We start from the raw sequence: 57671 nt of genomic DNA, 5'->3' as shown, positions 1-57671 counted from the left end.
TTCAGCCAAAACCTGAAGGTTTGGCGCAGGCCTTTATCATCGGCGAAGAATTCATCGGCAAGGAAAAGGTCTGCTTAATTCTTGGAGACAATATTTACTATGGCCAGGGTCTGACTCCAAAACTACAAGAGGCATTGTCACGTCCATCAGGTGCAACTATTTTTGCTTATCGTGTCAAAGATCCCCACCGTTTTGGTGTGATTGAATTTGATGAGCATCTGCGCGCGCTGTCAATTGAAGAAAAACCGATAAACCCCAAATCCAATTATGCAGTAACCGGGCTTTATTTTTATGATAATGACGTAGTCGACATAGCCAAACACATGAAACCCTCTAAACGCGGTGAACTTGAAATTACTCAGGTCAATCAAGTCTATCTTGAGCGTAATGACTTGCATGTTGAGCTATTAGGCCGCGGCTTTGCCTGGCTTGATGCCGGTACGCATGAAAGCCTTCTCGAAGCGGGAACCTTCGTGCAGGCGATTGAAAATCGACAGGGTCTTAAAATCGCATGCCTGGAAGAAATTGCCTACCATAATGGCTGGTTAAGCACCGAAGAACTCTCTGCACTTGTTCATAGCATGAATAAAAACAGTTATGGCGCCTATTTGCAGTCATTGCTCTATGAAGAGCGAAAAAGCGCAGACAGTCTTGAGCTAAGCACAATTTAAAGGCGATCTACATGATTTTATTTAACAAACCGCCCTATACCACTTCCGAAGATCAGCATGTTTTGGCAGCCATGCGTAGTACCAAACTTTGTGGCGATGGACATTACACGCAGTTATGTCAGCAGTGGTTTGAGCAACAATTCCATTGTAAAAAAGCCTTATTGACCCCCTCCTGCACCGCAGCGCTTGAAATGGCAGCAATACTCCTTGATATTCAGCCTGGCGATGAAGTGATTATGCCGAGCTATACGTTCGTAAGTACTGCCAATGCCTTCGTGTTGAGAGGAGCGACTATCGTTTTTGTCGATATCCGTCCTGATACTATGAATATTGACGAAACAAAGATAGAAGCCGCGATTACAGATAAAACCAAAGCCATCGTTCCCGTTCATTATGCAGGGGTTGCCTGTGAAATGAATGCGATTATGGCACTTGCAGAAAAATATCAGCTCTATGTTGTGGAGGATGCCGCGCAGGCAGTGATGGCTTTCTATGAAGGACGTCCCCTGGGCACTATTGGGCATTTCGGCTGTTACAGCTTCCACGAAACCAAAAACTATACCTCAGGGGGTGAAGGCGGAGCACTGCTCATCAATGATGAACGCTTTATTGAAAGGGCAGAAGTAATCCGTCAGAAAGGAACCAATCGTGCCCAATTTTTAAAAGGTCAGGTGGATAAATATACCTGGCGTGACCTAGGTTCAAGTTTTTTGCCAGGTGAACTTCAGGCCGCCTACCTGTATTCGCAACTGCTGGAAGCCAAGGCTATCAACGAGCAACGGCTAGGTATCTGGAATATTTATCATGACGCGTTGGCAGCATATGAGTTGAACGAATTTATTTCCCGCCCCTTTATTCCTGAAAAATGCCAGCATAATGCACATATGTATTATCTTAAGCTGCCCAGCTTTGAAACAAGGTGCGATTTTATTGAGCTCATGAAAAGACGGGGGGTACAGACGGCTTTCCATTACGTTCCCCTACACTCAAGCCCGGCTGGTTTAAAATTTGGACACTTTCATGGAGAAGACGATTTTACAACTAATGAAAGCGAAAAACTGGTTCGATTGCCACTATGGTATAATTTAGAACCGTCTGAGGCTAATTTTATTATTGAGCAGGTAATTGACTATTTCAAACCTGGAAACTGTTAAAGTCCACCAACTATCTGCCAGGATTTACCGCAAAATTTGCGAATTGATGTGTCCCTACAGCTCTTCACAGACAGCCATACCAAATCCTGTTCTACCATAACCATTACCATTATAAAGCATATAATAATTATTTTTATGCTTAAATACAAAAGGATAGCAAATCATTTCACTGTCCCAGCCTGAATCAGAGACGTCTATACCAGAATCACTTTCATCCCTCAGCCAATGCTCTCCATCACAGCTGGAAGCATATCCAATCCTGTAAGGGCTACCGCTGCCTGAACGAAAGCTATACCACATATGATAGCCTCGATCATTTTTTATTACTGTTGGACGCGAAAAAGCCTGGGCTTTCCCAAGCTCATATGGAATGGCAAGACCTTTTTTTTCCCAGTGGCTACCGTCCAGCGAAGTGGCATATTTAATCACATGCAACATCTCTTTATTCCCAGCCTCCCAACATATAGTAGAGCCATACCACATTTTATAAAGCCGTTCTTCTTTGATAACCCAGGGATAGGAGAGACTAACAGGATCTTCTATGTCGCTAGACATCAAGGGGGTTACGGAGTTGATAGACAATTTGCTGTCTTTACTTAATTCTAATCGCCCTATGTCTCCGCGCCAGTGCTGGTTTGGGTTGTTTTGCCAACCCATAAATAATATATAACATCTTGACTCAACGGAAAAATAATTGCCTATGCTCACTCCGTGAGAGTAAAAAGAGTCCTCAGAACCATGTAAGAAGGCTGGTTCGGGGTGAATATAAACAACAGAACGTTTTTCTAAATCGATATCAACAAAGCCCACAGACGATCGATTTGCCTCGTCTCTGGCACTGAAAAATACTCTGTATAAATCCCCCCCTAGCGGCACAGCAAGAGGATTGGCAGCATGAGTTATCAACTTGGGATGGGTGGAGCTGGGAAGGTATATTTGCCCTAACTTACACCATTTCATATTTAGCTCCAAATATTATATTAACCTTGTCCCTTGCGATACAACCGCTTCTCTTCGGGCTGATAATACTCATCCAGACAGGTTACCACTCGGGTATAATAGCCTAATAATTGCTGAACACGAGGCTGTTGTTCAATTACCAGGTTTTCACCCAACACTCTCACATAGTCCATCTGTTGTTTGAAGTATGATCGAGTATACTGATGGTTTATTCCATACCAGTTTTTACCTGAGTAATTTGCCCCCCCGCAGTGCCAGAGCGTTGAGTCAAAAAATAGGACGGAACCTGCCTTGGCACTAATTGACATCTGATTTCTTTTGCAGAAATCATTATCAAATTTTTGCGCCTGTTGGTGTGTGCCAGGAACTACATAGAAAATCTCATCCTCAGAGTGAATGTCTGTCAAGGTAATTAACGCATTCAGGCTGGCAACGTAACCATTTAAATAGCGAGGAAAATCAGGATGGAACGTATATTGAAAATTCTCAAAGACATTGTCTCGTTCCTGGGAAGGAAAAATAAACCCGTTTTGCAGATGCAAAATAGAGGTGTCAGAAAGCATGGCATCAACTAAAGCCTGAATAAATTTGTTTTCGAGAAGCCGCATAAAATAGGGCGAATATTTCATTGGGGCTCTTAAAATCCCAACCTCTCCTGCTGCCTCTAGTCTTTCCAGACCGATTTCTTGTGTAATCAAAGGGTAAATTTTGTCCAGAGCTTGAGTACCTGCCTGACAATCTGCAAGGCTAAGAATATTCTCCACAATACAAAACCCTACTGTATCAAGCAGCTTTTTACAGTCGCTCAGCCAATGTGTATCACTTAATTGTTTGGTATACATAATAAATCCATATGTGTTTAAATTAATCCTGTGTTTGGCTTCCACCAGAAATGGTATCAATAATAAAAAGCGGCCTTTGTTTTATCTGTTCAAAAATTCTGCCAATATACAGCCCTATAACCCCAAGGCTTGTCAGGATGGTCCCGGTACTTAATAAAATCAAAACGACTAAAGTCGTCCAGCCATGCAGACTTCCATACAAAAGGTATTGCCATATGTAGTAAGCTGCCAGGATAACGCCAGAAAAAGCAAATAACAAACCCGTTTTGATTATCCATTTGAGCAACACAGTAGCCTGAAAAAACAAACCATCCAAAGCATGGCGGATTAGAAGTTTTAAAGGGTAACTGCTTTTACCCGCATAGCGGTCCGCATGCTCATAATTTATACTACTTGTCTTGTAGCCCAACCAGCGCAGAATAAAAAGATAATGCCTTTCTCTTTCCCCAAATCGCAAAAAACTCTCGACAACCTTACGTGATACGATGGAAAAAGAGCCGTCAGCACCATCGACATTCTTTTCCGTAAGCCGGTTTAACAGCTTGAAATAGTACTTGGATGCCCATTGGCGGAACCAGGAATGGGTTCGAGAGATACGCTTTGCAAAGACAATATCGTAGCCTTTCATGGCCTCATCAATTAATTGAGGAATGACTTCTGGAGGATCTTGTAAATCGCAGTCCATCACAATCACATAGTCACCCTTTGATTGGGCAAATCCGGCAGTAATTGCCAAGTGCTGGCCGAAATTACGGCTCAATTTAATTGCTTTGATATTTGGATAGCAGTTACAAAGCTCCATCAGAATTTCCCAGGAACGTTCGGTACTTCGATCATCCACAAGAATCATTTCATAGCTCTGATTGCGTTGTTTCAAGACCCGGTCAACTCTATCACAGAGCACGGCAATGCAGGCTTCGCAGCCATAAACTGGAACTACGATACTTAGTAAGCGCAGAGGTTCCAGGTTCGTTTCGCTCATGTACCTTCCCTTAGTGTGCAAATTGAAATATTTTAAAACGGATGACTACCTGATTACAACGAAGCCAATGCCTTGTACCAGAAGATGAATCATATCAAGCGATTGAGCTATTTGACAAATTGTTTAAAAAACTGGTTGTTGAGTTCTCAACGATAATTCAAAAGGGCAGGTTATTATCTGGCACACACCCCAGGATAGTTCGCAACAACACTATCCAACTATTCAATAGATTGACAATAGGCCACTAAAAATCTATCTTAGGGACGAAATACCCCCTCAAGTATTATCGGATGAATCAAAAAAAAATCGCTATTCTACAATCTAACTACATCCCCTGGAAGGGATACTTTGACCTCATAAGTAGTGTTGATGAGTTTATATTATATGATGATATGCAATACACCCGCCGAGATTGGCGCAATCGTAACCGGATTAAAACAGCAAATGGCATCCTTTGGTTGTCAATTCCTGTTCAGGTAAAAGGAAAATATTTTCAATCTATTCGGGACACAAAAGTCTCCACCTCCGACTGGAATAAAAAGCACTGGCAAACAATTGTCCACTCCTACTCTAAAGCCCCGTATTTCGCTGATTATAAAGAGTTTTTTGAATATTTATATTTAAGTACAACTGAAGAGTATTTAAGTGAAATTAATACAAAATTTATTATAGCTATTAATAAGTTATTAAATATAAAAACGCCCATCCGCTCTTCCAGTGAGTTTGATTTGGCTGAAGGTAAAAGTGAGCGTCTGCTTGAACTTTGCAAAAAACTGAATGCTACTACTTATTTAAGCGGCCCAGCAGCCAGGGATTATTTGGATCAGGCATTGTTTGCTAATGAAAAAATTGATATTGAATGGATGGATTACAGCGGCTATTCCGAATATAAGCAATTATTCCCTCCTTTTGATCATGCTGTAAGTATTATTGATTTGCTTTTCAATTGCGGCCCACATGCTCCTGGCTTTATGAAACAGGCCATTCAAAATGAACCATCCCTTTTAGGCTAAACAATGGACACGACACCTATTTTGACCAACATAGCTGATTATTACTCCCTAAAACTGTCTGAACATGGCGCCACTCCCTTAGGAGTAGACTGGAATGGGGCAGATAGTCAAACTTTACGATTTAAACAGCTAAGCAAAATTATTACCACCAGGGATAAATTCTCACTGATAGATCTGGGCTGCGGTTACGGTGCGCTGTTTGATTTCTTAAAAAGTAATTATAATGAATTTACCTATACCGGTATTGATATTTCTGAATCCATGATCAAAACGGCCAAAGAACGCTTTAATTATGATCAGCAAGCAAACTTTGTCGTGTCTTTTGAGCCATCCGAAGCCGACTATATACTCGCCAGTGGAATTTTTAACGTTCGCCTGGGATATGATGATCATAGCTGGCGTCAGTACTTGTTATCCACATTAGACGCAATAAATTCCAAAAGCAAACTAGGCTTTGCATTTAACTGCCTCACCTCTTATTCTGACAATGAAAAAATGCGCGATTATTTATATTACGCAAATCCTTGCGACGTATTTGATATATGCAAACGGCATTATTCAAGACATGTTGCTTTGTTACATGATTATGGTCTATATGAATTTACTATTTTAGTAAGGAAACAATAATGAAAAAAGAGCTGGTTATTTTTGGAACGGGTGATATAGCCCAATTAGCACATTATTATTTTACCCATGATTCTAACTACACAGTGGCGGCATTCACTGTCGATTCAACTTTTATCACCGAGACCGAGTTTTGTGCTCTTCCAGTTATTCCTTTCCAAGAGATAGGCACCCTTTATCCGCCAAATCAATATGACATGTTTATCGCATTGAGTTATTCCAAGTTGAATGCCGTACGTAAAGAAAAATATCTGGCAGCGAAGGCATTAAACTATAGATTAGCAAGTTACATCAGTTCAAAAGCTACTTTGTTAAACGAACAAAATATAGGAGAAAATTGTTTTATACTGGAAGATAATACTATTCAACCCTATGTCCAGATTGGTAATAATGTGACTTTATGGAGTGGAAACCATATCGGCCATCACTCAATAATTCATGATCATTCATTTATTGCTTCGCATGTTGTAATTTCCGGTGGAGTAGAAATTTTTGAGTCATGCTTCATAGGAGTTAATGCCACACTGCGCGATCACATCAGTGTGGGAGAAAAATGTGTAATAGGAGCAGGTACATTATTATTATCTGATGCAGAGCCCGAAAGTGTGTACATTGGGCATGCAACGGAAAAGGCCAGGGTTTCAAGTACTCGATTACGAGCTATTTAGCTTTACCAATTATTGCTGCAGATTGATGCAGCAATACCCCCTGGAGGATGAGGCTGGCTGTAGACAGGATCAAAGGATATTAATATATTTATGGACTAATCTATAAAAACAAAATACTTCAAGGCAAAAAATAAAAAAATAGCTACCAATATAATTGCGCAGGCTTGTACCCACTGGTGAGGGAAAGCCAGTTGCTCAACAAAAATAGTAATAATAGCCATATTTATAAAATAACCTAGCAGGTAAGATAACAAATACCTGCCACCAAAGCGCCAGCTCAATTTATTTTTTGAAAAAGTAAAGCTGCGATGGCCTAAAAAATTGATTATCACCCCTATACAATACAATATCGATGCCGTAACTTTAGGGGTTAATCCCAAATAGGTTAGCAATAAATATAAAATAAACCCCACAAAATTACTCGCCATACCAATTAAGAAATAACGCGCAAATTGGATTATAGTGATCGATGAAATGGGCTTTTTTTGATTGGGTCTAATTTTCTCATAAACCATTAGAGGATTACATCACCCCCCTTGGATAGTGGCTTGCATTCGAGATAAGCAACCAGAGCATCGGGATGATTAGAAAATTTTTTTTGCAACCAATGAAAGGGAAACAGCACTTTTTCATTTAATATCAGTTTGAAGACTTTAGGGTAGGATGTTTTATATGGCACTTGTCTATTCCCGGAAAGTTTTGTTTTAATATCCATCGATAAACTCAATTTATTCTTTTCTGCTTTGCGTACAAGATATTCTGAAACAGGAAACAAAATATTTGAAAAGGGGTAAGTTAAACTGGAGTAATGTGAAACTTCCCAGCCTAATTTGTCCATCAATGCAGAGAGCGTTTCTTTTGAATAACGTTTGTAATGCCCTGCAATTTCGTCCTCTATACCCCAGTACTTCATGGATGAAGGAACCAGTAAAATACAGATGCCCGACTGAGCCAAAGCACTTTCACAACGCTTGAAATAAAGTGTCTCCTCACTCTCATTTAAATGCTCTATTACCATCGAGGAAACAATAAGATCAGCCTTCAAGTTATCCTGATTATAAAGCCAGTTTTGCTGCCTCACCTCGTATTGTCCACTGTCCACATAACATTTCATTGACTGGCTGGCTTTTTCTGCTGTGTCTTCATTAATTTCAAAGCCAATCCCCTTCCAGCCGAGCTGGCAGAGCAAACTGGATAAAGAGCCATCCCCAATCCCAATTTCAACAAAAAAGCCAGGCTTTAATAATGCTAACCTCTCCTTTAGATACATTCTCTGTAAAATTGTTCCTGGCGCCAGCAGCATAAAAATCCCCTATCCATCTTGTCAGCCAAGATTGTAGTGAACTATTACTATATTTTCTACAACAACTTGCTGTTTATTCATCATAAAGGTAACGTCAGAAAATGACTATCACCGCTCTGGTTTTGACGCGCCAGACTAGTGGTGGATAATAGGGGCTTCATCAATTTTATAATACGATCTGATCTTTCTTTGTTTGCTCCACAATTCAAGTGATATCCACATAGGAATATGAAAAGATTTCCTCATTACCCGCAACCTTGTCATAGTAGGCGAGGACCTCGCTGGGCGCTTTGACTCCCATTGTCTTTTTTTGAGCTTATTGAGCAAAAATTTGGAAAATCAGTCATTCACCTGGACTTCATGACTCACTGCCCTTGGATGCAATATGGATTAGCATTACGAAATATAAGATGAAAAACATCTATATTAGGGGAAGCTTGCAGCTTATTATCCGAGTTGCAAGAAACACACTGGTGCAGCATAGAGTTATACGATAATATCGCGGATGTTATTCTGGACATATAGGCATTTGTCTTTTGATTTTTGCTAAATTTATGTTTTCTTATTGAAATTTGATACGCGCACTGATAGAAATCATAGTTATAAGGAGTTTACATGCTTCAAGTTTATACTAACCTTAGCGATTATGTCATTCCATTCCTCGGATTAATTGCCGCTTCCTCGCTAATTTTCTATAAAGCTAATTTTGCTCCTGTATTTGGTAAAATATACCAGTTTGTTCAGAATAGAGGCTTGGCAGAAAATCAAAATTTAAACTCCGAGCTTGTAAAAATTAATTTACTACGTATTTTGCTGGGTCTGATTCTTTTCCATAGAACATTTTATATTGCCTATTATCAATTCTACCTTGATGCTACCTCATCCAGTTTTTATCTGTCTCTAACAGTATTACTATGTGCAGGTTGTGTAATTATAGGGTTTCTGACCCCCGTGGCAACGACTTTTCTCCTTCTTTTTAATATCCCTATTGATAATATGATGAAGACAGTCACGCTCGGAACTGATGTTTTGCAAATGATGATTATGGTCTTTTGTCTGCTCCCGGCAGGAACCCATTTGTCACTGGACTCACGCCTGCGGAAGAGGGCATATATAGGACCGGTAATAAGGTCGCTCTATCAATGTTTTGGCGTACCTACCCTGGAGAAGATAGCCATACTTAAACTGCTGCTTATCCTCACTTATGGCAGCTTGTGCATATATTCAGTTACAATGCATTTTGACGACATTGCCTGGCTCTCTGGGAATGCAAATCTATTGGTTGTTACCAGCAGCTATCTAGGCAAGCATTATCCTTTTTTCCGCGAATGGTCTCAGGCTTCTCCCGAAATCGCGGTTATCGCATCGAAGTTCTCAATTTACGGTATGATGGTTTGGGAGTTATTTTTAATCCCCTTACTCCTATGGAATAGGATTACTCGTAATGTTGCCATTTTCTGGGGCCTCGTGTTTTTTGTGGTATCGACCTTTATCTTGCAATTGGGTTGGCTGTCATATTATGAGTTTGTATTGTGGGGTCTATTATTCTGGCAATGTCATGGGCTAAACCCGAAAGCAAATACCTGCTTTAAACTTATATATGATGATAAATGCAATCTCTGTGACAAGACCTTGTATTTCATTCAAAAGGTGGATTTATTTGGAGTGATTAAAGAAACCCCTCTTTCAGTTAATCAAGAGATATTGTCCAAATATGGTATTTCCAGAGAAAACGCTTATCAGGATTTGTATGGAATAGATCCTCAGGGAAGAATATTCAAGGGCTACTCCTTGTATCTTGAATTAACAAAGCGAGTATTGCTCTTACATCCTTTATTTCCCATATTGTATCTAGGAAAATTCTACATTGGCCCCTTCCTTTACCGACTAATTGCAAACAATCGAATCAGAGTCTTTGGATCTTGTAGTGTTCCCTCAGTCAAAAGCACCTCCAACAACGAAGGAGATGGCTTAAGGGCAAAAGCAGAGATAAGAGATAATCAGTGGCTACTCAAGGCTTTCCTTCCGGTATTTCTTATCTGTATTCTTTCATATTTTGTTCGTATGCCTATTGTACAACAGCTAATCGGGTATAAGCCTGCAAATTACTCTGCACCCATCAGAAAAGCCATGAATGAATTTGGCATGAATGTGATAAATGTGTTTAATTATCATGATCTGCATTTAAATAATAGCTTTTTTACTGTTAGCCGCTACGATGGAAGCCACTGGAGTCTCTTACCTTTTACCGGAAAAGAAGGTGAACGTTTAAAATGGCACCAATCGGATCGTATGTACTTTGCCAACTCCTTACTATGGCGCCGTTCTAATTTGGATGGGCATAATTACTGTGATTTAACTGAACTTGATACTAACTCATTAAGTGAATTGATTAAGCTGGATACAAACTTAAACCATCTCGACAAGCAGAAGTTAAAGTACAGAGTAGACTATTATTACCAACCGTTACCCACTATCCACACTCAAAAAAATTACAGTGTAGAATTTCACAAAATTAACCATCACTGCACGATCTATGTTGAGCCTCAACGCCTGGCCGTTTTGAAGAAAACAGTGCACGCGTAAAACCTGTGCAACAAGGGTCTCCCAGGTTTCAATACGGGAGACTCTTGTTCATAAGACTTCGTTCAAAAATAGTAGTCCAATCTTTGCAAGATAATATAAAACATGCTCATAAACTTGATGGGATTTGACATCAGACTTGTAATTTACCCAAGCATTTTATATTTACAGCGAACAACTCAACCCGATCTCCCCTCATTCGATTTTTCATTTTTTTTATGGTTATATCTACAATGCAGTATCCAGTGGTGATAAACTCCGAAGAAGACGGATTTTTTTTTCCTCAAAGTAGTTATTGATTTAAATGAATCTTTATGAGGAAATCGAGTCATTCAATCTATTTAAATTGAGAACGGATATATGTTTAGTCAAAAAGTATTGATGATCACTGGAGGTACTGGCTCGTTTGGTAATGCGGTCCTTAAGCGAATGCTAAATACCAATCTGCGGGAAATACGCATTTTCAGCCGTGATGAAAAAAAGCAGGACGACATGCGTAAAGCCTACAATGATCCCCGGCTTAAATTCTACCTCGGTGATGTTCGTAACAAACAAAGCGTCGCCGCGGCCATACGTGGAAGTGACTTCATTTTCCATGCGGCAGCTCTGAAACAGGTACCATCCTGTGAATTTCACCCAATGGAAGCATTCCGCACTAACGTTCTGGGCACGGAAAACGTGTTAACTGCAGCTATCGAAGCAAAGGTACATCGAGTTGTTTGCCTGAGTACGGACAAAGCGGTCTATCCAATCAATGCGATGGGTATTAGCAAAGCCATGATGGAAAAAGTGATGGTTGCCGCAAGCCGCAACCTTGATGCTGCACAAACGATAATCTGTGGCACACGCTATGGAAATGTGATGGGATCTCGTGGGTCGGTAATTCCCTTATTTACAGACCAGGTTCTCAATGGCAATAAAATTACTATTACCGATCCTCAAATGACACGGTTCATGATGACACTGGCGGATTCGGTTGATCTGGTGCTATTCGCCTTTGAACACGGCAGGAATGGGGATATCTTCGTGCAGAAAGCCCCTGCTGCGACCGTAGAAACACTCACTAAAGCCATTCTTGAACTAATGCACAAGGAAGATCATCCTGTATCGATCATTGGCTCGCGTCATGGCGAAAAGCTTTATGAGTCCCTGCTTAGCAGAGAGGAGCGTGCATACGCAGAAGACCTTGGTGATTATTTCCGGGTTCCACCCGATATCCGTGACCTTAACTATGGCAAGTTTGTAGATAAAGGAGAACAGAGAATCACGCAGGCTCTCCATGAAGAAGAATACAATTCACACAATACCAGACGATTAGATGTCGAGGGAATGAAGAAACTGCTGATGAAACTTGAGTACATGCAGAAAATCGTACGACGCGAAACTGCCATCCCGGAGCTAATCTAGTGAAAGTATTAATCACAGGATCGCAAGGATTTATTGCAAAAAATCTGAGCCAGCAGCTTAGCGAACGTAGAGATGTAGAAATAGTATGCTTCGACAGGACAAATAATATAAACGAGTTAAAGTCTAAACTCACGGCCGTCGATCTGGTATTCCATCTCGCAGGCGTCAATCGCCCACAGGATACCGAAGAATTTATCACCGGTAATCGAAATCTCACAGAAGCCTTATGCGATGCCGTCAGCTCTATCAGTGCCGCTGAAAATCGCTCTATCTCACTGGTATTTGCATCATCCATTCAAGCAGAGAGAGACAATGACTACGGTCGCAGCAAACTTGCCGCGGAAGATGCGGTTTTTACTGCGGCAAATGACAAAAATGTCTCGGCCTATGTTTTCAGACTGCCCAATGTGTTCGGTAAATGGTGTCGTCCGAACTACAATTCGGCGATCGCAACATTTTGCCACAATATTGCCCGTGGGCTGCCTGTTCAGGTGCATGATAATTCCGCCCCGTTATCGCTGGTGTATGTCGATGATGTGGTTGACTGCTTCATAAGTATTATGGATGGAGCAAAACCGGCCATTAACCGCAATGGCTTTGCAAGCGTAGCTCCCCAGTATTCAACCACCGTGGGCGAGGTAGTCGATCTGATTCACCGTTTCAGAGAGAGCCGGCAATCCCTGACGACCGAACGCGTTGGTACTGGTTTAATACGAGCCTTATATTCAACTTATGTCAGCTATCTGCCTGTCGAGTCATTTCACTACTCATTACAGCAGCACTGCGATGCAAGAGGCTCATTTGTTGAAATGCTTAAGACTCAGGATAGCGGTCAATTTTCCTATTTCACCGCTCATCCGGGAGTAACCCGTGGCGGACACTATCATCATAGCAAAACAGAAAAATTTCTTGTGATTAAAGGCAAGGCGCGGTTTAAGTTTCGTCACATACAAACAGGCGAGACCCATGAAATTGTCACTGACGGTGAATCTGCCGAAATTGTGGAAACAGTTCCAGGATGGACGCATGACATTACCAATATCGGCGATGATGAAATGATCGTGATGCTATGGGCCAATGAAATTTTTGATCGTTCGCGGCCCGATACCTATGCTTGCCCGGTTTGAGAGTAAAAATGAAAAAATTGAAAGTAATGACCGTCATTGGTACGCGTCCCGAAATTATCAGACTGTCACGCGTATTGGCAGCACTTGATGAGCACTGTGATCACATACTGGTACACACCGGCCAGAATTATGACTATGAATTGAATCAGATCTTCTTTGATGATCTGGGCATTCGCAAACCCGATGTTTTTCTTGATAGTGCTTCGGGCAGTACTGGCGCCGCACATACAATTGGAAATTTGATCATTGCAGTTGATCGCGTTCTGGCAGAGTACAGGCCTGAGGCGGTGCTGGTTCTGGGTGATACGAACAGTTGTCTGTCGGTCATACCCGCAAAGCGGCGTCAGATCCCCATTTTTCATATGGAAGCGGGCAATCGTTGTTTTGATCAGCGGGTCCCTGAAGAAACCAACCGCCGCATAGTTGACCACACAGCGGACATCAATCTGACGTATAGCACGATTGCAAGAGACTATTTACTTAGAGAGGGACTGCCCCCGGACCAGGTCATCAAAACAGGCAGCCCAATGTATGAAGTTCTTCATCACTATCTTCCGAAAATCCAGGCTTCCGAGGTGATGGAACGACTGGGATTATACAAAGAGCAATACTTTGTGGTGAGTGCCCACCGCGAAGAAAACATCGAATCAGACAAATCGTTTCACAAGCTGGTCTCGGCTCTAAACGCTGTAGCCGAGAAGTATGAGTTACCTGTTATTTTGTCAACCCATCCGCGTACGCAAAAACGACTGGATACGACTGGAGTACAACTGCACGAGTTAATACGCCCGCTGAAACCGCTTGGCTTTCTTGATTATGTGAAGCTGCAAATGTCGGCAAAGGCTGTCTTGTCTGACAGCGGAACAATCAATGAAGAATCCTCTATTCTCAACTTCCCTGCGCTTAATCTACGCGAGGCGCACGAGAGACCAGAAGGCATGGAGGAGACTAGTGCAATGATGGTTGGCCTTGAAGCTGAGCGGATTCTTCAGGGACTCGACATTCTCGAATCCCAATCACGTGGTGAGAAACGGCAGCTGCGCCTTGTAAGCGACTACAGTATGCCCAATGTCTCCGACAAAGTATTGCGGATAATCCATAGCTATGTGGACTATGTGAATCGTGTAGTATGGAAAAAATATTAATATTAAACTATAGGGCATCTGGGATCAGTATACTTTCTATATTTTGATTCCTCTTGCTGAAAGCTGCCTTTCTGAGTAGTGTTTCAGGAAGGTTTCTTTAATGACTTGGGTATTAGTTTACGGATAATCCAGTTACGCTATTGCCTGCAATCTAGGATGATCAAAGCCATGACTTTATACAATCTAATAAAAAAAGTTACACCTCCAAAGGCTAAACGATATATTAAAGCCGCTCTTTACGATAATAAATATATTAATTTTGCAAGAGTAACACTCGGCATCAGGCGTAATCGTTCGGAAAGTTTAATCAGGCTTTGGCAGTTTGCGGAGCAGAACCGTAGCGGCAAAGCCGAAAAGATTTATCAAAGACTATCCAGACTGGAACGAACCAACCTCACGAATTACACTCTATCAGCTTTAGCCACATTGCGGCTAAAAAATGCCGAAGGTGCTTGCGAAATATTTGAGCAGGGCATGCGGATTTATCCTGAAGATAATTGGTTAAGAATATACTATCTCCAGACTTGTGCTCATCATAATTACGTCCAACGTTATTTCAGGTTTATGCAGCAAATTTCAGGCGCAGAACTTACTAAAACTTCGGCAGCGGATTTCTATAAAGAGGTGATTAATGCGGGCATACCATTAAGCTTCTTGATTAATTATCATACAATTAAACAAGCTTGTACCCCTGATGAATTCAAATCACTGCAACAATACTTTATTTCACATATTTCAAAAAACCACTTCGATTTCCAAACTGCAAAAAGCGCCATTTACCTGGGAAAACATCTGGATATTGAAACTGAATTTTTCCAGAATATGTATGAAACTGCATGCAAATCATTTCATTCAAAAAAGGATTCCCAAAAAATACTCCATAATTTAAAAGTGATTGCCTCATTGTCTCTGCCCTTTATCCCCTCTGAAGAAGCAATCACGGAATTTATCGAATCATGTAAACAATTGGCATCCGAATCAATAACCCTTAATTCGCCATCCAAAGATTTGTTATTCGAATGGGGTTCCTGGCAATGCATATTCACATCTCCTGATGCCGGCGCCAGGCAATACCATCATGCAATGCGCGCACTGGAACGATTTTCGTTTTCTACATGGCCGGAACTTAATTATACAGCGTCACATGTCGTGGGGCAGCCGCCGACTTCGCGTAATCCCGCCAAAAAGATTAGAATTGGGTTTATCGTTTACGATTTCATGCCCATGATGTCTGGCTTGTTGCGCCGCCTGGATAAGAATTTGTTTGAAACTGTTTACCTGCGTCCAGGTAACGAGAGCAACTCTAACATTGCGAAAGGCTGGCTGGCCAGTACTGATAACATAGTTGAATTCCCTGCTGATGATACCAAACCCGCCATTAAAATTATTGCAGCTCAAAAGCTCGACATCATCGTTTCGGGGCCCAGCACCCTTTCAATGTTTTTCCCACTGATGGCCCGGCTTGCACACCTCCAAATGATTTTACTGGAACCAAACTGGACCAATGGGTTGACCAACTCGGATTATTACATTTCATGGCGGCCAGCAGAACCGGTTAAGCCAGATGAATTCTATCAGACTGCCGTGTCATATCTCGAGCACCCGCCTTATTGGATCGAAAGACCTGCACATACGGCCAGTACAACCCTCTCGGAAACGGAGCGAGACGAAATCCGCAAAAGACTGTTGAATTGCGGCCCTGAGCAGCATATTTATTTGTGCGCTAACACCCCTCCCAAGGTTCATCCACTAATGGATGAAATGTTCCATGACTTATTGAAGGCTGATCCTGATGCAAGAATTGCTATCCTCCGAAGCGATCTCCCTTCCGGTACAATTCTTAAAGCAAGACTTACTCAGAAGCTGGGGCAGGATATTAATCGATGTATTTTCCTGACTACTTTAACCAAACAGGATGCTCATTCGCTGTTAATGAGCGTTGATTGTTGTTTAGACTCGTTTCCTCTTTGCGGCATGTCTTCAAGTTTTGATGCGATGATGCTAGGCGTACCTGTAGTTACACTTCCCTTTGACATCCCCTTTGGTAAATGGACAGCCTCCATATATAACTACATCGGTGTTTCCGGGCTTGTTGCCAGTAATCAGAAAGAATATATTGAGTTGGCGATGCGTGTTGCCGCAGATAAGCTATGGCGAGAGCAAAAAATTCAGGAAATCAAGGAAAAATCTTCCCTGTATGTAGAAAGCGTAACGGCGTTTGAAGAGTTACAAAACTTCCTCATCAAGGCCTGGGAAAGGAAGCTGGCAGGTTTGCCACCCGCCAACTGGATAAACGGGGAGTGGCAGGGCCAATAAGTCATAGGCGCTTTGTGTTATGCAGCATTAGTAATCTTACTGCTAGCTGCTGCAGGTGAAACAAAGCGTCCGGCTTAAACATTAACTATCAACTTTTGATAATTGCTGCAGATTAATGCAGCAATAACCGTTTTTCTCAGAGCGAGGCAATTCTCCCAATTGCGGAGGCAAATAAGAACATCGGATAATAAGCCCTGGACTATCTATTTTAGATAAAAAGGGCTTGAGCCGACCGTTAGTCAAATCCTGACCGTACACGGATTCTGAAACATAAAGAACATGAATAGGATTCGGTACATTCTTAAATGCGAAATATGTCATGTGATCCACAACAAGATTTTTCACATTCTCAGAAGGCAGTTTACATTCCTTAGCGAGCTCGTTTAAGGTTTTGATGTGTTGGCTGGCACCAAATACAGGAATAGATAAATATTGTCCGGATATGTCTGCTGTCGTTGATTTGGAATTGAGGATCAAAACCGGTAAATAATTCCTGACGAGAATAGCCATTGAAAGCGATGCAAAAAGTATTAGTATTATTGAAACTGAATTGAAACGAGATACAAATCGCTTCTGAAGAGCAGCTAGCGGCAAGCTTAAAATGAGCATCAACGATAGGGGTAGCAGTTGACTTGCCCCATAGAAGTTCCAAATCCTGGTAAAAAACCAACTTCCAAGCGAGCCTAAAGCCAGCACTCCTCCTAACAAGATTGGCATGGTCACGAGACGTTTCAGCAAACAATAAATGAATAGGCCCAGCGCCCCTAAATGACTGCCGATAATAAGCAGATAAAGTAAGGTTTTGATGCCCAAATTAAGCCCTTGCGCTGCAACTCCTGACACTTCTGCACTGGGAAGCCAGGACGATTGGTAGTAGGGTTGAAAGACCAGATGATTAACTATTTTGGAAGGCACATCCTTCAAATTTAACAAACCCTCCTGAAAAAACGCGAGAGGAGACTCCCAAAGCAATGCTGGGGAGAGGGTATTAGACCCTAATATAGAATTCAACAAAGGAGTTTCTTCGCAATTTGCCATCAGATTAGCGATTTGGAAAGTTTTATACGCTAAAACCACAGGAATCAACACTAGAAGTACTTGCAGCGCGCGCGGCCCTTTGTCGCTGATATAATAGGCAACAGTCATCATAAACGGTAAGAAGAATATCGATTTAGGATGAATATAGAAAAAGCATGATGCGAGCACGACAAAAATAAGACCTGCCAGACATTGCATTCTTGCTGAGAAACTGTTTTTCCAGAAAAGGCAATATAGAAAACAAAGTAGAATTATAAATATCAGCGGTTGCTCAGATCGGGCCATTATGAAGTTGTAAGGCATAACACCCAGAGCCAGGCTCGCAGCAATCAGGGCGGCCAGGAAATAAGCTGCATTCAGTCGTGGTTTAATGGATTTAAAACACCAGTAGGCTATTCCCGACAACCACAAAAAGCCGATGACAAGACCACTGATGCGCAGACCCAAAGGTAGCAATTGTTTATACATTATTGAATAAACCAGTGCTGCGGGATAAAACACCCAGGATATTGCTACACCTGTCGACTTCTGACATTGAGAGAAAAGTGAAAGCGTTTTTCCTGATTCCTCAAAAAAGCGAGCTGTCGTCCATTTAGTAACCACTTCATCAGGGTATAAGGGCAAAAAAATACCGGAGATGAGAACCAGGCAATACAAACTAAGAAATAAATAGGGTAATTTTGCTAGAATGGTTTTATAAAAATGCGATAAATAAAGCGGTTGAAATCTATTGTTATTAATTATTTGAGACAATTTTCAGCCTTTTGAGGTTAGAGCCGAAGCACTAAAAAATGCGTTTTATCTTACAGAATAAGATTTGATATTACAACTTGAGGGTTTATAAACTATCCACCGGGATTGCAAGATATCGCCGGTGGAAGGTTTTTGAAAATTAACAGTAATTTTGTCAGTCCACTAATTCCACCAAAATTTCTGTCAGAGCAGATTCCTGCTCTGTTGATGACTTAGGTAATTGCTGTCCAGAAGAAATGTGCTCCAAAACTTTAATATGTTCATTAACCACATGAGTCCAGTTCCGGTGTCGTAATTGCTCAAAGGTTTTTGACTGGATTTCGAGTAGTTGTTGACGGTGTTGTATTGCCCATTCCATTTTATTGGCCATATCTTCCCAGCTATAGGGATCAAAAAAACTGAACTTTTGTAATACTGGATCGGTTAACACTTCCTCAGCAACTGAAATTCTTGACATTACGACAGGCGTTCCTACCGATAAGGCTTCTGTAAATGTAAATGGACACCCTCCCTCACTCAGGCTTGGATTGACAACCAAATCAGCAGATTTGTAAAAAGCAGCCAACTCCTCTACAGATAAGCCATGAAGGCAAAACACCTCTTTTTGCAGGGAATGCTTAATAATAAACTCCTGTACGCCTTTGAACGCTTTAGTATCACCGGTGAGAATCAGCTTATGAGGCCTAAGATTCTTCCTGAGAAGATGCACATAAGCCCTGAGCAGAGTAATTATATTTTTGTTCGGTCTGAATTGGCTGGCATAAAACAAAAACTTGAACTCGACATTTCTGAAATTCCTAATGTAGCTGTTTTTACTTCGCGATAATGCTTGCCCTATCAAATTATGACAATAGGCTCTGGATAAACTATCCGCTCTTTTTCCCTGCTCATGCATGGGCAACACGAAGGATTCCAGTGTAGAGGGTGCATGCTCAATCACGGCTATATTCTCTGGGTCGATTCCATAACGATCAACCAAAACCTTCCACTTGATAGTCTCACTGTATACGGCAAAATATTTTCCAGCGTAAATAGCAGATTCCAGAGCTTTAAAATTGTCCAGGAACCGATTGCCGCCAATATCACAAAATCCGATAGGAAATTCTGATAATACAACATCTGGAACACACATCAGTTTTGGACCCTGTATTCGATTAAAAGAGGGCCAGAATGCGGTGGGCGCATACCATGCACGAACCTGGGTTTGCTGGTCGATTACCTGATGCAGCTGCTGTATTTCAATTTCCTCCATTAATTTGAAAAGCTTAACGAGCACCCGGCTATCTTTTGGAGTATCCAGCCTTGAAACCGCCTGCTCTGTGCGTCTTTCAAAGGACTTGAACAGAGCGAGTTTCTTCAATTTCTTACCATCAAATGTCTTGTAAAGGTAGACGCCCAGTGCAACTACAAATGCGATAGCCACCAACGCAGGAAAGCACAATCCTAAAAGCATCAATAGCAAAACACCTGGATCGAAAATCAATTTCAGCAAAGAAGAAAATGTACGTGCCTGAACTAATTTTTTTGTACTGCGGCGAACAATCCTTAAGAACCTGGGCTTGATTTCAGTTTTAAAAATACGGCTCAAGCGACCCGATTTTTGTTTTCTTTTTCTTAAAGAGGAATAAAACTCATAACAGCGTAAAATGTAGGGTATTGAAGCGGGCGATACAATTTTAAAGTTATTCTCTGGTACATTCTCACTTTTAAACAATTCTATAAGCGATTGTCGCGACCAGCTCGGGCAGGCGATAATAAAACAAACGTCCTGGCGATCGGCTGCGCCCTTTAAAAAAGAAGCCAGATAACGTCCCAGGCCCTCATGTTTTAGATTAACAGTGGGAGGATAAGCTAAATATATTCCATAATATTTTACAGACATTCGCGTACCACCCTCCAATACTCACTAGCTAGTTTCTCAACCTGCCGCTCAGCTAATTTCGCGTCTGCTGGCAACAATTTCTTCATTGGCTGATAATTGTTCTCCATTTCTTTTAACCCGGCAGCCATTAATCCTGGATTATCAGGATTCATCCAGGTCAAATTTAAACTGAAAGTTTCGTTCATTTCACGCATTGCCGGATAATCACTGCTTAGCGAGGGAACGTTTAAACTGGCGGCCTCAACAACACTTCCTGTTCCATTGTCAATCCGGCATGGATGCCAAAGGAATTTAGCGCCTGCCAATTTATTCTGATACTCAAGTTCAGATAACTCACCCCAGAATATAATTTTTTCCTGTGAATTTTTAAGCGCTGAAATATTTTGACGAGTTTGAGTAGAAACTGTTTCTAAAATATCCTGGGCGTTTACCCCGGTTACATGACAGGCAAATTTTCCATCCAGGCGGGTGTAATAGATATATAATGCTGTGAGTGCATTCTCAAGGTTCTTGTGAAGTGCCTTATTGGTTGTCCAAAGAAAATAGGGTTGTTCCGGGATAGACCAGGATTCTTCTATCTTAAAGAAGTCCATCAGCATTGGAACCTGTTTCACTTTTTGAGGCTCTATTCCAAAATACTGGTGGACATCTTCTTTCGTAAATTGAGTGGTTACCAGCACCCCGTTCGCCTGGCGTACCGCCTCTATGCAACCAATGTCATCAGAAGGCAGGATGGCAGGGATATAGCGCTGAATACAGTCATAAATAATGTAAAGATTGGGTCGTATCGGCAGGAGAGGCAAGTTCATTCTGTCAGAAACTACAATCCAAAGATCACAGTCAAGCGAGTCATTAATCCCATCATCCGGCACACAATAGCTTCGGCTGGTAGGTTCCCAGTCGTCATAACCGGCATAGCGCATAGCACGCCTGGCTTCAGGGGACGACAGTATTTTCCACTGGTAGCTGCGCCGCTGCACGCCGGGAAATAATGTATCCCAGTCTTCTTCAGAATAGATACCTGGCTCATCAAGATGGAAAAAAACAACCTCAGCAGGCTCCTGCCACTCCCTGCTGCCCTGATATAATGCTTGTGTAATCAATTTGGCTGCTTTAAGAGTTCCGCCTCGGTACCCGATAGGCAGTATGACTGCAATTTTTTTGCGAGGAGCCAGTGTAAAAGCGGGTCTTTGCTGTTGTGGCTTACTTAACTCTTTTAAAACCTGGGTAAATGAATTGCGCCAGGCGGATTCACAATGTTTCCAACTAATCTGTTCGAGAATACTGAGCTGGGTTTTGCGAATCTCATTGATAAAGTCCCAGTCATCATTCAGGATTCGTTTTATTTTTTCCTGAGCTTCGCTAATGTTCAGGCATCTTCCAGGGAGATAAGAACCTCCGAGCTGGTCAAGCACTCCGCCAGCCATAAAGATCAATGGCATACCTGACTGGATTGCTTCCAGAGGATATTTGTGAAGGTATCTTTGCTCCTCGTTATAATAGAACATGACCCGCATTTCACGTAAATTTACTTTGTGTTCTGCTTTGGGCTGGAATCTTAGAATATTATTTGCATTTTTTGGCATAAATTGCTGTTCCCCGGCTATCACATAAGGGAAACCAGCAAAATCCTTGCTAAATTTTTCCTGGGTTTTCTTATTATAACTATTACGAGCCAGATCAGGACAAACAAAAAATATCGACTTGTCACTACCTTCCCATGACTCTGCCATCGCAGGTTCAGTTAAACCAACTGGCAGGTAGATTGCTCGTTTTTTAATATACTCGGGCTCATTAGCTTTGATATTTTCAAATGCTTCTCCGAACCAGAATCGGGAGCCGAGAGACCTTACCAGTCTTGGATTGCTGCAGCTGTTCAGCAAATGAAGATTTATAATACTGGAATAGGCAAGTTCATTCGGGATTCCGTAGGCGCGTAAAATCAGGGTCCCTTTGAATTGATTAACAAATCGGGATATCCCGGCCCCCCCCCAATGAATGAAAGCAATATCAAAATAGTCGTTTGCAATCGCAATCGCTTCGTCATCAGGAGTTGAATACCAGTCTGTGTGATTTAACAGGCTTATTTTTTCCTCAGGTATGCTTAAACCAGCATCTTCAGAATAATCAATAGCATCAGGAATGTGCGTGCAGGAAACTGGTGAGATTTTAGGTAAGTAAATTTCATGGATGCCTAGTGTTTTTAACATGGCAATCTCAAACTTTTTGGCGTCGGCGTCATGAATCAGCCACATCACTCTCACTGGTTTGTGACTCTCAGGTTGATGCTGGCTCGTTACACAATTTATTTGCATTTTACCTATCACTCATAATCATTCAATTTACGACAGCTGGCTTCCGGGGAGCTCCTGCGATGAGCGTATTTTTTTTGCCGGCGACCCTGCATACACACCGGGTTCGTGGATGTCTTTGATCACTGTGCTGCCAGCTCCAATAATCACATTATCGGAGATACTCACCCGATCACGGATAACTGCACCCGCACCGACAAATACAAATTTACCCACTGACACATATCCGGCTAAAACCGTATTAACCGAGATGTGACTAAAATCGCCCACTGAGCAATCGTGCTCGACGATTGCGCCTGTATTAATAATACATCCTCGTCCAATTGTGGCCTGTGGTCCGATGCTTGCCAAATGGCCCACAAAACAACCGCTACCGATCGAGGCTCCCAGAGACAGATTACTTTTTGGTGAGATTATCGAAGCAATCTGCCATTGTTTCTTAATTGCCTGATTCATTTGTTGCTCGCGTCGGCTGTTATCTCCTGAAGCTAAGCAGCAATCCCGAGTTTGATCAGGATAAGTATTGAATACCGGGAAATTGATAAACTGCTCTTGAGGCCGGGCGTTTGAGTCAACAAATACCAATTGCCTGTAACCAGCAGAAAACGCCACATCAGCAACGCTTCTGGCATGTCCGCCATATCCCATGACCACAAGCAGGATGTTAGATTTATCCATACTTAGGCAACGCTAAGCTCATTTATTTGGTGGTAGAAGGCAATAGCCTTGGTTATTTCACCATCAAAAACAAGCTCGCCATGATGGAAAACAAGCCCTCTCTCACATAGATTTTTTAATGCGGAAAAATCATGGGACGCTAAAACAAGAATTTCTGCTCTTTCAATCAGACTGTGTATACGGTCTTTCGCTTTGAGCATAAAATTTGCATCCCCAGCACCAATGACCTCATCCAGCAATAAGATATCGCCACCTACCGTTGTCGAAATCGCGAATGCCAGGCGAACCTGCATCCCTGCCGAATAGGTTTTGATCGGATAGTCTATAAACTCGCCCAGTCCAGAAAATTGAACGATTTCCGCTTCTTTTTCTTTCATGAATCGTGGCGTCAAGCCTAACAGCAGACCACGATAGAGAATATTTTCGCGGCCTGTCGCATCAGGCTCAAATCCTAAACTTAAATCGAAAAGTGAGCGGATCTGACCGCAGACATCCAGCTTTCCAGATGAAATTGGGTAAAGTCCGGCTACAGTTTTTAAAAAGGTGCTCTTGCCAGCACCATTATGGCCAAGTAAGCCAACACGCTCACCCTGCTCGATAGTCAGGCTCACATTTTTCAATGCATGAATATCTGACATCAAATGTTTATTTTGTTTTGGTCTGGCGAGTTTACTCAGTAAGGACTTGAGCGAACGCTCCTGATAGGCGACAGAGGAATACACCAGGTTCACATTTTCCAGTTTGATATAATTTTTTCTCATAAATAAAATATCACTCGACGTTCTGATTTTCGACCGACCAGCACCGCTAGGCAAAAGAAAATAAATGCTGCGCACAGACAAGCCAGATAGTTAGTAAGCGTTGGCCACTTGCCTTCCAGCACAGGAGCACGGATTATTTGCAGCAGATGGTATACCGGATTGTAATCAACCAGCCCTCCAAGCCCGCCGCTACGAAACATTTTTTCTTCAAAATAGACAGGTGAGATAAACCAGATCATCTGTAAAATTAATCCCATTGCATGTGGAATGTCTCTGAATCTTGGCCCCAGATAAGCCAGCAGGCTCGCTAATGGCCAGACAATTAATGCGAGTATTGGAAAAAATGTGAAAATGGCCAGCCAACTCAAGCCAAAATTTTCAGGCATCACTACAACAGCCCAAACCCACAGTACTGTACTGGCCAGCGCCAACACAATGATGTTGCATAAAAGCAGGCGCAGGGTATATATGGCCAGAGGATGCCTGCATTGCTTAATATAGGCATCAGCCTGTACAAAAGCGAGGGAGCCGCCAGTTAAGGTGGAGCCAATAAACTCCCAGACAATCAAGCCTGACAGAATATATGGCGCATAGCGTGTAATATCGATATGAAATAGTCTGCTGAATACCAACGACAAAAGTATAGTCATCCCCAATGGTTGAATAATTGACCACAAAATACCCATTGATGAACGACGCCACCGTGATCTTAAATCAGAAAGAGCAAGATGTGACCAAAAATACCGGGATGACCAAATGCCTTTTAAATAATTATTCATAAACAATCTTTTTTAACCAGTTTTTATCAAAACTGACTGCAGAGCAGTTCAATAAATTGATGTAAATGACTAGTGCAGAATAATACGCTAGTTATGGTGATAAATAAAGCAATTCATTATGACCAGTTATTATACAAGTCCCTGCTTATATCAAAAAAAAGACCTTATGATTTCACAGATATAAGCCACATCCTTATACTCAAGCATCGGGGAGCTAGGCAAATTTATCCCGCGTTCAGACAGCGATTGAGCGACCGGAAACTCTCCTTTTGCAGCACAGTGCGGTAGCTGATGCGATGGATGGAAGAATGGCCGTGTTTCTATGCCTTTGGCTTTCATGAAATCGCGAAGCGGCTGGCGTTGGTTTGCATCATCAACGATAATTGAACACATCCAGAAAGAATGTCGCGTATTTTCCATTTCTTCATGTGAGTACAAAGGCAAATCGACCAATCCTTCTTTATACCAGGCAGCGATTTCGCGTTTTTTAGCGAGAATTGCATCTGCTTGTTCCAATTGGGCCAGGCCAATTGCAGCACAAATATTGGTCATCCGATAATTGTAGGCCACGATATTATGCCAGTACTCGCGTTCCGGAGAAACGCCCTGATTTTTAAGATGACAGGCGCGCTCATGCAATGCTTTCGTTTTGCAAAGGACCATACCGCCTTCGCCGGTGGTAATCGTTTTATTACCAAAAAAACTAAAAGTAGCCACATCACCAAAGGTACCCACATGCTGACCCTTATAAAGCGTGCCAAAGGCTTCTGCACAATCCTCAATTAAATACAGCTGGTGCTCTTTGCAGATAGCAGTCAGTTGATCCATTTCGCAGGGCAGGCCATAAAGATGCACGGCCATCACTGCTTTGGTACGTGGTGTAATTTTACGGATAACATCCGCAGGATCAATTTGCAGGCTTGGCTCTAATGAATCGACATAAACCGGTGTGGCGCCAGTCTGGAGAATGGTATTCACTGAGGCAACATAAGTCAGTGTAGGCACGATTACTTCGTCACCTTCACCCAAGCCCAGCGCTTCCAGGGCCAGGTGAATAGCTACGGTGCCATTGGAAACAGTGGTTGCATAGGGCGAGCCGGTATACTCTGCAAAAGCCTTCTCAAATCTGGAAATGAATTCACCCTTGGAGGAGATCCAGGTGGAATCCAGACATTGATTAACATATTCTTTCTCACGACCACTAAAATACGGTTGATAGACTGGGATCATTCTGTGTTCACCTGCTAAACATTATTCATTGAAATTGGTATATTTAAAACCGTGCTGGCGCATCAAATCATCGCGTTGGGCTTCTTTCAAGTCTTCACTCATCATCTCAGTGACCAATTCTTCAAATGTCGTTTTAGGCTCCCAACCTAACTTCTCTTTTGCTTTAGTGGCATCACCAAGCAGAGTTTCTACTTCAGCAGGCCGGAAATAGCGTGGGTCCACCTCAACGATACAGCGGCCGGTTTTGGCATCGTATCCCTTTTCCTGCTCGTTCTCGCCTTCCCATTGAATGTCAATCTCTATCTTTCTGGCTGCAATTTCAACAAATTCGCGTACAGAATGCTGCTTTCCAGTGGCAATCACGAAGTCTTCCGCTTGATCTTGCTGTAGCATCAGCCACTGCATTTCCACGTAATCACGAGCATGTCCCCAGTCACGCAAGGCGTTTAAGTTACCCAGATAGAGTTTATCCTGGAAACCCAGTTTTATTCTTGCCAGAGCGCGGGTAATTTTACGAGTAACAAACGTTTCTCCGCGAATAGGGGATTCGTGATTGAACAAAATCCCGTTGCAAGCATAGATCCCATACGCTTCTCGGTAGTTTACAGTCATCCAGTAAGCATAAAGTTTGGCAACTGCATAGGGGCTTCGTGGATAGAAGGGCGTAGTTTCACGCTGAGGAACTTCCTGCACTAATCCGTACAGCTCAGAGGTGCTCGCCTGGTAAAAGCGGGTTTTTTTCTCAAGGCCGGTAATTCGTATTGCTTCAAGCAGTCTTAATGCGCCCAGAGCATCTGAATTGGCGGTGTACTCAGGCTCTTCAAATGAGACAGCGACATGGCTTTGCGCTGCCAGGTTATAAATTTCATCCGGCTGTACTTGCTGCACAATACGGACAAGGCTTGAGGAATCCGTTAAATCACCATGATGCAAGGTTAAATCATAACCTTTGCAATGAGGATCATGGTACAGATGGTCGATACGCGCTGTATTAAACAAAGAAGATCGACGTTTGATACCATGAACTTCATAGCCTTTTGCCAATAGTAATTCAGCAAGATAAGCTCCATCTTGTCCAGTGATACCAGTAATTAATGCGACTTTCTTTTGCATGCTATTTCCTCAACCACCATTTCGTATTTGTTGCTAATTAAAAAACGTGAGCTAGTCTGCGTGGATTAATGACTCCACTTCACGTACCCGTTCGTTAACCAGAGAATGACAACCACGCGATTCAATATTAAGACGTAATAAGGGCTCAGTATTGGAGGCGCGAATATTCATTCGCCACTGACTGAACTCAAGACTTAAGCCATCGGTTCTATCGACATGAGGAGTTTCTTCTCCGGTCTTTGCATTTAAGTAATAATTTAACACCCTTTCAAGAACCGGTTTCACATCGGTAACCTTGTAATTTAGTTCGCCGCTGCAGGGATAAAGCGACATTCTTTCCTTGACCAGTTGCGATAATGTTTTACCTGTTCTCGATAATAACTCAAGAACGAGCAGCCAGGGGATCATCCCGCTATCACAATAGGCAAAATTCCGAAAATAATGATGGGCGCTCATCTCGCCGCCGTAAATGGCATTCTCCTGCCGCATTCTTTCTTTAATAAAGGCATGCCCCGTTTTACTTTGGATAGCCAGACCACCGGCATTGCTCACCACATCGATGGTATTCCAGGTGAGTCTGGGATCATAAATGATTTTTTCAGCGGGATATTGTTTAAGAAAGGTGGCGGCCAATAACCCCACTATGTAATACCCCTCAATAAACTGGCCTTCTTCGTCAAAGAGAAAACAGCGGTCAAAATCACCATCCCAGGCAATACCCATTGCCGCCTGGTGTTGCTTTACCGCATCAGCGGTTGAGGAACGATTTTCCGGCAGCAGGGGATTAGGAATACCATTGGGAAAATGTCCATCCGGCTCATGATTAATCTTGATAAACTGAATGGGGATACTGCGTTGCTTAAAACGCTTTTCCAATTCATCTATCACATGACCTGCTGCACCATTTCCGGCATTGACCACCAATTGGCAAGGCCTTATCGTCTGTAGGTCAATATATTCAAGCAAATGATCGCAATAGGCCTGCAATATACTTTGCTGTATGCAGCTTCCTTTTCTGGAAGGAGTAGTGAATTCACTCTGTTCAGCAAGGCGTTGAATTTCTCTAAGCCCGCTATCGCCGCTAATTGGCAGCGCTTTGGGTCCGACCATTTTCATGCCGTTATAATTCATAGGATTATGGCTGGCCGTCACCTCGATGCCGCCATCGACATCCCAGTGAAATGATGCGAAATAGACTTCTTCGGTGCCGGTCAGGCCTAAATCAATAACATCCGCACCGGCATCATTAATTCCTCGGATGAGTGCCGCCTTTAGAGATTCTGTCGACAGCCGGATATCACCGCCAACTACCAGACGTTTGGCATTCAGAAACTGCGCAAAGGCCCTGCCAATGCGATAAGCAATTGACTCATCAAGGTCAATACCCAGTTGCCCGCGTATATCATAGGCTTTAAAACAGGTTAAAGCAGTCATTACACTCGCCCATAATTATCTTCAAATCGGATAATATCATCTTCCCCGAGATATTCTCCACTTTGAACTTCAATCATGACCAGATTCAGCACCCCAGGATTTTCCAAACGATGCCGATGTCCTGCGGGGATGTAAGTGGACTGGTTCATTCCCACCAGCATTTCCTGATCGCCATTAACAACTTTTGCCATACCGCTGACCACAATCCAGTGCTCGCTGCGATGGTGGTGCATTTGTAAACTTAAACTGGCACCCGGTTTTACTTCGATGCGCTTGATTTTGAAATTGGTACCTTCTTCCAATACGGTGTAAGTACCCCAGGGCCGATGAACCGTACGGTGCAATTTATGCGTTTCGTGACCTCGCGCCTTTAGTTCAGCATAAACATGCTTTACATCCTGGGCACGTTGATTATTCGCGACCAACAGGGCATCCGGTGTATCAATGATAATTAAATCATCTACACCAACAGCTCCTACCAAACGGTCATTACTCTGAATATAACAATTACTGCTTTCATGAATTAACGCCTGGCCTTCAACGCGGTTTCCTGCTTCATCAGGTGTTGATAAATCGCCGATTGCCCGCCAGGAGCCGATATCGCTCCAGCCAATATTGCAAGGCACTACTGCGACTTTTGAATTATGCGATGCTGGCTCCATTACCGCATAGTCTATGGAATTATCGGGTACTTCAGCGAATAAGGCAGAGTCAAGATGAACCTGCTCCGAACCCTGGCTAACATCATGCCTTGAAGCTGAAATGCAGCTGGCCGTTGCCTGTAATATTTCGGGACAAAACTGTTCTAATGCTTCCAGTATGCGGCCTGCTGTGAAGCAAAACATACCCGAGTTCCACAAATAATTACCAGAATCGATAAATGCCTGGGCATTTTCTTTTGATGGTTTTTCAACGAAACGGTTTACTGAATAGCCTTCCGGTTTGCCTTCCTGCGTCTTAAGATTAATCGGCTCAGTAATATTGGCTTCAATGTAACCATAGCCCGTTTCCGGATGATTGGGCTCAATACCAAACGTAACCAGATGACCTGCCGCTGCCAGCATGCTTGCCTGGGCAACTGCTGTCTGAAAAGCATCCTGATTATCAATCAGATGATCCGCTGCCAAAACCAGCATAACAGCATCATCCCCGTATTTTTTAGCAATCGTCAGTGCAGAAGATGCAATCGCTGCGGTGGTATTTTTACCAAAAGGCTCAAGAATAAATGAGGTATAAAGCGACTCACTGTTGACTTCGCGATAAACATCCTGAGTTTTGAAAAATAACTCACGATTGGTAACCGTCATTATTTCTTTAACACCAGGAATCAAAGCGCCGCGTATAAATGCTTTTTGTAATAAACTTTGGCCGTCACTGAGTTGAATAAAAGGCTTGGGATGTAATTCACGCGAAACTGGCCATAAGCGGGAACCAGCTCCTCCGCATAAAATTGTTGGTATTATTTGCATTAAATCCTCACTGAAATCCTGAAAACTTCGGGGCGAATAGTCTGTTGGCATGCCTTTGTAAAACGCTGCATATAAAGATTTTCTCGGAGTTTACCCTAGTCCTTGGCAGAATGGAACCTTAACCCCTTGGTTAAATGATGAGCTCTCGATAGATATTGGCATAATCAGCAGCCATTTTATCTGCTGTGAAATGTTTAAGATAGCGGCTTCGCGCATTTTCTCCCATTGCAGCAGCTCTTTCCGGGTTACTCCACAACTCAGTTAAAGCCTCTTTTAACTTCAAGGGGTTTTCTGGCGGAATAACGAGGCCAGTTTCCTGATGCTGATTGATAAAGCTGGTCCCTGAACCGATTTCACAGGAAATTAATGGTTTGCCAGCCATCGCCGCCTCAAGAAGGGAAATCCCGAATGCTTCCGAGCGTAAATGGGAGGGAAATACGAAAGCGTAAGAAAGCTTAAGCAAGGCCATTTTATCTTCGTCTTCCAGGGCACCCGCAAAATAAAGCTGTTTTAAACCAAGCGATTCTGCCTGCTGTTTCAATGCGGCTTCTTCAGGTCCGCTTCCCACAATGACAACCGGATAATCCAGATCTTTCAACGACATCAATAAGGTATGCAGACCTTTATAATAGCGAAGCATTCCTACAAACAGAAAAAAGCGCTGGCCTAACCGTTGCCGCCAAAAGTCCAGTTTCTCCTTAGCAGGAAGAGGATACATCGATTCATCGAGTCCGATAGGTATAATGCTGGTTTTTTCTTTATAACGATTAAGCACCTCACTTGTTGCCAGATAATTTGGCGAGGTAGCAACTATTCGATCGACTCGTCCTAAAAAAGCATGCATTAAAGGCTGATAAAGTTTTAACAGATTTTTTTGCCGGACGATATCTGAATGATAGGTGACCACCGTTGGTTTTTTTATCCGTGAGGCAAAATGCACCACATCCATAAACGGCCATGGAAAATGATAATGGATAACATCGGCTGCATTGGCTAGCAGCCGGAAACGCTGGATAGCTGAAAATGAAAATCCGGTCGAAGCCAGTTGAAAGTTCAGCGGGGCACGATGAACCCTATGACCTGCAAACTCGGTAGTGCCCGCCGTCTTGTCTTTGCTTAAGGATAATACTTCACTGGAAACGCCTTGGGAGCTCACGCTATTAATAAGCTGATAGATAAATTGCTCCACCCCACCCTTGCTGTCAGTAATATAGGTCTTGTAAAAATGAAGGACGCGCATTCCAACCTGCTTTACCTGGAAATAATCCCGAATTGTAAAAGGCTAAGCCGTTTCTGTAAAGCTAACAGCTTTTTATGCGGTCATTGCGAGGGGTGTTACGTAAATGAAGATAAGCACAAAAAATCGTCTTTGCGAGCGTTAGCGAAGCAATCTCCTTACTTTGTTCAAGGTTCGATCTGGATTGCTTCACTAACGTTCGCAAAGATACAGGTTTCAAGTCAATTATTGCTTATCAAAAAGCGCAGCCTTCTGTGCTTTGGTCAGGCGCACATTTAGCTCCCAGCTGCCGTCCTCATTGATGCTTTCCGATTTAACCGCATTTAACTGATATAAACTGGCTCGAAGTTTGGCCTGATCAGGTGCAAGACGAAGCATTTCATCAGTGACCTGGCCATGCAAATGAATTGCGATCGCCTCGCGCAATCCATCTAGTCCAATCCCGGTTTTAGCGGATAACCATACTTTGCTGCCTTCCGCTTGCTGGTCGACTCTGGGTGTCCAACCCTCTTGCTGATCAATTTTGTTAAAAACCTGAATTATAGGAATATCATCTACCTCTATCTCAGCCAAAACCTGTTCTACAGCCGCGACATTTTCCCGCCAGATAGGATCAGCGATGTCAACTACATGCAGTAAAAGATCTGCTTCCTGTGTTTCCTCCAGCGTGGCGCGAAAAGCCTCCACTAGCTGATGCGGCAGATCGCGAATGAAACCTACGGTGTCGGCCAGAATAATGGACCCTGAGCCCGGCAGATCGACCTTACGCATTGTGGGATCAAGCGTTGCAAACAGCTGATTGGCTGCATAGATTTGTTCACCCGTTAAGGCATTGAATAATGTTGATTTTCCAGCGTTGGTATAACCCACCAGCGAGACGGTCGGCATTGCTGCTTTTTGTCTGGCACGTCGGTTTTGATCACGGCTTCGCCTTACTTTTTCCAGACGTTTGTTAATATAGCGGATTCGTTCACGCAGCAGCCGTCGGTCAGTTTCGAGCTGGGTTTCCCCAGGGCCCCTTAAACCAATTCCCCCTTTCTGACGCTCCAAATGGGTCCATCCGCGAACCAGCCGAGTCGACAAATGCTGCAATTGGGCGAGCTCAACCTGCAACTTTCCCTCAAATGTTCGAGCGCGCTGGGCGAAAATATCAAGAATCAAACCACTGCGATCAACGACTCTGCATTGAAGCAATCGCTCAAGGTTTCGCTCCTGAGAAGGAGAAAGCTCATGATTCACCAGCACCAGTTCCGCCTTGTGCTCTTCCACTTGTTGCTGAATTTCTTCTGCCTTACCCAAGCCAACATAATATTTCGCTTCAGGTACTGCTCTGCTGCCAGTAACAACTGCAACCACCTCAGCTTTTGCTGAAGTGGCCAGCTCTTTAAATTCCTGTAGCGCTCTTTCTGCATTTAATTCAGGAAGAGCCAATTGCACGAGAATGGCACGTTCGCCAGCTTTAGGTCGTTCAAACACTCAGTACTACCATTAATCAAAGTCTTTATTTTATCAGTCTGCCATATTTTCATCTTCCTCACCAGCAGGAATTTTAATCATCCGGGCAGGAACAACGGTTGATATGGCATGCTTATAAACCATTTGCGTCACCGAATTCTTCAACATTACAACATATTGATCGAATGAATCCACAAGCCCATGCAGTTTAATCCCATTAACCAGAAACACGGACACTGGTACTTTTTCTTTGCGTAGTTCATTCAGAAATGGATCTTGCAGTAAGGAATTTTTAGACATTGCCCTCTCCTTATTATTATTATTGAGGCCAACAACACTCAATACTGATGTCGACCCCTCAAAAAAAAACTTTAATTTTTTTCATTACATCTGTTGTTGATTAAGTTACTATTTATTCGCCCGTCAGAATGACAGTATGAACAAATCGGGGCAGTACCCAACTATAGAAGGAGTTTTACATGCAATTTTCTAAAGAAGCGCTTGCCGGTCTGGCAGATAAATCACAGGATGCATATGCTGCACTTTTTAATGATGGATCCATAGATCAACCTGAAAACCACGCTGTAATGAATGAGCTGGACGATGAAACACAGCGTTTAATTGCCATTAACGTCATTCGTAACTGCCCGAAGGAGCAATTGAGCAGTCTCACTCCAAGAACTCAGGCGTTGCGCGCAACTGCAGCAAATCCCTTTGCCACAAAAATACAGGATGCTTATCACGTATTTGATCGGGTCAATGTTATTACAGATAAACCCCATATTGCTTATAAGGCCTGGGCACAAAACTTCAAGCCAGAAACATTTCACGCCAATGCTGATTTTGCCAATGAACTATTGGGCGATAATAAATCTCAACAGGAAAGAGCTCAGTTACTTGCTGAAAAAACACCCGGTAACAATTTGTACTCATTAATAAGAAATGTAAAAGCTGCTTTCCCGGAAACCCAGGTAGTAAGGGGCGCTTTAGGAACTAGTAAACATAGCTTTGCTCAACATGTTAAACGTGCATTGCAGGCAGCTGACCACATTGATTCTTTAGCGACTTGTAAAGAAGACAGCGAATTAGTTACGCATTTGGAGAAACTGACCAAGCATTTTGCAACTTATCCCAATGTCGGCACTCGACCTATTATTACTAGTGCGAAGGAAGATCTGGCAAACCGCATCGCCGGCATGAATTTAGCAAATCGTGCAGCAGCCTGTAATCACTTAACTGCGCTTTGTCCAAAGGAGGGCTCTAATATATTTACTGAAATTGCCGACCTGGTGAAGAACAAGGTACGAGCAGCTCATGATCATAGCGAAGACGCCGATTTTGCAACCTCTCGTCAAGGCAAAGATGCGGCTTCTAAATCCGATGCGCCCGACTCTCCTAAATTGGTGAACCCTGGAAAACTCAAATGCGGTATATTTGGAGGTTGTTCTACTTCTAAAGCCGAAGACAATGGCGACTATTATTCGGACAGCGATACAGAAGAAGAGAAAAAGGGATCTTGCTGGAGCTGGGGTCAGTAGCTACTAGTCGGGTTCTTTACTGACACTGTTTTGAGATATTTCTTACAGCAGCGTCATCATATAACCTTAGGAGTAAAAATCAGATTTAAGTATACTTAAATTAAAGGGATGACAGGGATTGTCTGACAGGAAGTCAGCGAAGGGACCAGCACATGGAATGTGCTTCGCCGCAAGGATGTGGCTTTTTTCTTTTATATTATACTGAAGTATTCTTTTTTTTCTAAAATTATCTATTCTTAATTATTCAATTTACTTTTTGTTGAACTATAAAGAACACCTGAAATTTCATCGCAGGCATACAGCATTCAACTTAAGAGAAGCACTCAAAATATTTATTACTCAGAGGTAAGAATAAGGGTAAAGATCAACCCTCACCCTAGCCCTCACTGCCTTTAAGTTAAGGAATCCTCATAGGTTGGACTCTTGGCCCACGCAAAGAGTTGAACCACTCCAGAACTCAATGTTGTGCCAAGGGCACAACCTACATGCAATCGCAGAATTTCCTTAACTTAATGGCAGCCTAGCCCTCTCCCATCTAGGGAGATGGGATTTATCGTAGATTTACGTTTTTATGTGCAGGATTTGGAAATAAAATGTGTAGAGAAAATCAACTTGGGAAGTGGAGCTTAAAGTCCTCTCTCCCTTAGGGAGAGAGTTAGAGAGAGGGTTCAAATCAACCTACTCATATTTATCAAACATCAATATTTTCAGCTTCCAATGCATTGGATTCAATAAAGTCACGTCGTGGCTCTACCTGATCTCCCATTAAGCAAGTAAATATTTCATCCGCCGCTACTGCATCTTCGATACTTACTTGCAGCATACGCCGTACTTCCGGATCCATTGTGGTTTCCCACAATTGCTCAGGGTTCATTTCACCCAATCCTTTATATCGCTGTATAGTTTGACCGCGCTTGGCTTCCTCCAAAATCCATGCCAGAGCTTGCTCAAAGCTCTCTACAGCCAGGGATTTTTCCCCTCGCTTTATTTCAGCCCCTTCTTCAATCAGGTTTGCCAGTTTAGAACCTAATTGAATGATTTCACGATAATCCTTGGAGAAGAAGAACTCGGCATTAAGAATAATATGAGAATCCATACCGTGCTGAGTAACAGTAACACGAGGTAAATGATGATCACTTTCTGTATTATGAATAACATCGACAGAATAGTGATGAGTTTTCGCGCCAATTTGCTGCAAACTCTGATGCAACTGATTAGCCCAATTATTGATGACTTCATGATTATTAAAATCATCAGCATGCAGGCTAGGCAGATAGGCAATCCGTTTAAGGATATCGGCACTGTAACGTCTAGAATGGCGTTTGATAATTTTTTCAACACGTCTAAATTGCATTACCAGATCTTCTAGCGCCTTGGATGTAATCGCTGGTGCATCTGTGCCTGGAGAAAATGATGCACCTTCAAGGGCACTTTGGGTTAAATAATCATTAAGCGCTTCATCATCTTTTACATATTGTTCCTGTTTGCCGCGTTTAACCTTGTATAGAGGAGGCTGAGCAATATAAATATAACCTCTTTCAATCAATTCTGGTGTTTGCCGATAAAAAAACGTCAAAAGCAGCGTTCTGATATGCGAACCATCGACGTCAGCGTCGGTCATGATGATAATACGGTGATAACGAATTTTGTCGGGATCATATTCATCAGGGCCAATTCCACAGCCTAAGGCAGTAATCAGAGTAGCTACTTCCTGAGAGGAAAGCATTTTATCAAAGCGTGCCTTTTCCACATTGAGAATCTTGCCTTTTAATGGCAGGATTGCCTGGAATTTTCGATCTCTTCCCTGTTTTGCAGAGCCGCCCGCAGAATCTCCCTCAACGATATAAAGTTCGGAATGCGCTGGATCTTTTTCCTGGCAATCAGCCAGCTTTCCAGGAAGGCCGGCAATGTCTAGCGCCCCTTTTCGACGCGTCATTTCACGTGCTCGTCGCGCAGCTTCTCTTGCTCTGGCAGCATCAATGATTTTACCGACAATTGACTTGGCAATTGCGGGATTCTCTAATAAAAAGTCATTTAATTTTTCGGCAACCAGTGATTCAACAGCCGCTTTGACTTCTGAGGAAACCAGCTTGTCTTTAGTCTGTGAAGAAAACTTGGGATCAGGAACTTTTACTGACAATACTGCGGTTAATCCTTCTCGCGCGTCATCACCAGTAGTGGTGATTTTAGCTTTTTTGGCAAAACCTTCATTCTCAATGTAGTTATTCAAGGTTCTGGTTAATGCAGCACGAAATCCTGCTAAATGAGTGCCGCCATCCCGCTGCGGTATATTATTTGTAAAGCAAAAAATAGTTTCCTGAAATGAATCATTCCATTGCATGGCCAATTCGATTTGAATATTGTCTTTTTCTCCAGTCAGAGAAAATACGATTGGCATAATCGGAGTTTTATTGCGATTCAAATGCTCAACGAATGCTTTTATACCCCCCTCATAGCGGAATGTATCCTGTTTTTGTGTTCGTTCATCAAAAAGATGAATACAAACGCCAGAGTTCAAAAAGGACAGCTCTCGCAGACGTTTAGCCAAAATATCATAATGGAATTCAATATTGGAAAATGTATTTGCACTTGGTTTAAACCACACTTGAGTTCCTGTTGAACTCGCTTCACCTGTTGCGGTAAGCGGAGCATCGGGAACGCCATTACGATAATGCTGTTCATGTACTTTACCATGGCGACGTATCAGCAGATGCAGCTCTTCGGATAATGCGTTAACCACCGAAACACCCACGCCATGAAGACCGCCTGACACTTTATAGGAGTTGTCATCGAATTTACCACCGGCATGAAGTACAGTCATAATGACTTCGGCGGCAGATCGTCCTTCCTCTTTGTGGATATCCACGGGAATCCCTCGCCCATCATCTTTTACAGTGATCGACTCGTCTGCATGGATGCGCACATGGATTTCCTTGCAATGGCCAGCCAAGGCTTCGTCAATTGAATTGTCAACTACCTCGAAAACCATGTGATGCAGTCCCGTGCCATCATCGGTATCACCGATGTACATGCCTGGACGTTTTCTGACTGCATCTAATCCCTTCAAAACTTTAATATTCGATGAGTCATAACTAGCATCAACACTCATAAAAGATTCCTCTACATGCCGTTGTCGCAAAAATGAAATTATAGCATTAAATCGTTCTTCTTTACATGCCTGGATTAGAATGTTCCGGATATTATTGATATTTAAGTCTATCTTCTTTGTTTCACGTGAAACATTAGACAAGGTTCTAGCTTAGAATGATTTCTTTACTGTCCAGTTTCTTCCACTGCTCAGACGGAAGATCATCGGGCTTAGCTGTAATAAAAAACTGATTAGGGGAGCCACTAATATATTGCATTATATTATCGAGATGAAAACGGTCCAATTCAGAACTTAGATCATCCATAAGAAGTATGCAGGATTTATCTAACAAATCGATTTGAGCAAATTTTAGTGCCAGTAAAAGAATCTTCTGCTGGCCGCGTGAGAAATAAGATTTTGCCTTGAGGCTGGTATCGTCTGACTGAATGACAATGTCTGCATTATGAACTCCATACTGTGTAAATTGACGATAAAGATCACTGCTATAGCTTGAATCCAGTACTGACTCTAAGGAGCGTCCCTCAGCCTTCTTATCCCAACCTTTGTAATAGGAAACAGATGCATTGATTTGAGATAACTCACTAAGCCTCGTATTGAATTGAAGACGAAGCCTATCGAAATAACGTAAGCGATGCTGATGAATCAATTCAGCCAAATCACTCATTAGCTTATTCCATGGATAAAGCAATTCAGGCTTGGCTGATTGCTTAAGTAAGGCATTACGTTGTTTTAAAGCCTGATGGTAATCCCTCCAAACATTAAAATAGGAATGTTCCACGTGAAACACACCCCAATCAAGAAGCTCACGACGATAAGAAGGTCCAGCATCGATAATTTGGAAAATTGTTTGATAGAAAATCTGACAAGCGAGGAAACTAGCTAATTGACTGGCAGACAAACAGGGCTGGTGGTTAATTCGGGCAGTACTGGTGCCACGGAGAATCTTTTTGATACTAACAGTTTGTTCATCAGAAGTTCTAGCAAAAACGATGGTTTCCCCCTGACCTAATGTAACCAGGCTAGCGGTTTCGCGTGTTCTAAATGAATGGCCAGTTGATAACAGGTGAATGGCTTCGAGCAAGCTCGTTTTACCGCTGCCATTCACACCGCGAATAATATTGATATGAGGATGAAGATTAAAATGTGAAGAATCGAAATTACGTAAGTGATGAATTGATAATTCGGCTAGCTTCATAACTTCATAGGCATAATGATGTATTGATAATATTCGTCAGTCAGTGATTCAACCAAAATACTTCTATCGGTATTGGACATGGATAAACGAACATGACTATCTGAAATGAAATTTAAAACATCAAGTAAGTAACTCGCATTAATCCCGATTTTTAATTCACTGCCATCGACTTGGGCTTCCAATTGCTCACGCGCCTCCTCCTGTTCCTGATTATTAGCAATCAAGGTTATACCGGCGCCGGGTTGAATATGCATCAAAACCGCACGTGACTTTTCATGTGCAAGAATGACTATGCGCGACAAAGCTCGCTTCAAGGGATCTTTTTCTATAAGCACGAATTTATCATTATCCACAGGAATCGCTTTCATGTAGGGAGGGTAACGCGCTTCTATTAATTTTGAAGTAAAGGAATATACAGAGGTGTTCAGTCGAAAATGTGACTTGCCCGCCATTACAGTAACGGTCTCGTCTTCAATCGAATTCAGCAGACGCAGCATTTCCTGAATACCCTTTCTTGGAAGCAAAAATCGCTGGTCACTAATACCTGTATCACACTCATACTTGCAAATCGCCATGCGATGACCATCGGTAGCAACGCTGGTAATTAATGAAGGATCGACATTGAATAATAGACCATTCAGAAAAATCCGCACATCTTGCTGAGACATTGCAAAATGAGTCGATTGAAAAAGATGGATTAAGGCTGTTCGTGCAATAGAAAACTGAAATTCTGATTGTTCCTGATTGCAAGCAGGAAATTGCTCAGCTGGTAAAGTAGCCAGCTTGAACTGGCTGCGACCCGACTTAATCAACAGCGCATTAGTCTGAAGGCTGATAGTAGGCCTGGCATCGTCATCAAGAGAACGGATTATATCAATAAACTTTTTTGCGGGAACGGTCAGTTTGCCGCCCGGAACTTCTGAAGTGCAGTCAAGAGTCGAGGCAATTTCCATTTCAAGATCAGTTGCCGTCAGAGTTAACTGATTATTGTCAACACCTAGTAAAATATTGGACAAAATAGCAAGGCTTTGTCGTTTATCCACAGCCCCGGAAACTACTAATAAACGTGGTAACAAATCACTTTTTGCAACACTAAAACTTAGCACCTTTTTTCCTTAAGAAGACAATATACGCATAAGGTTTTTATAATCCTCTGCAAAACTGCTCTCATCTTGCAAAAGTTCTTTCACTTTTCGGCATGCATGCAGTACGGTCGTATGATCACGACCGCCAAAATGATCACCAATTTCAGGTAAGCTATGATTGGTCAATTCTTTCGCTAATGCCATCGCCATTTGCCGAGGTCGTGCAATAGAGCGGCTTCGACGCTTGGAAAGCAGATCCGCTACTTTTACTTTGTAATACTCAGCGACTGTTTTCTGGATATTCTCAATAGTTACGAGCTTATCCTGCAGGGCTAGCAGATCACGCAAGGCTTCATGAACAAAATCGATGGTAATAGGTTTGCCTGTGAAATGAGCATTAGCGATAACTCGCCGCAAGGCTCCTTCTAACTCCCTGACATTGGAGCGGATTCGCTTGGCAATAAAAAAAGCAACCTCATAGGGAAGCTCAATACTGGATTGCTCTGCTTTGCTCATTAAAATAGCAACCCGTGTCTCTAGCTCCGGAGGTTCAACAGCCACAGTCAATCCCCAGCCAAAACGAGACTTTAAACGCTCTTCCATTCCCTCGATTTCTTTGGGATAGCGATCACTGGTAAGGATAATTTGCTGCTGGCCTTCAAGTAAGGCATTGAATGTATGGAAAAACTCTTCCTGTGAACGGTCTTTACCTGCAAAAAACTGGATATCATCGATAAGCAATGCATTTAAGGAACGATAAAATCGTTTGAACTCGTTAATGGAATTAGTCTGCAAGGCTTTAACCATATCGGCCACAAAGCGTTCGGAATGCAGATAAAGCACCTTGGCTTCAGGATTATTTTTCAGAATCATATTGCCAATAGCATGCATTAAATGCGTTTTACCCAAACCAACGCCGCCATAAATAAACAGCGGATTATAAGCGTCACCCGGACGCTCGGCGACCTGCAATGAAGCCGCTCTTGCCAATTGGTTGGAATTACCTTCAACAAAGCTTCCAAAATGAAACTTTTTATTCAAATAGCTGTTCTTATAATCAGCCGTTTTTTTAGTGGCAGTTTTTACATATACCTGCTTGCTTTCTTCATTGCTGCTGGGGGAAGAAATATTGGAGTCAATCCCTGGCGCTGCCTGAGCTGTTGCGGGGGTAATAACAGGCTCACTACTTCCAATAGCAATAGTCACTGAAGAAACCTGATCGCCAGCCAACTGCATAACCAGTTCACGAATACGAGTAAAAAAATTCTGTTTAATCCATTCAACGATAAATTTGTTAGGGGCTAGTAAAACTAAATGGTTGTCCTGATATTTAGCTTGTAACGGACGTAGCCATGTATTGAATAGCAGCGGCGGATACTCTTCTTCTAAAAGCTTAGCGCATCTCTGCCAAAGTGATACGGACACAGAACACTCCTCATAACAAATTACATTGCAACACTTTGCAATGAATCAACGTAGTACTGCCATTAGATCCATCCTGCTTGTGGCAAGTCACCCAAATGCTCACTGCCATTAAGTTAAGCTCAATTGTATAACAGTCCTCCCCGCGCAGGCGGGGATCCATCTCTGAGCTCGCTATAATGCCAACTGAGAAATGGTTTCCCGCCTGTGCGGGAATCACGACATTTTCTTAACGTAATGGCAATCACCCAAAGGGGGACGACATTTATCAGAAATATAAATACCAACGAAAAAGCTTATAAATAGCTTGCGTTGAATAGTAAAAAAAATATTGGGGAACCAATTATACCTGTAGATAATGAAAAAAACAGGCTTATCCACAAAAATTAAGCAAATTTTATTGAAGCCAAGAGATAGCATTCTAATCGGCTTAATCTAAAATCAGTACTGCCATGTACTTCTTATACCACCTAACAAGTCAATTCAGGTACCCTCGCTCCTCAGTACATATTGAGAACAGCTTAAATATATTCCACACAATAATTCGCCGTTAGAACAAGTCAGTTCTCAAAAAATTTAGCTAATTCGACAAGCGGCTCTCCTTGTAATCGTACTGGAATTGAATCGGGTCGAAAAACACAATTCAGGCTGGTATAAAAATTTACTGCCTGTTCATTCCAGGAAAAGGTGTGCCATTCCAGGCGACAACATTCATTATCCAGCGCAATTTGAGCAAGCCTGGATAAAAGAAGGGTGCCAAGTCGATGATGTCGATGCTCTTCTGAAATAAACAGATCCTCTAGATATAGAGCCCGCGCCCCAACCGAAACGGAATAAGTATAATGATATATGGCCAGACCGGCGACGGCATTGTTTTCCTCAGCCACCAATAGCGAAATATACTGCTTTTCAAAGACATGAGCTACCAGCTTTTCACGAGTCAGACCATTGTTCTGGGGTAGTTTTTCTTCAAAAACAGCTAACTCTTTAAGAAGCGACAAAATGGCATCAATGTCGTTTATCTCAGCATCTCTTATTTTAATACTCATAAATGAACATAAAACAGCGAACTTTGAATGACTGTACGATAATAATAATAGTTTGTATATATGGGGCTATAAAATCTGTGTATAAAGTTGAATGAAATGAGCCTGAAAACTGATGTCACTAATATACCAACAAAGCATTCCTGTGAAGATCAAGGTTTATAAACAAGATAGATCCTTAATTAAACATATGATTTTATTTAATTTTATTAAGTTATCAACAGATCTAGTGTCTCTATATAATAAACACAAAAGATAAACTATATAATTTTTTTATTATTTATAGCCGACCACAAGCAAAACAGGGATTTGACAGAATAATTAAAGTCCACTATCATTGCCCACCTCTAAATCCTAAAGATCCGGTTTATTATGAAAAGAACTTTTCAACCCAGTAATTTGAAACGCAAGCGTGATCACGGTTTTCGTCAACGCATGTCAACTCGAGGTGGTCGTCTGGTATTAAAGCGCCGTCGAGCCAAAGGACGTAAACGTTTATCTGCCTAAGTGTATCGATTCACCAGAGCACGCCGGTTAACCAACAAAAAAGAGTTTAATCGCGTGTTTAGTCAGGCTAACAAGACTGTAACATCGGATTTTGTAATACTTCATTGCAAAAATTCTGAGCAGTCTGCACGGATTGGGTTTGCCCTATCAAAAAAAGCAGTACCGCAAGCCTGCCATCGAAATCGCCTGAAGCGCCTGTTACGCGAAAGTTTCAGGCACAGCAGCCTGCCAGCTGTGGATATTGTAATTTTGGCGCGTCCTGGTGTAATTAATTCAAGCAATGAGTCAATTTGTACAAAACTGGGTTCAGCATGGGAAAAACTAACCAAATTTTACGCCAGTTAGCTGGAATACCAATCAAGCTGTATCAATTGCTCATTCGACCTGTTATGCGCCCATGCTGCCGGTTTTATCCGAGCTGTTCTGACTATGCCCTCTCAGCAATTCAACAATTTGGCATTTGCAAAGGAATATGGTTCGCCATAGGCCGCTTGTTACGCTGCCATCCTTGGGCTGATGGAGGATTTGATCCTGTATTACCGAAAGAAGAGAAACCTTAATGGATACCCGACGAGTCGTGTTATACGCAGCCCTAGCGCTGATAATTTATACCTTATGGACCAATTGGCAAATGGACTATCCTGCACCGCAACCTCTAAGCGCTGCCAATACATCCACATCCAGCGGCAATAAACTGCTGCCCAATATACCGGGAACTGAAAGTAATACTTCCGGTTCAGCAATTAAAGAACAAGGCGTTTCCTCTGCTAATGAGAAAACCGGGCAAGTAATCCATGTAAAAACCGATGTGTTTAACATGATGATTGATACCCGGCAAGGAGATGTCGTCCGTGCTAATTTGCTGAATTACCCAGTCAGTGTTTCCGAGCAGGATAAGCCGATCACCATTCTGAACGAGCAACCCGACCAGCAGTATGTTGCGAACAGCAGCTTGTTTATTCATGACGGCAAACAGATCGATACTCTCGATTTGAATTACACGACCGCCAGTAATAATTATCAGATGGAACCTGGGCAAAACAGTTTAGTAGTCACACTGGAAGGTGAAACCACTAATGGTTTGAAAGTGAAAAAAACATTTACTTTCACTCGGGGTAGTTATCTGATTAACGTTGCCTATGTTATCAGCAATCAGGGGAATGAACCCTGGAAAGGCTATATGAACACGCAGTTGCTGCGCTCAACTCCTGAAGAAGATAAATCCAGCATGTTTCATGTCGGTTCATACACAGGCGCCTCCTATTCTATACCCGGACAGTCGAAATATAAGAAAGTCAGCTTCAAGGATATGGACAAGAATAATTTAAATGCCCAGGCTGATGGCGGCTGGATTGCTATGCAGCAGCATTATTTTTTAAGCTCCTGGATTCCGGCTAAAGAAGCTAAAAATACAATTTACACCCGTGCTTCAGCGGGAGATTACACAATTGGTTCAGTAAGTCCGGCAATACAGGTGAATCCTGGTGAGTCAGAGAATATAGCCGCGGGCTTATACGTTGGCCCCGAAAATACTGAGGTACTCCAGGGAATAGCACCTGGGCTTGAGCTGACAGTGGACTATGGCTGGTTATGGTTTTTATCCTCTATCCTGTTTTCCATAATGAAGGCTATTCATTCGGTGCTAGGCAATTGGGGATGGTCTATTGTACTGGTTACAGTACTAATCAAGCTGGCTTTTTACCGATTGTCAGCAAGCAGTTACAAATCGATGGCTGGTATGCGCAAACTTCAGCCTAAATTACAGGCTTTGCGTGAACGATATGGCGATGATAAAGCCAAATTAAGCCAGGCTACGATGGAGCTTTATCGTGGGGAACAGGTGAATCCTTTAGGAGGTTGCTTACCTATCCTGGTCCAGATTCCTGTCTTTATCGCTCTATACTGGGTATTGCTTGAAAGCGTTGAATTACGCCAGGCTCCCTTTATGTTCTGGATCAAGGACTTGTCAGCGGCTGATCCCTACCATGTGCTGCCCATAATTATGGGAGCTACCATGCTGATTCAGCAAAGACTCAACCCTGCTCCTCCCGATCCGACCCAGGCCAAAGTGATGATGTTTTTACCAGTATTATTTACCGCGCTGTTCTGGAGTTTTCCTGCTGGTCTGGTTTTATACTGGATTGTGAATAATACACTGTCAATTTTGCAGCAATGGTATATCACCCGTAAGTACAGTGATGATAAACCGGTCAATAAAAAAATGGTTACCGTCAAGTAAATGAATAATGACAGCATAGTTGCGATAGCCACTCCTCCTGGTCGCGGAGGAGTGGGTATTGTTCGAGTTTCTGGGCCTCTGGCTTATGAAATTGGACTTAAGCTAAGCGGTCAAAAACAATTAATCCCGCGCCAGGCTATTTACACCAGCTTCTATAATCTAGATCAGGAAATAATCGACCAGGGACTGATTCTTTATTTTAAAAACCCTCATTCTTTTACCGGTGAAGAAGTCGTTGAATTTCAGGGACATGGTTCTCCAGTAATTCTGGATTATCTGGTAAATGAATGCCTTGCCTGCGGTGCAAGACTTGCACGCCCGGGTGAATTTTCCGAACGGGCTTTTTTAAATGATAAAATTGATTTGACTCAGGCGGAAGCAATTGCTGATCTGATTCATGCCAGTACACTAACTGCTGCGAGGATGGCAGTTCGCTCTCTTCAGGGTGAGTTTTCTAAAAAAATTCATGCATTAAACGAGCAGATTATTCATTTAAGGATGTATGTCGAAGCTGCAATTGATTTTCCCGAAGAAGAAGTGGATTTTCTCAGTGACGGAAAAATTTTACAAAAATTGCAATCTATTCTTGCTGAATTACAATCCCTGCGTGCCAATGCCAATCAGGGGGCTCTTTTAAGAGAGGGCCTTTCAATCGTTATAGTTGGCAAGCCCAACGCCGGTAAGTCAACATTAATAAATCATTTAGCTGGACGGGAAGTGGCAATCGTCACTGATATTGCTGGTACCACCCGTGACATCATGCGAGAAGAAGTATTGCTGGATGACTTGCCTGTACATTTTATCGATACTGCCGGTCTTCGTGAAAGTGAAGATATCGTGGAGCAGGAAGGAATAAAGCGCGCCTGGCAGGCAGTTAGACAGGCTGATTGTGTACTAATGATCATGGATATATCCACTGATCATGCAGACTGTACTATTAGTGATGAAGTCAGCGCTAATCTTCCGCAGGCGGTTCCTCTGGTAAAAGTGTTTAATAAAATTGACCTCAATCCTTCCGCTTTACCTGACAAAGATGCAATCTACATTTCAGCGAAATCAGGGCAAGGGATAGAGGCATTAAAAACAAAAATAAAAACTATTGTCGGCTATCAGGCATCTGAAGGCCAATTCATCGCCCGCAGGAGACACTTGCAAGCGCTCGAACAAGCTCATCAATTCCTAATCAAAGGCCTGGATCAATTAGTCAATATCAAAGCAGGTGAACTGCTGGCAGAAGATTTGCGGCTGGCTCATCTGCAGTTATGCGAAATTACCGGTGAGTTCAGTTCCGATGATTTGCTAGGAAAAATATTTTCCAGTTTTTGTATTGGCAAATAAAATACGATTGTTCTTACTTCTCCTAAGCCGGCTAAACTATAGTAATAAAGAGTAATAAGGATGCGTAATGAAAACTCGGCCGGTCTATATTGCAGGGGGTATTCGTACCCCTTTCGTAAAATCAATGGGAAGTTATAGTGACATAAGCACTCAGGATCTTATGATTGCCTCTCTTCAGGCATTGGTAAAAAAATTCAAACTGGAAAATCAACTGGTTGGTGATGTAGCTCTTGGAGCGGTGATTACCAGTCCTTTTAACTGGAATTTATCACGAGAATGTGTGCTCGGAACCAGTTTAAATCCGGCAACACCGGGCTATACCTTGCAACGCGCCTGCGGTACCAGTCTGGAAGCCAGTCTACAGATTGCTCTCAAAATTGCCAACTATCAGATAGAAGATGGAATTGCCGGCGGTGTCGACACCAACAGCGATTTTCCGGTGATGCTTCCGCGCTCATTTAGTTTGAAACTAACGCAGCTTAAACAGGCGAAGGATTTTTCTTCGAAGCTTAAAGCTTTGCTGACGTTCAGGCCTTCTGATTTAAGTCCTCAATATCCGGGGGTTGTCGAACCAAGAACAGGGCTATCAATGGGACAGCACACTGAAAAAATGGTCAAGGAATGGCAGATTAGCAGGGAAGCGCAGGATGAGTTGACCCTGTTAAGTCATCAGCATGGTGCAAAGGCTTATGAGGAAGGATTTTATGATGATTTGGTTTTAGAATATATGGGATTAAAAAAAGACGGTATTTTACGAAGTAATGCGTCTTTGGAAACGTTAGCCAGATTAAAGCCGGTTTTTGATACGACCAGTGGAAAGGGCAGTCTCACTGCCGGAAACAGCACCCCGCTTACGGATGGATCTTCTGCTGTTTACCTGCTTTCTGAAAGCCGCGCCAAAGAGCAGCATCAACCCATACTGGCTCGATTTGTGGATGCTGAGGTTGCTGCGGTCAATTTTGTTGCCGGTGAAGGCTTACTCATGGCGCCTACCATTGCGGTGAGTGAGTTATTGAAACGCAATCGTTTAACGCTTCAGAGCTTTGACTTTTATGAAATACATGAGGCATTCGCCGGGCAAGTTCTTTGTACTTTGAAAGCCTGGGAATCTGCGGAGTATTGCAAACGGGTTTTATCCAGAAACAGTCCAATGGGTTCGATTGATCGCTCACTGTTGAATATTAAGGGGGGCAGCGTTGCTTTAGGCCATCCATTTGCGGCAACAGGAACCCGGATATTAGCCAGTCTTGCCAAGATGCTGCATCAAAAAGGCAGTGGCCGCGGTTTAATTTCAATCTGTACCGCTGGGGGTATGGGGGTTGCGGCAATTCTCGAAGCAAGCTGAGTTAATCCGTAAAATATCAATTGTTTTTCTATCGGCAGATTGAAAAAATAAAATACAGAAAGTCTTGTTTCTTGGCTTTAGCCATGATAAGTTATAAATTCGGCTTACTGCGCATTTTATGGATTGAACTATGGTTGACACGGCATATACAAATTTCCTGAATCAAAAAGAACGATTTTTTGAGAAACAACTGCAAACGACCACTGCAGTGGAAGAGTATATGCGTCATCATCATAAAAACGAAAGCACCGAACTGGAAGACGATGAGTATGAAGATATTCTCAACTTTCGCTCCATTGCTCCCAACAAAACACTGATAGAGCAGGATCTCTATGACATTCTCGGCAGCATGGATAAAAAGCTCGCAAGGCAGCAGGACAATGTTGAAATATGGATATGGGCTTATCTCTGCTGTTTAATGCTCGAGGAGGTCTATAAGGCTAATGCCTACCATCAGTATTATCGCGACCGAGATAAGGATCTGAAAAACAAGGCTGAGCTGTATGCATTACTTCGCCAACAAATCAAAAATCGGATTGAGAAAAACAATGTAGAAACGCTAAAAGCGCGTGAGTCATTTTTGGCACATCTACTCAAAAAGATTAAGGAAGGTTTGCTTGATCTGGCAGAAACGCCTTTTCATTTATCCTTGTTACGTAACAAAATTGCTTACCTGAACGTTTGCCGTCTTTATTGGGCATTTTGTCGCATGACTCTAAGTAGTGGTTTGCGATTGGCTCGTGATACCCATGTACTTGAAAAACTCGATAAACTGGTAGGCCATCATATTGATGCCGAAAAAATAATTCATACTTTTGAATTACCCAACTCAATTTTTCGTGCATTGAGCGTCGGTTTTTTTGCTTCACGTTTTATGCTGGATTCGCTGGCTTTAATTAAACATACTTTCTTCCCCACGGAAGAAGAAAAATCAAGAACCAGAACCGAGAGGTTCATGGATGAACTGTACAAACGTCATTGCAATTTTTTAAATGACATTGTCTGGGCTACCGTAAACGGTATTACCAATTATAACAGCTTTTTCCATATCTCCGCCCCGGCTGCCGGCTGGATCACCGCCGGTTTTCTGGTCTTCGACGTGGCCATGATTATGTGGCGCCGCTTTCTTGCCCATCGGGAATACGATATAAAGCGTAAGCAGTATGTGCAGGAGTTAGCTGACATTGAACATCATTTGCAGAGAAAAGGCGATGTCGATGATAAAGAAAGCCGGCAGTTGAAAGCACGTCATGAAGCGGTCCGTGCCCAGCTTCGTGAGCTGGATTTAAAATGGGAAGCAGCCAATGCCAAATTCTTATTTAATGCCGCAGCGGCCAGTTTGCTGGTGATAGGATTTTCCGCTGCCCTGCTATTCACGCCCCCCGGAATTATCCTGGCGTCCTACGCTTTATGCGCAGTCGCAGTAGGCATGTATTTATCAGCCGATGCGTTTGGCGAGTATCGAGAAAAGACATTAAGATTACAGGAAGCTGTCGAATTAGCCAGGCAGCATCGTGAGGATCCGTTCGATACTCTGCACGACAAGGATTATTGGTCGGATCAATTGATTCTTGATGAACGGGTCAGGAAATTGATTCAGGAACACCAAAACGCCAGACATGACTTTATTTACACCATGATTAAAAATACGGTAATGCCTGCACTGATTATTAGTACCTTAGCCATTTGCTGGCAGGCTGCCCTGGTGATCATTGCTGCTTATGCTGTTTATGAACTGGTGAACGCCTATCAAAGACATCAACAGAAACAGCCCGCTTTGCCTGAGCCAGAAGTCAGTGAAGAGGAAAAACTGCTGAAAGATCTGAGAGAGGCGCCACTTGATGAGCTGCATCTGGAAACTGCTGAGTCCAATACAAGCTGTTGTTTCTAGGCTCTACCCATCACCACTGCCATTAAGTTACGAAAATTATTGTAGGTGGGCTCTTGGCCCACGCAAGGGGTTGAACCACTCCAGAACTCAATGTTGGGCCAAGGGCCCAACCTACATCCTGATAGCAATAATCCTGTGTACCGCTGGTTCTTCATGTTTCCGGATACATTGCCTTCACCGCGGCTATATCTTTATCGCTCAATTTAACTCGCTGACCAATTTCAACATTATCCATCAAAGGAATAATCGTTTTCTCGCCGTTTTTTGAGAAAGCATAAGCGCCATAATGCATAATGGACAGATAATCGTATTCCCCAAAATCCTTGCCATCAGTCAATTGCTGGTCAAAATTATAACGATGGTCTTCATCGATATTTTCCCAGACGATACGAATATAATTAGCGCGATCAGCCCTTGATTGCTCATGCCACAAACCGAGAGCATGACCGATTTCGTGGACCGTGTTCATGGTAGTGCAGCGCGGTGATAAATTGATTTCCTGCTTGCCTCCCATTTTACCTACATAGGATGAACAAGTGGTTCCTGCTGCCGGTATAAAAGCGATATAATCTTTATATTCCGCACGGTTTTTTGAAGTGAGCTCAACAAACTCAAGGGCCGTATATTGCTGCCAGTGCGCAATGGCTTGTAGAACCGCTAATTTGTTCATCAAGGGCAAATCTTCTGACATTTCAAAAGGTATCACGCCATGTGCCCAGCGATTGCCGCCAATTTTGGGACGAAACACTGCACCTGCTTTATCCAAATCACGGGTTTTGGCAAGTAAAATATCTCCTTCCGCCACGGCGAATTCATTGATTTTTTCATAGACAATGGTGCGACTGCCAAGCACCGGATCGCTAACAATCATGTGGCCAAGACTCGCAGCATTAGCGATGGAAATAATAAAAAGCAAACTGGAAATCCCTATTTTTTTTGTGATGGTCATCATTAAAGTCCTTATTAATAAAACGACACGGGATCTACTATTGCAGAAATTGAAAAAAATTTAAATAAATAGAGTCAATAAATTTTTATCTTTATTACAATAAATCATGGCCAGTTAACATAGTCTTTAAAATCCAAATCCGGTCGTAGAATGATCGGGCTTTGTGTATACACTTTTCCTTCCAGCATTCGTTGAATCTGCCTCTCGGAGGGGCTATCCATTTGAATTTTCCACAAGTATTTGCTCAGTCGTACTGCATAAGGATCAGGCGGAGTAATTTCCAGGCCATTTTTGATAATTTCATTACCCACTACAATCGTTTCAATCTGACGCGCCTGGGCAGTGCAGTGTTCCAGACTACACCAGCCGTGCTGGTAATAATGATCACAGCATATAGCGCGGCGCTCACAGCGTCCGCGCTCCAGATATTTTTTATAATAGTCATTCCAGGCGATATCGATTAACTGCCGGTGTTTAAATCCCAGTCGCATGGCATTGACCATCACATGCTCAAGATGCTGGTAATCAATCACGGAACCTGTGATTAAGATATCCACGTCCTGAGTCGGCCAGGATTCAAGTACTGCTCCGCAGAGCCAGTAGTTGTAGTGATCGACACCCTCAATCGCAAAAAATTCATCTCGCCAGGCATTTAAAAATTCAGGATCAGGGGGATACCAGGGAGTATTGGTTTCTAACTCGCCACGAATATAACTAAATGATTGTGCTTTCATACTTAACTAAATAATTTATAATTGCCGGCCAGTTGCCCGCAACCGAGTTTATCCTTACTCATCGGCCCAAAGGTATAGACTTTTTTAAGGCCAAAGGATTGAACGCCGCCAGCCAGTGTTTCCAAAGTCTGTTGTTTAACCGCAATCAGCTGATTCTGCTCAGCGAATTCAGTGGGATTAAGACAGGAAATTTTAAGTTCAATATTACGTCCCAGAATACTGATGACTTTTTCTACCGTCCGTTTTAAATCTTCAAGCGAATTATTATAATTTTCCATCACAATATAATTGATCTTGATTGCGGTATCTGGACGTTTATCCATAAACAGTTGAACATGCTGTAGAACGTCATGCAGATTATATTTGCTGCACTTACTATAAAGGTATTTTATTTTATCTTCATTCCAATGCGGGATTCCGACTTGTAGAGAGCGAAGCGGCAGTTCGGAGTCCGCCCAGCGTAATAATGCGCTCGGTAAGGCTCCCATCGTCGACATTTTGAATTGTAAATCGGGGTTTTGCTCCAGAAGTCTTGCGGAGGCTTCAATCAGTACATTGGTCATTAAGGTGGGTTCGCCAATCCCTGAATAAAATACATCTTCGCGAATTCTGTAATCAGGAAAATCCCTGCGGTAAATGGCAATCAAGGTATTAACCTGTTCCACAATTTCCGCGACCGTCAATGCTTTGATCGGTGATAAGGTTCCTGAGGCACAAAATAAACAGCCTACTGAACAGCCAAAAGAAGTTGAGGGCTCAAAAGCGATATTAAAAGGTTTTCCCTTATCCAGATGGAGATAATAAGAGGCCTCAATAAGCCGGCCAAAACGCTTTGTTTTTAGCACAAAACGTTTGGCAATTTGGGTATTCCAGGCTGACCCTGCAAAAAAATATTCATCATTAATGGTTTCAATGACTTCATAAGCACTATTGGTCCATGTCATAGCCTCTCCTTAAGGATTGCCTATCCTCGTTGCAGGGGTATCCTCCTCGGGTGGAATAGTGCTTATTGCTACCCTTAAGACCATTAAATTGTCAGTGAACTGACCTATAGCCTGTTGTGTTCTGGATGGTGTAATGGCTGTAGTATTAAGAGAGCGTACTGCGAAATCCAGTCTGCTCTGCTCCAGCTCAATGCGCTCATTACCAATATCGATACAAGGCTGCCTCGTTCGGGGTGATATATCAAGCCTCGCGTTTTCTGGCATATCTTGATGGTAGAAAATATTCGCTCTGTCGCAGGCATCCCGTAATGACATCCTCTGAAAATTGCTTCTGCTGGTTAAAGCACTTAACTTTTGTAAGCTGTCCAGCAAGAAATGCTGTCCTAATTGATTGAGGGGAAGCGCTCTAAAGAACTGATTGAGCACTTGTATTTTTTCAGGGCCGCTTACGGTTTGCCAGCGCCCGTTTGCATTCCTTCGATTTTTACTGAGAAGCTCCAGATCACCGTTTTCAAGTATGCTCAACTCATAATCAGAGGAGGCCAGGCTATATTTACCGCCTCTGTTAATCCCAATCTCAAAGGGGCTGCCATTGACTGTTCCTATTTCAGCCCAGCTTCCTCGCGGCATATGCCGTGCGCCTTGTTTCATGAATACTTTTAATGACTCAACCACATTGGAACTTAATACCTGATCTGTAGTGGCTGAGGGCCTGCTTGAAGGGGCTGACTGAAAGAATGTCGGTTGATTGGCCACGCTGGCAGTGGTTGCAGGCGTTACAGTTGCTGGAGTAGCAGCCGTAGTCGTCGTAGTGGTTGTTGTTGTCGTTGCAGGAATTGCTGCTGTTGGGGCAGGAGCCTGCTGGGGTATCGCTTCCAGTCGTTGTCGATTTTCGGCGCTGGCCTCAAAAATATAGCCATTGCCCCCTCCAGCTGGAAAGCGGATTCGGTCCACTGTGATGCCAAGAAGTTCTAAAGCTTTCTGAATTTTTGCCGGATTGCCCCCCTGGTTATTGAGGCTTTGCATAGTTCGATACTCATCCGAGCCTTCCCCAAAGCGATCTTTCACCGCAAGATACAAGCTGACCGCAGTCTCTGGCTTAACATACATGGAATTTTGATAATTTTGGAGAATATTTTGCAGTCTCCCGATTGCCGGAGCACGAAAATTCACCCGAAATCTGTTTCCTTCCAGGCTATCAATAGAGTGTACTTCGGGAAACCTCAGAAAAGTAAGTATTCTTTCCAGCTCTTGCTGGCTGCTATAGCCTGTGACTGCTTGCGGACCATTTTGATTTACTACCGCAGTATAAAGTGCTCTTGCTGTTTCCGGGCTTATCTCATGAGATAATGCCAGGCCTTGCGGTAAGGGACGCAAGCGCAGATGCGGGTTATAGGCGGCATTCAAGCCATCGAGATTGGCATTGGACGCCATAGCGGCATCCACACTGGCATGCCCACCCTCATTACCGATCATGGCATGCGGATCTCCGCAATTGGTACAAGCGTTAATAAAGCCCTGACGCTCTACGAATACATCGTCAGTGGGAGTTCCACCCCATTGCAATCCAAGCTGGGTGACGACTCTGCCAATCTGCTCAAGCGTGTCTCGATAACCGGGAGGATTCGCAGCACCACCCTGCACATTTCCAGAAAATGGCAATTCCAGGCGGCCAATACGACCGATTGCCGCGGCTCGCTGGTTTTCCGGAAGTGCGGCAAGCGTTTGCAATGCCTGCAATATTCCCTGCAGCCGGGCATGTTCGAGATAAGGTTTGTCAGCGGCCGGTACTCCATGCGCGAAAAATCCCATACCGGCCTTAAGAAATTTCAGACAGACCAGCTCACCCTGGTTTAGTTCATCTCCCTGTGCCACCACCGCATGCCAGGCCTGCAAAAATTCAGCGGAAATGGCATTAGCTACAAGATTTAAATCAAGTTTACCACTGACCCCATACCAGCTGATCTGTCGATAATTCTCAGGGGCTGCTGGCCGCTGATAACCGTACATATCGCGAAAGCTTTCGGCTTGCCAGTTAGCAAAGCCATTGGGTAAATGCGCATCTGCAGGATTATCAGGATAGAAAAACATTCCGCCGGTGTTGCGAAAATCTGACTGCCATTGCAAACCGGCCTGATCCACCACAATCATCCGTCTGGGGCTTGGGTAGGTGTGGATGGGATTGCCGTGAGGATAGCCGCCATAGGCATTAACCTGAACAATCCCCGCACCATTAGTCGCTTTAACCAGGCAGCGGAGCCTGGCAATCTTGTTATCACTCAATTTTCCCTGATAAAGGCCGGTATTCATGATCCCGGTTACATTGCTTCTTTCGTTCCGAGCCAGAATCTGCAGATGTCTTGCGGTTAACTCATCGGCATTGCTAGGCAGGGTTTCTACCTGATGGGTATAAGGATTGTTAAAACTGCAGCCAAGAATGGGTTCGCCGCGCAGCAGATTTCTAAATGCTTGCAAGACAGGTTCAGGACAGTTTAAATCCATTCGACTGGCATTTGCGGGCAGGTTGGTTGCGTGAAAAGACGCGACAGGTTCTATGCTGATTTGATTCACAGGTGCTGGCGCTGCTGCTGGCGGCAGAACCGGCTCTGTTCTTGCTGCCGGTGGATTGACAGGGGGTTGTGCAACCGGCGCATTGGTTACCGGCGTCATCGGTAAAGGTATCGTAGCTGCTCTATAAGCTTGTCCTCGTCCCCTTGATCCTCTGCCGCCGCCGCCAGTCAGGGTGGGATTGCTTCTTTCGAGCATTCGCAGCCTTTCTCTGGCAAGGGGGGAAAGATGGATATCATAGCCATTGTTTCCATGAAAGCCGATCAGGCCGTGCGAAATTTCCAGAATGTCCAGGGTCTGGCGTATTTTATCAGGCGAAGGATTATTAGTCAGGGAAGCGATTTCATTGCCACGTCCCAGACTGTTGACCATTTGATAGAGTAGTCCTGCTAAATCAGGTGTCAAATGGAAGATGGTTTGCTGCTGCTGAATATTTTCAATAAGCTGTAAGTTTCGCTGCGGATTGGCAATTTGCAGAATATACCCGTCAACTCCCCCTGCAGGAAAATCTATTTCCGGCTCATCATGTTCATTTCTAACGAGATGAATATCCAGTAAACTCAAGGCCTTGATCATTTTAGCGGGCAGTAAACCCTCGTTATTCAATGCCTGCATCTCCCGGTACTGGGACGAGTTTTCCCCAAAGCGCTCCTTCACCTGCAGATAGAAATTGCGGGCCATTTCCGGAGTGATATAAATCTTATCGGAATAATTGTTCAACATAGAAACTAAATTATCATAGGCTTCTCCGCGCACAGTGACCGAGAATCCGTTTTGAATGTTAAACCCTATGTTTATCTGATCGCCGATCCCTAAGGTAGTCAATATTTGACGGAGTTCGGTTGTAGTGGCATAACCAGTAACGGCGCGAGGGCCGCTACTCTTGACTACTGCGGTATAAAGTGCCCGGGCCTGTTCATTGCTAATATTAATCTGTTGCAAGGCACCAAGAAATTTCGCATTAAAAGCAGTTTGCGTCACTGGATCAGTAATATGGCTTCCGATCATATTCTGCAGACGGGCCCAATTAGGAGAACGTTTGAGTGCCTGTACGGTTTCAGCACTTAAGGTTTCGAAAACTTTGGGGCCCGGCTGAAGCTGGCCTTCATTTCTGACTGCTGTTCTTGCCAGAAGAATCGCTGACAGCGCCTCATGATTATCGGTATTGGCAATAAGCTCAAGCAAATAGCCTGGCAGGCGGGTTTCGTCAATAGTATAACTGGCTAATGTACTCGGATTGGTATGATTTAATTTGCCATTGACTGACTGATAATCGGCTCGCGCCTGATCAAAATACGCAAGATCTGCCTGAGAAACAGTATTCCTGAAGCCAGAATTGATTACTTCCGCAAAGTCCACACAAATAGCCCCCTGATGAACAACAAATTTACCCGGTTTATCCACCCAAATAGTGAACTCATCAAAATGCGGTGAATCTTTGATTGTGGCCCAGTCGCTGCGGAAATAATCAACAATCTCTTTTTGCTCTGCGGTATTTAGTACCCTGTTTAATCCAAACGCCTGTCGGTTGTGATTGATGAATTCGAGGACTGCTTGCTCAATACTACCGCCCTGTGCCAGGGTGCCGGTGACGCTGGTAATCAGGCTGTTTCTCAATGTGCTGTTTTCATCCAGAACCTGGCCAAAATTGCGTTGGGACAAGTCTTTACTGCGGGCATATATATTTACCTCAGCCAACAAAAACTGGAGCATAATCGCCAGCGTTTCTTTCTTTTTACCAGCAGTCAGGTTGGGATTATTAACACTTTGAAAGGGAGAAATTGGCAGGGTGCTCCAGAGTTCAAGCGCGCAACTGTCTAGCCAGGCCTCCACAGTATCCCGGAAGCTAGGATTGTCTTCCAGATGAATGTTTGTCAGCATTTCAGGAGTAATGGGAGCCCCTGTCGGGCTTGAAGAAAAATCAACATCGAGGCCGGTTTTTTCTTTCATGACCGATGTAAGTATTGCTTGTATTTGGGGGAAGCCAGGATCCCTTCCATGTTGGGTTCTGAATGTCTCAAGTTGCCTGACGGCAGCTCTGATTACCTGTTCCTTGGGGGATTGGCTGCCGAAAACTAAATTATTAAAGCCGAGCATCATGGCGCCATAGAAACGGTCGTTTCGCGTTCTATCCACAGTGAATACTCGGTTTTTGGTGTAAAGATAACCATCAGTGACCGGGGGCATCAGCATACTGTAAACGTTACTTCCTTCCATTAAACGGGCTACTGAAGGAGGATAATCAGGATACACATGGTTGAGTTGGCTGATTTCAGGCGTATTCTGAATTAGCCTTAATGCCGCTATAATTTTCTCAATTTGCTGAAGCCGGGATTGTTTTTGCTCCCTGATACTTCGCCGTTCCTGATCTTGCGGGCTAATGGATGCAATGTCCTGTTGCAGGGCCCGGCGATACAATTCCATTTCCTGAAGGGCTCCGGCATGTTCCCCGGCGTTTTTTCCAAAAAAAGTTTTCATCGCCATCATGGTCTGACAAGTGTTGTCAGTTCCAGCCCGCTCTCCGCCGACAGCCGGCACCAGGAGATGGATGATATTAGTAACAGGATTGACGAAGAACCAGCGGGCCGACGTGGGCTCATTGAAAAGGATATCCATTTCTGAATCCTTATGCAGAATTATTGTGCAGATATGTAAATATATCTAACATGATATGTATTTTTTGATCAAAAAACAAGTCTATTATGCGGCGTGATAAAAAATATTACAGGGCCGCTTATTGCAAGCGAAGCGCTAATTGATAAAGCTCGTTCTTTGATGTTTTACTGATACGGGATGCAATCTTAACCGCCTGTTTTAGGGGGAGT

General features: G+C 43.1%; 46 protein-coding genes (2 of these 46 cut by a window edge). 18 read left to right on the top strand and 28 right to left on the bottom strand.

Annotation, left to right across the window (positions count from 1 at the left end; translation table 11 throughout):
• Both rfbA and rffA read left to right on the top strand, forming a co-directional pair.
• A protein-coding gene (rfbA, locus tag LXA66_RS15225; RefSeq protein ID WP_233013821.1) for a glucose-1-phosphate thymidylyltransferase RfbA crosses the window boundary here: on the top strand, window positions 1–671 show its 3' portion. The gene continues 283 nt to the left of window position 1, outside the view; the window shows 671 of its 954 coding nt (coding positions 284–954); its start codon lies beyond the left edge, outside the window; its stop codon occupies window positions 669–671.
• An 11-nt stretch (window positions 672–682) separates the two neighbouring features.
• Window positions 683–1825, top strand: a complete 1143-nt coding sequence (gene rffA, locus LXA66_RS15220; protein WP_233013820.1) for a dTDP-4-amino-4,6-dideoxygalactose transaminase — start codon at window positions 683–685, stop codon at window positions 1823–1825.
• Window positions 1826–1879: 54 nt separating this feature from the next.
• On the opposite strand, the gene LXA66_RS15215 is transcribed toward rffA, so the two are convergent.
• The 3 genes from LXA66_RS15215 to LXA66_RS15205 are packed head-to-tail and all read right to left on the bottom strand — an operon-like array spanning window position 1880 to window position 4609.
• Window positions 1880–2785, bottom strand: coding sequence for a hypothetical protein (locus LXA66_RS15215; RefSeq protein WP_058506892.1), 906 nt, complete (start codon window positions 2783–2785; stop codon window positions 1880–1882).
• A 20-nt stretch (window positions 2786–2805) separates the two neighbouring features.
• Window positions 2806–3627 (bottom strand): phytanoyl-CoA dioxygenase family protein, encoded by an 822-nt coding sequence (locus tag LXA66_RS15210; protein ID WP_233013819.1) that lies wholly within the window; start codon window positions 3625–3627, stop codon window positions 2806–2808.
• A gap of 22 nt (window positions 3628–3649) precedes the next feature.
• The gene (locus LXA66_RS15205; RefSeq protein ID WP_058506894.1) at window positions 3650–4609 is read right to left on the bottom strand and encodes a glycosyltransferase family 2 protein; all 960 of its coding nucleotides are present in this window, start codon (window positions 4607–4609) and stop codon (window positions 3650–3652) included.
• A 290-nt stretch (window positions 4610–4899) separates the two neighbouring features.
• On the opposite strand from LXA66_RS15205, the gene LXA66_RS15200 reads away from it, so the two are divergent.
• The 3 genes from LXA66_RS15200 to LXA66_RS15190 are packed head-to-tail and all read left to right on the top strand — an operon-like array spanning window position 4900 to window position 6914.
• Entirely contained in the window at window positions 4900–5622 is a 723-nt protein-coding gene (locus tag LXA66_RS15200; protein ID WP_233013818.1) for a WbqC family protein, read from the top strand.
• Between the two features lie 3 nt (window positions 5623–5625).
• Entirely contained in the window at window positions 5626–6249 is a 624-nt protein-coding gene (locus tag LXA66_RS15195; RefSeq protein ID WP_058506896.1) for a class I SAM-dependent methyltransferase, read from the top strand.
• Window positions 6249–6914 carry an acetyltransferase gene (locus LXA66_RS15190; protein WP_058506897.1) on the top strand — a complete coding sequence of 222 codons (666 nt, stop codon included), beginning with the start codon at window positions 6249–6251 and terminating at the stop codon, window positions 6912–6914. The genes LXA66_RS15195 and LXA66_RS15190 overlap by 1 nt, the downstream gene beginning before the upstream one ends.
• A gap of 95 nt (window positions 6915–7009) precedes the next feature.
• On the opposite strand, the gene LXA66_RS15185 is transcribed toward LXA66_RS15190, so the two are convergent.
• The gene (locus LXA66_RS15185) at window positions 7010–7429 is read right to left on the bottom strand and encodes a GtrA family protein (RefSeq protein ID WP_058506898.1); all 420 of its coding nucleotides are present in this window, start codon (window positions 7427–7429) and stop codon (window positions 7010–7012) included.
• Complete coding sequence (locus LXA66_RS15180; protein WP_233013817.1) at window positions 7429–8184, bottom strand: class I SAM-dependent methyltransferase; 756 nt, start codon at window positions 8182–8184, stop codon at window positions 7429–7431. Before LXA66_RS15180 ends, LXA66_RS15185 begins: the two co-directional genes overlap by 1 nt.
• Window positions 8185–8832: 648 nt before the next feature.
• Between LXA66_RS15180 and LXA66_RS15175 the strand changes: the two genes are divergently transcribed.
• The 5 genes from LXA66_RS15175 (at window position 8833) to LXA66_RS15155 (ending at window position 16795) form a co-directional block, all read left to right on the top strand.
• Window positions 8833–10803, top strand: a complete 1971-nt coding sequence (locus tag LXA66_RS15175) for a thiol-disulfide oxidoreductase DCC family protein (protein ID WP_058506900.1) — start codon at window positions 8833–8835, stop codon at window positions 10801–10803.
• A gap of 357 nt (window positions 10804–11160) precedes the next feature.
• Window positions 11161–12207 carry a polysaccharide biosynthesis protein gene (locus tag LXA66_RS15170; RefSeq protein WP_233013816.1) on the top strand — a complete coding sequence of 349 codons (1047 nt, stop codon included), beginning with the start codon at window positions 11161–11163 and terminating at the stop codon, window positions 12205–12207.
• Window positions 12207–13334: an NAD-dependent epimerase/dehydratase family protein gene (locus LXA66_RS15165; protein ID WP_233013815.1), complete on the top strand. Its 1128-nt coding sequence runs from the start codon at window positions 12207–12209 to the stop codon at window positions 13332–13334. The genes LXA66_RS15170 and LXA66_RS15165 overlap by 1 nt, the downstream gene beginning before the upstream one ends.
• A gap of 8 nt (window positions 13335–13342) precedes the next feature.
• A complete protein-coding gene (gene wecB / locus LXA66_RS15160) occupies window positions 13343–14479 on the top strand; it encodes a non-hydrolyzing UDP-N-acetylglucosamine 2-epimerase (RefSeq protein ID WP_233013814.1) in 1137 nt (378 codons plus the stop codon).
• Between the two features lie 168 nt (window positions 14480–14647).
• On the top strand, window positions 14648–16795 hold the full coding sequence (locus LXA66_RS15155; protein ID WP_233013813.1) for a hypothetical protein: 2148 nt from the start codon (window positions 14648–14650) through the stop codon (window positions 16793–16795).
• 81 nt (window positions 16796–16876) lie between these two features.
• On the opposite strand, the gene LXA66_RS15150 is transcribed toward LXA66_RS15155, so the two are convergent.
• From LXA66_RS15150 to hfq, 13 genes are all read right to left on the bottom strand, one after another.
• Window positions 16877–18586: a hypothetical protein gene (locus LXA66_RS15150; RefSeq protein WP_233013812.1), complete on the bottom strand. Its 1710-nt coding sequence runs from the start codon at window positions 18584–18586 to the stop codon at window positions 16877–16879.
• A 154-nt stretch (window positions 18587–18740) separates the two neighbouring features.
• The gene (locus LXA66_RS15145) at window positions 18741–20468 is read right to left on the bottom strand and encodes a glycosyltransferase (RefSeq protein ID WP_233013811.1); all 1728 of its coding nucleotides are present in this window, start codon (window positions 20466–20468) and stop codon (window positions 18741–18743) included.
• Entirely contained in the window at window positions 20459–22783 is a 2325-nt protein-coding gene (locus tag LXA66_RS15140; RefSeq protein WP_233013810.1) for a glycosyltransferase, read from the bottom strand. Before LXA66_RS15140 ends, LXA66_RS15145 begins: the two co-directional genes overlap by 10 nt.
• 27 nt (window positions 22784–22810) lie before the next feature.
• Entirely contained in the window at window positions 22811–23458 is a 648-nt protein-coding gene (locus LXA66_RS15135; RefSeq protein WP_233013809.1) for an acetyltransferase, read from the bottom strand.
• A 2-nt stretch (window positions 23459–23460) separates the two neighbouring features.
• Window positions 23461–24219, bottom strand: a complete 759-nt coding sequence (locus LXA66_RS15130) for an ABC transporter ATP-binding protein (RefSeq protein WP_233013808.1) — start codon at window positions 24217–24219, stop codon at window positions 23461–23463.
• Window positions 24216–24998 (bottom strand): ABC transporter permease, encoded by a 783-nt coding sequence (locus tag LXA66_RS15125; RefSeq protein WP_233013807.1) that lies wholly within the window; start codon window positions 24996–24998, stop codon window positions 24216–24218. Before LXA66_RS15125 ends, LXA66_RS15130 begins: the two co-directional genes overlap by 4 nt.
• 150 nt (window positions 24999–25148) lie before the next feature.
• Entirely contained in the window at window positions 25149–26228 is a 1080-nt protein-coding gene (locus tag LXA66_RS15120; RefSeq protein ID WP_233013806.1) for a DegT/DnrJ/EryC1/StrS aminotransferase family protein, read from the bottom strand.
• Window positions 26229–26249: 21 nt separating this feature from the next.
• The gene (gmd, locus tag LXA66_RS15115) at window positions 26250–27341 is read right to left on the bottom strand and encodes a GDP-mannose 4,6-dehydratase (RefSeq protein ID WP_133139464.1); all 1092 of its coding nucleotides are present in this window, start codon (window positions 27339–27341) and stop codon (window positions 26250–26252) included.
• A 51-nt stretch (window positions 27342–27392) separates the two neighbouring features.
• Window positions 27393–28775: a phosphomannomutase CpsG gene (locus tag LXA66_RS15110; RefSeq protein WP_233013805.1), complete on the bottom strand. Its 1383-nt coding sequence runs from the start codon at window positions 28773–28775 to the stop codon at window positions 27393–27395.
• Window positions 28775–30244, bottom strand: coding sequence for a mannose-1-phosphate guanylyltransferase/mannose-6-phosphate isomerase (locus LXA66_RS15105; RefSeq protein ID WP_233013804.1), 1470 nt, complete (start codon window positions 30242–30244; stop codon window positions 28775–28777). The genes LXA66_RS15110 and LXA66_RS15105 overlap by 1 nt, the downstream gene beginning before the upstream one ends.
• A gap of 130 nt (window positions 30245–30374) precedes the next feature.
• Entirely contained in the window at window positions 30375–31484 is a 1110-nt protein-coding gene (locus LXA66_RS15100; RefSeq protein ID WP_233013803.1) for a glycosyltransferase family 4 protein, read from the bottom strand.
• 222 nt (window positions 31485–31706) lie between these two features.
• Complete coding sequence (gene hflX, locus LXA66_RS15095) at window positions 31707–32957, bottom strand: ribosome rescue GTPase HflX (RefSeq protein ID WP_233013802.1); 1251 nt, start codon at window positions 32955–32957, stop codon at window positions 31707–31709.
• Between the two features lie 33 nt (window positions 32958–32990).
• Window positions 32991–33236 carry an RNA chaperone Hfq gene (gene hfq / locus LXA66_RS15090; protein WP_058506916.1) on the bottom strand — a complete coding sequence of 82 codons (246 nt, stop codon included), beginning with the start codon at window positions 33234–33236 and terminating at the stop codon, window positions 32991–32993.
• Window positions 33237–33415: 179 nt separating this feature from the next.
• Here hfq and LXA66_RS15085 point away from each other — a divergent pair, with 179 nt between their 5' ends.
• Window positions 33416–34474: a hypothetical protein gene (locus tag LXA66_RS15085; RefSeq protein WP_233013801.1), complete on the top strand. Its 1059-nt coding sequence runs from the start codon at window positions 33416–33418 to the stop codon at window positions 34472–34474.
• Between the two features lie 691 nt (window positions 34475–35165).
• On the opposite strand, the gene gyrB is transcribed toward LXA66_RS15085, so the two are convergent.
• The 5 genes from gyrB to LXA66_RS15060 all read right to left on the bottom strand — a co-directional run bounded on the left by gyrB (window position 35166) and on the right by LXA66_RS15060 (window position 42334).
• Complete coding sequence (gene gyrB / locus LXA66_RS15080) at window positions 35166–37583, bottom strand: DNA topoisomerase (ATP-hydrolyzing) subunit B (protein ID WP_112218796.1); 2418 nt, start codon at window positions 37581–37583, stop codon at window positions 35166–35168.
• A gap of 145 nt (window positions 37584–37728) precedes the next feature.
• The gene (locus LXA66_RS15075; RefSeq protein WP_233013800.1) at window positions 37729–38778 is read right to left on the bottom strand and encodes a DNA replication/repair protein RecF; all 1050 of its coding nucleotides are present in this window, start codon (window positions 38776–38778) and stop codon (window positions 37729–37731) included.
• Window positions 38775–39884: a DNA polymerase III subunit beta gene (gene dnaN, locus LXA66_RS15070; RefSeq protein ID WP_133139455.1), complete on the bottom strand. Its 1110-nt coding sequence runs from the start codon at window positions 39882–39884 to the stop codon at window positions 38775–38777. Before dnaN ends, LXA66_RS15075 begins: the two co-directional genes overlap by 4 nt.
• Before the next feature lie 9 nt (window positions 39885–39893).
• Window positions 39894–41288, bottom strand: coding sequence for a chromosomal replication initiator protein DnaA (gene dnaA, locus LXA66_RS15065; RefSeq protein WP_233013799.1), 1395 nt, complete (start codon window positions 41286–41288; stop codon window positions 39894–39896).
• Between the two features lie 557 nt (window positions 41289–41845).
• Window positions 41846–42334, bottom strand: coding sequence for a GNAT family N-acetyltransferase (locus LXA66_RS15060; protein WP_233013798.1), 489 nt, complete (start codon window positions 42332–42334; stop codon window positions 41846–41848).
• Between the two features lie 369 nt (window positions 42335–42703).
• On the opposite strand from LXA66_RS15060, the gene rpmH reads away from it, so the two are divergent.
• The 7 genes from rpmH (at window position 42704) to LXA66_RS15025 (ending at window position 49651) form a co-directional block, all read left to right on the top strand.
• Window positions 42704–42838 (top strand): 50S ribosomal protein L34, encoded by a 135-nt coding sequence (gene rpmH / locus LXA66_RS15055; RefSeq protein WP_028372496.1) that lies wholly within the window; start codon window positions 42704–42706, stop codon window positions 42836–42838.
• Window positions 42839–43183 (top strand): ribonuclease P protein component, encoded by a 345-nt coding sequence (gene rnpA, locus LXA66_RS15050; RefSeq protein WP_233013797.1) that lies wholly within the window; start codon window positions 42839–42841, stop codon window positions 43181–43183.
• The gene (yidD, locus tag LXA66_RS15045) at window positions 43150–43398 is read left to right on the top strand and encodes a membrane protein insertion efficiency factor YidD (RefSeq protein WP_112218790.1); all 249 of its coding nucleotides are present in this window, start codon (window positions 43150–43152) and stop codon (window positions 43396–43398) included. Before rnpA ends, yidD begins: the two co-directional genes overlap by 34 nt.
• Complete coding sequence (gene yidC / locus LXA66_RS15040) at window positions 43398–45077, top strand: membrane protein insertase YidC (protein ID WP_233013796.1); 1680 nt, start codon at window positions 43398–43400, stop codon at window positions 45075–45077. The genes yidD and yidC overlap by 1 nt, the downstream gene beginning before the upstream one ends.
• Window positions 45078–46415: a tRNA uridine-5-carboxymethylaminomethyl(34) synthesis GTPase MnmE gene (gene mnmE / locus LXA66_RS15035; protein WP_233013795.1), complete on the top strand. Its 1338-nt coding sequence runs from the start codon at window positions 45078–45080 to the stop codon at window positions 46413–46415. It begins immediately after the preceding gene.
• A 67-nt stretch (window positions 46416–46482) separates the two neighbouring features.
• The gene (locus LXA66_RS15030; RefSeq protein ID WP_233013794.1) at window positions 46483–47760 is read left to right on the top strand and encodes an acetyl-CoA C-acetyltransferase; all 1278 of its coding nucleotides are present in this window, start codon (window positions 46483–46485) and stop codon (window positions 47758–47760) included.
• A gap of 130 nt (window positions 47761–47890) precedes the next feature.
• Window positions 47891–49651 (top strand): hypothetical protein, encoded by a 1761-nt coding sequence (locus LXA66_RS15025; RefSeq protein WP_233013793.1) that lies wholly within the window; start codon window positions 47891–47893, stop codon window positions 49649–49651.
• A 151-nt stretch (window positions 49652–49802) separates the two neighbouring features.
• On the opposite strand, the gene legP is transcribed toward LXA66_RS15025, so the two are convergent.
• From legP to rsmI, 5 genes are all read right to left on the bottom strand, one after another.
• Entirely contained in the window at window positions 49803–50603 is an 801-nt protein-coding gene (gene legP / locus LXA66_RS15020) for a Dot/Icm T4SS effector Zinc-dependent metalloprotease LegP (protein ID WP_233013792.1), read from the bottom strand.
• A gap of 101 nt (window positions 50604–50704) precedes the next feature.
• Window positions 50705–51334: a hypothetical protein gene (locus LXA66_RS15015; RefSeq protein WP_133139448.1), complete on the bottom strand. Its 630-nt coding sequence runs from the start codon at window positions 51332–51334 to the stop codon at window positions 50705–50707.
• A 2-nt stretch (window positions 51335–51336) separates the two neighbouring features.
• Window positions 51337–52278 carry a radical SAM protein gene (locus LXA66_RS15010; protein ID WP_233013791.1) on the bottom strand — a complete coding sequence of 314 codons (942 nt, stop codon included), beginning with the start codon at window positions 52276–52278 and terminating at the stop codon, window positions 51337–51339.
• Between the two features lie 9 nt (window positions 52279–52287).
• Window positions 52288–57462 (bottom strand): hypothetical protein, encoded by a 5175-nt coding sequence (locus LXA66_RS15005; protein WP_233013790.1) that lies wholly within the window; start codon window positions 57460–57462, stop codon window positions 52288–52290.
• Between the two features lie 118 nt (window positions 57463–57580).
• On the bottom strand, window positions 57581–57671 hold the 3' end of the coding sequence (gene rsmI, locus LXA66_RS15000; protein ID WP_233013789.1) for a 16S rRNA (cytidine(1402)-2'-O)-methyltransferase. It continues 752 nt past the right edge of the window; 91 of the gene's 843 nt are visible here — the last part of the coding sequence; its start codon lies off the right edge, out of view; its stop codon occupies window positions 57581–57583.

This window comes from Legionella sp. 16cNR16C (genome assembly GCF_021297775.1).
In the GTDB taxonomy this organism is placed as follows: domain Bacteria; phylum Pseudomonadota; class Gammaproteobacteria; order Legionellales; family Legionellaceae; genus Legionella_C; species Legionella_C quinlivanii_A.
The sequence above is the reverse complement of the archived record's forward strand: the minus strand, read 5'-3'. Positions and strand labels throughout refer to the sequence as shown.

Bases quoted from the DNA above. Each gene is read 5' to 3' on its own strand.
- hfq (WP_058506916.1), bottom strand. From the start codon at position 33,236: ATGTCTAAAAATTCCTTACTGCAAGATCCATTTCTGAATGAACTACGC.
- gyrB (WP_112218796.1), bottom strand. From the start codon at position 37,583: ATGAGTGTTGATGCTAGTTATGACTCATCGAATATTAAAGTTTTGAAG.
- LXA66_RS15075 (WP_233013800.1), bottom strand. From the start codon at position 38,778: ATGAAGCTAGCCGAATTATCAATTCATCACTTACGTAATTTCGATTCT.
- yidC (WP_233013796.1), top strand. From the start codon at position 43,398: ATGGATACCCGACGAGTCGTGTTATACGCAGCCCTAGCGCTGATAATT.
- LXA66_RS15185 (WP_058506898.1), bottom strand. From the start codon at position 7,429: ATGGTTTATGAGAAAATTAGACCCAATCAAAAAAAGCCCATTTCATCG.
- LXA66_RS15205 (WP_058506894.1), bottom strand. From the start codon at position 4,609: ATGAGCGAAACGAACCTGGAACCTCTGCGCTTACTAAGTATCGTAGTT.
- rffA (WP_233013820.1), top strand. From the start codon at position 683: ATGATTTTATTTAACAAACCGCCCTATACCACTTCCGAAGATCAGCAT.
- legP (WP_233013792.1), bottom strand. From the start codon at position 50,603: ATGATGACCATCACAAAAAAAATAGGGATTTCCAGTTTGCTTTTTATT.
- LXA66_RS15135 (WP_233013809.1), bottom strand. From the start codon at position 23,458: ATGGATAAATCTAACATCCTGCTTGTGGTCATGGGATATGGCGGACAT.
- LXA66_RS15110 (WP_233013805.1), bottom strand. From the start codon at position 28,775: ATGACTGCTTTAACCTGTTTTAAAGCCTATGATATACGCGGGCAACTG.
- mnmE (WP_233013795.1), top strand. From the start codon at position 45,078: ATGAATAATGACAGCATAGTTGCGATAGCCACTCCTCCTGGTCGCGGA.
- LXA66_RS15010 (WP_233013791.1), bottom strand. From the start codon at position 52,278: ATGACATGGACCAATAGTGCTTATGAAGTCATTGAAACCATTAATGAT.
- LXA66_RS15120 (WP_233013806.1), bottom strand. From the start codon at position 26,228: ATGATCCCAGTCTATCAACCGTATTTTAGTGGTCGTGAGAAAGAATAT.
- LXA66_RS15085 (WP_233013801.1), top strand. From the start codon at position 33,416: ATGCAATTTTCTAAAGAAGCGCTTGCCGGTCTGGCAGATAAATCACAG.
- LXA66_RS15005 (WP_233013790.1), bottom strand. From the start codon at position 57,462: ATGGATATCCTTTTCAATGAGCCCACGTCGGCCCGCTGGTTCTTCGTC.
- LXA66_RS15190 (WP_058506897.1), top strand. From the start codon at position 6,249: ATGAAAAAAGAGCTGGTTATTTTTGGAACGGGTGATATAGCCCAATTA.
- LXA66_RS15015 (WP_133139448.1), bottom strand. From the start codon at position 51,334: ATGAAAGCACAATCATTTAGTTATATTCGTGGCGAGTTAGAAACCAAT.
- LXA66_RS15125 (WP_233013807.1), bottom strand. From the start codon at position 24,998: ATGAATAATTATTTAAAAGGCATTTGGTCATCCCGGTATTTTTGGTCA.
- LXA66_RS15200 (WP_233013818.1), top strand. From the start codon at position 4,900: ATGAATCAAAAAAAAATCGCTATTCTACAATCTAACTACATCCCCTGG.
- LXA66_RS15210 (WP_233013819.1), bottom strand. From the start codon at position 3,627: ATGTATACCAAACAATTAAGTGATACACATTGGCTGAGCGACTGTAAA.
- LXA66_RS15145 (WP_233013811.1), bottom strand. From the start codon at position 20,468: ATGTCTGTAAAATATTATGGAATATATTTAGCTTATCCTCCCACTGTT.
- LXA66_RS15060 (WP_233013798.1), bottom strand. From the start codon at position 42,334: ATGAGTATTAAAATAAGAGATGCTGAGATAAACGACATTGATGCCATT.
- LXA66_RS15175 (WP_058506900.1), top strand. From the start codon at position 8,833: ATGCTTCAAGTTTATACTAACCTTAGCGATTATGTCATTCCATTCCTC.
- rpmH (WP_028372496.1), top strand. From the start codon at position 42,704: ATGAAAAGAACTTTTCAACCCAGTAATTTGAAACGCAAGCGTGATCAC.
- LXA66_RS15180 (WP_233013817.1), bottom strand. From the start codon at position 8,184: ATGTATCTAAAGGAGAGGTTAGCATTATTAAAGCCTGGCTTTTTTGTT.
- LXA66_RS15170 (WP_233013816.1), top strand. From the start codon at position 11,161: ATGTTTAGTCAAAAAGTATTGATGATCACTGGAGGTACTGGCTCGTTT.
- LXA66_RS15105 (WP_233013804.1), bottom strand. From the start codon at position 30,244: ATGCAAATAATACCAACAATTTTATGCGGAGGAGCTGGTTCCCGCTTA.
- gmd (WP_133139464.1), bottom strand. From the start codon at position 27,341: ATGCAAAAGAAAGTCGCATTAATTACTGGTATCACTGGACAAGATGGA.
- wecB (WP_233013814.1), top strand. From the start codon at position 13,343: ATGAAAAAATTGAAAGTAATGACCGTCATTGGTACGCGTCCCGAAATT.
- LXA66_RS15130 (WP_233013808.1), bottom strand. From the start codon at position 24,219: ATGAGAAAAAATTATATCAAACTGGAAAATGTGAACCTGGTGTATTCC.
- LXA66_RS15030 (WP_233013794.1), top strand. From the start codon at position 46,483: ATGAAAACTCGGCCGGTCTATATTGCAGGGGGTATTCGTACCCCTTTC.
- LXA66_RS15155 (WP_233013813.1), top strand. From the start codon at position 14,648: ATGACTTTATACAATCTAATAAAAAAAGTTACACCTCCAAAGGCTAAA.
- LXA66_RS15025 (WP_233013793.1), top strand. From the start codon at position 47,891: ATGGTTGACACGGCATATACAAATTTCCTGAATCAAAAAGAACGATTT.
- LXA66_RS15215 (WP_058506892.1), bottom strand. From the start codon at position 2,785: ATGAAATGGTGTAAGTTAGGGCAAATATACCTTCCCAGCTCCACCCAT.
- yidD (WP_112218790.1), top strand. From the start codon at position 43,150: ATGGGAAAAACTAACCAAATTTTACGCCAGTTAGCTGGAATACCAATC.
- LXA66_RS15195 (WP_058506896.1), top strand. From the start codon at position 5,626: ATGGACACGACACCTATTTTGACCAACATAGCTGATTATTACTCCCTA.
- LXA66_RS15140 (WP_233013810.1), bottom strand. From the start codon at position 22,783: ATGCAAATAAATTGTGTAACGAGCCAGCATCAACCTGAGAGTCACAAA.
- LXA66_RS15100 (WP_233013803.1), bottom strand. From the start codon at position 31,484: ATGCGCGTCCTTCATTTTTACAAGACCTATATTACTGACAGCAAGGGT.